This is a genomic window from Sinomonas mesophila, from assembly GCF_001999765.1.
Classification (GTDB): Bacteria; Actinomycetota; Actinomycetes; order Actinomycetales; family Micrococcaceae; genus Sinomonas; species Sinomonas mesophila.
The window spans coordinates 1-56020 of record NZ_MTIC01000028.1; the positions used below are offsets into that span (position 1 = coordinate 1).

At 66.8% G+C, this 56020-nt stretch carries 56 protein-coding genes; 25 read left to right on the forward strand and 31 right to left on the reverse strand.

Going from position 1 to position 56020, the window contains the following annotated elements; all coding sequences use genetic code 11:
• Positions 1-149 precede the first annotated feature (149 nt).
• The 3 genes from BV907_RS16600 to BV907_RS19000 all read left to right on the forward strand — a co-directional run bounded on the left by BV907_RS16600 (position 150) and on the right by BV907_RS19000 (position 1704).
• Entirely contained in the window at positions 150-1133 is a 984-nt protein-coding gene (locus BV907_RS16600) for a DUF4192 family protein (RefSeq protein ID WP_077490859.1), read from the forward strand.
• An 81-nt stretch (positions 1134-1214) separates the two neighbouring features.
• On the forward strand, positions 1215-1463 hold the full coding sequence (locus tag BV907_RS16605) for a hypothetical protein (RefSeq protein WP_077490860.1): 249 nt from the start codon (positions 1215-1217) through the stop codon (positions 1461-1463).
• Positions 1464-1554: 91 nt separating this feature from the next.
• Entirely contained in the window at positions 1555-1704 is a 150-nt protein-coding gene (locus BV907_RS19000) for a hypothetical protein (protein WP_175637505.1), read from the forward strand.
• Positions 1705-1975: 271 nt separating this feature from the next.
• Here BV907_RS19000 and BV907_RS16610 read toward each other — a convergent pair whose 3' ends face one another.
• From BV907_RS16610 to BV907_RS16620, 3 genes are all read right to left on the reverse strand, one after another.
• Positions 1976-2422 carry a hypothetical protein gene (locus BV907_RS16610; RefSeq protein ID WP_077490861.1) on the reverse strand — a complete coding sequence of 149 codons (447 nt, stop codon included), beginning with the start codon at positions 2420-2422 and terminating at the stop codon, positions 1976-1978.
• 70 nt (positions 2423-2492) lie between these two features.
• On the reverse strand, positions 2493-2834 hold the full coding sequence (locus BV907_RS16615) for a hypothetical protein (RefSeq protein ID WP_139346843.1): 342 nt from the start codon (positions 2832-2834) through the stop codon (positions 2493-2495).
• A gap of 222 nt (positions 2835-3056) precedes the next feature.
• Positions 3057-4247, reverse strand: coding sequence for an IS30 family transposase (locus BV907_RS16620; RefSeq protein WP_245828051.1), 1191 nt, complete (start codon positions 4245-4247; stop codon positions 3057-3059).
• Positions 4248-5143: 896 nt separating this feature from the next.
• Here BV907_RS16620 and nrdH point away from each other — a divergent pair.
• The 7 genes from nrdH to BV907_RS16655 all read left to right on the forward strand — a co-directional run bounded on the left by nrdH (position 5144) and on the right by BV907_RS16655 (position 9245).
• Positions 5144-5401 carry a glutaredoxin-like protein NrdH gene (gene nrdH / locus BV907_RS16625; RefSeq protein ID WP_077490863.1) on the forward strand — a complete coding sequence of 86 codons (258 nt, stop codon included), beginning with the start codon at positions 5144-5146 and terminating at the stop codon, positions 5399-5401.
• Positions 5402-5822: 421 nt separating this feature from the next.
• Positions 5823-6605, forward strand: coding sequence for a single-stranded DNA-binding protein (locus tag BV907_RS19440; RefSeq protein ID WP_245828045.1), 783 nt, complete (start codon positions 5823-5825; stop codon positions 6603-6605).
• Positions 6606-6706: 101 nt separating this feature from the next.
• Positions 6707-7294 (forward strand): DNA-binding protein, encoded by a 588-nt coding sequence (locus BV907_RS16635; protein ID WP_077490864.1) that lies wholly within the window; start codon positions 6707-6709, stop codon positions 7292-7294.
• A 136-nt stretch (positions 7295-7430) separates the two neighbouring features.
• Entirely contained in the window at positions 7431-7760 is a 330-nt protein-coding gene (locus BV907_RS16640) for a tudor domain-containing protein (RefSeq protein WP_077490865.1), read from the forward strand.
• Between the two features lie 180 nt (positions 7761-7940).
• Positions 7941-8144 carry a hypothetical protein gene (locus BV907_RS16645; RefSeq protein ID WP_139346844.1) on the forward strand — a complete coding sequence of 68 codons (204 nt, stop codon included), beginning with the start codon at positions 7941-7943 and terminating at the stop codon, positions 8142-8144.
• A gap of 358 nt (positions 8145-8502) precedes the next feature.
• The gene (locus tag BV907_RS16650) at positions 8503-8775 is read left to right on the forward strand and encodes a helix-turn-helix domain-containing protein (RefSeq protein WP_077490867.1); all 273 of its coding nucleotides are present in this window, start codon (positions 8503-8505) and stop codon (positions 8773-8775) included.
• Between the two features lie 89 nt (positions 8776-8864).
• Complete coding sequence (locus BV907_RS16655) at positions 8865-9245, forward strand: hypothetical protein (protein ID WP_077490868.1); 381 nt, start codon at positions 8865-8867, stop codon at positions 9243-9245.
• Positions 9246-9509: 264 nt separating this feature from the next.
• On the opposite strand, the gene BV907_RS16660 is transcribed toward BV907_RS16655, so the two are convergent.
• On the reverse strand, positions 9510-10700 hold the full coding sequence (locus tag BV907_RS16660; RefSeq protein WP_077490869.1) for a protein kinase family protein: 1191 nt from the start codon (positions 10698-10700) through the stop codon (positions 9510-9512).
• 1125 nt (positions 10701-11825) lie between these two features.
• On the opposite strand from BV907_RS16660, the gene BV907_RS16665 reads away from it, so the two are divergent.
• Both BV907_RS16665 and BV907_RS18580 read left to right on the forward strand, forming a co-directional pair.
• The gene (locus BV907_RS16665; protein ID WP_077490870.1) at positions 11826-12443 is read left to right on the forward strand and encodes a recombinase family protein; all 618 of its coding nucleotides are present in this window, start codon (positions 11826-11828) and stop codon (positions 12441-12443) included.
• A gap of 383 nt (positions 12444-12826) precedes the next feature.
• Entirely contained in the window at positions 12827-13366 is a 540-nt protein-coding gene (locus tag BV907_RS18580) for a hypothetical protein (RefSeq protein ID WP_139346845.1), read from the forward strand.
• 227 nt (positions 13367-13593) lie between these two features.
• Here BV907_RS18580 and BV907_RS16675 read toward each other — a convergent pair whose 3' ends face one another.
• A complete protein-coding gene (locus BV907_RS16675) occupies positions 13594-14247 on the reverse strand; it encodes a response regulator (protein WP_077490872.1) in 654 nt (217 codons plus the stop codon).
• A 4-nt stretch (positions 14248-14251) separates the two neighbouring features.
• Positions 14252-15202, reverse strand: coding sequence for a HAMP domain-containing sensor histidine kinase (locus tag BV907_RS16680; protein WP_245828046.1), 951 nt, complete (start codon positions 15200-15202; stop codon positions 14252-14254).
• A gap of 242 nt (positions 15203-15444) precedes the next feature.
• Here BV907_RS16680 and BV907_RS16685 point away from each other — a divergent pair, with 242 nt between their 5' ends.
• The 5 genes from BV907_RS16685 to BV907_RS16705 all read left to right on the forward strand — a co-directional run bounded on the left by BV907_RS16685 (position 15445) and on the right by BV907_RS16705 (position 18473).
• Positions 15445-15717 carry a cation:proton antiporter regulatory subunit gene (locus tag BV907_RS16685; RefSeq protein ID WP_077490874.1) on the forward strand — a complete coding sequence of 91 codons (273 nt, stop codon included), beginning with the start codon at positions 15445-15447 and terminating at the stop codon, positions 15715-15717.
• On the forward strand, positions 15714-16220 hold the full coding sequence (locus BV907_RS16690) for a CBS domain-containing protein (protein WP_217697960.1): 507 nt from the start codon (positions 15714-15716) through the stop codon (positions 16218-16220). Before BV907_RS16685 ends, BV907_RS16690 begins: the two co-directional genes overlap by 4 nt.
• Before the next feature lie 105 nt (positions 16221-16325).
• Positions 16326-17612 carry an ArsB/NhaD family transporter gene (locus BV907_RS16695; RefSeq protein ID WP_077490913.1) on the forward strand — a complete coding sequence of 429 codons (1287 nt, stop codon included), beginning with the start codon at positions 16326-16328 and terminating at the stop codon, positions 17610-17612.
• Between the two features lie 194 nt (positions 17613-17806).
• Complete coding sequence (locus BV907_RS16700; protein ID WP_077490875.1) at positions 17807-18139, forward strand: STAS domain-containing protein; 333 nt, start codon at positions 17807-17809, stop codon at positions 18137-18139.
• A gap of 76 nt (positions 18140-18215) precedes the next feature.
• Entirely contained in the window at positions 18216-18473 is a 258-nt protein-coding gene (locus tag BV907_RS16705) for a hypothetical protein (protein WP_077490876.1), read from the forward strand.
• 351 nt (positions 18474-18824) lie between these two features.
• On the opposite strand, the gene BV907_RS16710 is transcribed toward BV907_RS16705, so the two are convergent.
• Positions 18825-19316, reverse strand: coding sequence for a hypothetical protein (locus BV907_RS16710; protein WP_077490877.1), 492 nt, complete (start codon positions 19314-19316; stop codon positions 18825-18827).
• 173 nt (positions 19317-19489) lie between these two features.
• Here BV907_RS16710 and BV907_RS16715 point away from each other — a divergent pair, with 173 nt between their 5' ends.
• The 3 genes from BV907_RS16715 to BV907_RS16720 all read left to right on the forward strand — a co-directional run bounded on the left by BV907_RS16715 (position 19490) and on the right by BV907_RS16720 (position 26253).
• Positions 19490-20665 (forward strand): ATP-binding protein, encoded by a 1176-nt coding sequence (locus BV907_RS16715; RefSeq protein ID WP_077490878.1) that lies wholly within the window; start codon positions 19490-19492, stop codon positions 20663-20665.
• 156 nt (positions 20666-20821) lie between these two features.
• The gene (locus BV907_RS19445; protein WP_245828047.1) at positions 20822-21190 is read left to right on the forward strand and encodes a TnpV protein; all 369 of its coding nucleotides are present in this window, start codon (positions 20822-20824) and stop codon (positions 21188-21190) included.
• Positions 21191-21246: 56 nt separating this feature from the next.
• Complete coding sequence (locus BV907_RS16720) at positions 21247-26253, forward strand: helicase-related protein (protein ID WP_245828048.1); 5007 nt, start codon at positions 21247-21249, stop codon at positions 26251-26253.
• 111 nt (positions 26254-26364) lie between these two features.
• On the opposite strand, the gene BV907_RS16725 is transcribed toward BV907_RS16720, so the two are convergent.
• From BV907_RS16725 to BV907_RS16735, 3 genes are all read right to left on the reverse strand, one after another.
• Complete coding sequence (locus BV907_RS16725; RefSeq protein ID WP_077490879.1) at positions 26365-26901, reverse strand: Pycsar system effector family protein; 537 nt, start codon at positions 26899-26901, stop codon at positions 26365-26367.
• Position 26902: 1 nt separating this feature from the next.
• Positions 26903-27625: an adenylate/guanylate cyclase domain-containing protein gene (locus BV907_RS16730; protein ID WP_077490880.1), complete on the reverse strand. Its 723-nt coding sequence runs from the start codon at positions 27623-27625 to the stop codon at positions 26903-26905.
• A 352-nt stretch (positions 27626-27977) separates the two neighbouring features.
• Positions 27978-28295, reverse strand: a complete 318-nt coding sequence (locus tag BV907_RS16735) for a hypothetical protein (protein ID WP_077490881.1) — start codon at positions 28293-28295, stop codon at positions 27978-27980.
• A 263-nt stretch (positions 28296-28558) separates the two neighbouring features.
• On the opposite strand from BV907_RS16735, the gene BV907_RS16740 reads away from it, so the two are divergent.
• From BV907_RS16740 to BV907_RS16750, 3 genes are all read left to right on the forward strand, one after another.
• Complete coding sequence (locus BV907_RS16740) at positions 28559-28951, forward strand: plasmid mobilization protein (protein ID WP_077490882.1); 393 nt, start codon at positions 28559-28561, stop codon at positions 28949-28951.
• Positions 28951-30552 carry a relaxase/mobilization nuclease domain-containing protein gene (locus tag BV907_RS16745; protein WP_175637506.1) on the forward strand — a complete coding sequence of 534 codons (1602 nt, stop codon included), beginning with the start codon at positions 28951-28953 and terminating at the stop codon, positions 30550-30552. The genes BV907_RS16740 and BV907_RS16745 overlap by 1 nt, the downstream gene beginning before the upstream one ends.
• Positions 30553-30621: 69 nt before the next feature.
• Entirely contained in the window at positions 30622-31122 is a 501-nt protein-coding gene (locus BV907_RS16750) for a hypothetical protein (protein ID WP_077490884.1), read from the forward strand.
• Between the two features lie 202 nt (positions 31123-31324).
• Here the strand turns inward: BV907_RS16750 and BV907_RS16755 are convergent, their stop codons facing one another.
• The 17 genes from BV907_RS16755 to BV907_RS16835 all read right to left on the reverse strand — a co-directional run bounded on the left by BV907_RS16755 (position 31325) and on the right by BV907_RS16835 (position 52451).
• Positions 31325-32200: a hypothetical protein gene (locus tag BV907_RS16755; RefSeq protein WP_139346846.1), complete on the reverse strand. Its 876-nt coding sequence runs from the start codon at positions 32198-32200 to the stop codon at positions 31325-31327.
• A gap of 471 nt (positions 32201-32671) precedes the next feature.
• Positions 32672-32872 (reverse strand): hypothetical protein, encoded by a 201-nt coding sequence (locus tag BV907_RS16760; RefSeq protein WP_077490886.1) that lies wholly within the window; start codon positions 32870-32872, stop codon positions 32672-32674.
• 133 nt (positions 32873-33005) lie between these two features.
• On the reverse strand, positions 33006-35783 hold the full coding sequence (locus BV907_RS16765) for a class I SAM-dependent DNA methyltransferase (protein WP_077490887.1): 2778 nt from the start codon (positions 35781-35783) through the stop codon (positions 33006-33008).
• Positions 35780-39082 carry a helicase-related protein gene (locus BV907_RS16770; protein ID WP_077490888.1) on the reverse strand — a complete coding sequence of 1101 codons (3303 nt, stop codon included), beginning with the start codon at positions 39080-39082 and terminating at the stop codon, positions 35780-35782. Before BV907_RS16770 ends, BV907_RS16765 begins: the two co-directional genes overlap by 4 nt.
• A gap of 193 nt (positions 39083-39275) precedes the next feature.
• On the reverse strand, positions 39276-39524 hold the full coding sequence (locus BV907_RS16775) for a hypothetical protein (protein ID WP_077490889.1): 249 nt from the start codon (positions 39522-39524) through the stop codon (positions 39276-39278).
• A gap of 108 nt (positions 39525-39632) precedes the next feature.
• On the reverse strand, positions 39633-40745 hold the full coding sequence (locus BV907_RS16780; RefSeq protein WP_077490890.1) for a hypothetical protein: 1113 nt from the start codon (positions 40743-40745) through the stop codon (positions 39633-39635).
• A complete protein-coding gene (locus tag BV907_RS16785) occupies positions 40742-41494 on the reverse strand; it encodes a DUF4913 domain-containing protein (protein ID WP_245828049.1) in 753 nt (250 codons plus the stop codon). The genes BV907_RS16780 and BV907_RS16785 overlap by 4 nt, the downstream gene beginning before the upstream one ends.
• Positions 41487-43427: a type IV secretory system conjugative DNA transfer family protein gene (locus BV907_RS16790; RefSeq protein ID WP_077490891.1), complete on the reverse strand. Its 1941-nt coding sequence runs from the start codon at positions 43425-43427 to the stop codon at positions 41487-41489. The genes BV907_RS16785 and BV907_RS16790 overlap by 8 nt, the downstream gene beginning before the upstream one ends.
• Positions 43414-44958 (reverse strand): hypothetical protein, encoded by a 1545-nt coding sequence (locus BV907_RS16795; RefSeq protein WP_077490892.1) that lies wholly within the window; start codon positions 44956-44958, stop codon positions 43414-43416. The genes BV907_RS16790 and BV907_RS16795 overlap by 14 nt, the downstream gene beginning before the upstream one ends.
• Entirely contained in the window at positions 44958-46463 is a 1506-nt protein-coding gene (locus BV907_RS16800; protein ID WP_077490893.1) for an SCO6880 family protein, read from the reverse strand. The genes BV907_RS16795 and BV907_RS16800 overlap by 1 nt, the downstream gene beginning before the upstream one ends.
• Positions 46464-46468: 5 nt before the next feature.
• Positions 46469-47746, reverse strand: coding sequence for a TrbL/VirB6 family protein (locus BV907_RS16805; protein ID WP_139346847.1), 1278 nt, complete (start codon positions 47744-47746; stop codon positions 46469-46471).
• Between the two features lie 10 nt (positions 47747-47756).
• A complete protein-coding gene (locus BV907_RS16810) occupies positions 47757-48494 on the reverse strand; it encodes a DUF8175 domain-containg protein (RefSeq protein ID WP_139346848.1) in 738 nt (245 codons plus the stop codon).
• On the reverse strand, positions 48491-48796 hold the full coding sequence (locus BV907_RS16815) for a hypothetical protein (protein ID WP_077490896.1): 306 nt from the start codon (positions 48794-48796) through the stop codon (positions 48491-48493). The genes BV907_RS16810 and BV907_RS16815 overlap by 4 nt, the downstream gene beginning before the upstream one ends.
• A gap of 16 nt (positions 48797-48812) precedes the next feature.
• A complete protein-coding gene (locus BV907_RS16820; protein WP_139346849.1) occupies positions 48813-49430 on the reverse strand; it encodes a DUF6668 family protein in 618 nt (205 codons plus the stop codon).
• The gene (locus BV907_RS16825; RefSeq protein ID WP_077490897.1) at positions 49430-50884 is read right to left on the reverse strand and encodes a MinD/ParA family ATP-binding protein; all 1455 of its coding nucleotides are present in this window, start codon (positions 50882-50884) and stop codon (positions 49430-49432) included. Before BV907_RS16825 ends, BV907_RS16820 begins: the two co-directional genes overlap by 1 nt.
• A gap of 17 nt (positions 50885-50901) precedes the next feature.
• On the reverse strand, positions 50902-51369 hold the full coding sequence (locus tag BV907_RS16830; protein ID WP_077490917.1) for a hypothetical protein: 468 nt from the start codon (positions 51367-51369) through the stop codon (positions 50902-50904).
• Entirely contained in the window at positions 51369-52451 is a 1083-nt protein-coding gene (locus BV907_RS16835) for a M23 family metallopeptidase (RefSeq protein ID WP_077490898.1), read from the reverse strand. Before BV907_RS16835 ends, BV907_RS16830 begins: the two co-directional genes overlap by 1 nt.
• A 205-nt stretch (positions 52452-52656) precedes the next feature.
• On the opposite strand from BV907_RS16835, the gene BV907_RS16840 reads away from it, so the two are divergent.
• Positions 52657-52998 (forward strand): ArsR/SmtB family transcription factor, encoded by a 342-nt coding sequence (locus tag BV907_RS16840; protein WP_077490899.1) that lies wholly within the window; start codon positions 52657-52659, stop codon positions 52996-52998.
• 124 nt (positions 52999-53122) lie between these two features.
• On the opposite strand, the gene BV907_RS16845 is transcribed toward BV907_RS16840, so the two are convergent.
• Genes BV907_RS16845 through BV907_RS16860 form a run of 4 tightly spaced genes read right to left on the reverse strand, consistent with a single transcriptional unit; the run spans position 53123 to position 55616 of the window.
• A complete protein-coding gene (locus BV907_RS16845; RefSeq protein ID WP_139346850.1) occupies positions 53123-53533 on the reverse strand; it encodes a hypothetical protein in 411 nt (136 codons plus the stop codon).
• Positions 53534-53543: 10 nt separating this feature from the next.
• On the reverse strand, positions 53544-54137 hold the full coding sequence (locus BV907_RS16850; protein ID WP_139346851.1) for a phosphatase PAP2 family protein: 594 nt from the start codon (positions 54135-54137) through the stop codon (positions 53544-53546).
• Complete coding sequence (locus tag BV907_RS16855) at positions 54121-55113, reverse strand: hypothetical protein (protein ID WP_077490902.1); 993 nt, start codon at positions 55111-55113, stop codon at positions 54121-54123. Before BV907_RS16855 ends, BV907_RS16850 begins: the two co-directional genes overlap by 17 nt.
• Positions 55110-55616 (reverse strand): hypothetical protein, encoded by a 507-nt coding sequence (locus tag BV907_RS16860; protein ID WP_077490903.1) that lies wholly within the window; start codon positions 55614-55616, stop codon positions 55110-55112. The genes BV907_RS16855 and BV907_RS16860 overlap by 4 nt, the downstream gene beginning before the upstream one ends.
• A gap of 109 nt (positions 55617-55725) precedes the next feature.
• On the opposite strand from BV907_RS16860, the gene BV907_RS16865 reads away from it, so the two are divergent.
• A complete protein-coding gene (locus tag BV907_RS16865; RefSeq protein ID WP_077490904.1) occupies positions 55726-55950 on the forward strand; it encodes a hypothetical protein in 225 nt (74 codons plus the stop codon).
• Positions 55951-56020: the final 70 nt, after the last annotated feature.

Below are 56020 nucleotides of genomic sequence, written 5' to 3' on the forward strand. Positions count from 1 at the left end.
TCCGCAGAATCCGTGGCGCCGCCGCCCTTCGGGTGGACGGGCCCGGGCGGGTGCAAGCGAACAAGTTCGCCAGCCGGAAAAACGAAGGGGGCGGGGGAGCGCGGCTGGTCACCACAGCCTCCCAGCCCACCAACCGCAAGGAGAACACCGTGAAGAAGACCCTCACGATCGACGGCCCCGCCTCGATGCTCGCCCACATCGACCACTCGTTCGGCCGCACCCCACAGGACAGCGTCGTCGTCATCACCATCGGCCGCACCGGCCACCTCGGCGCCGGGCTCCGCATGCTCCTGACCGAGGACCAGGACCCCGACAGGACCGCCGCCCGCATCATGCACCTCGCCACGAGCGCCACCACGGAATCGATCTTCGTCGCCGTCTACACCGAGGACCCCAAAACCGCGGCCGTCATCGGCGAGCACGTGCACGAGCGCGCGGCCTGCCTCGGCCTCGACGTCTTCGCCAGCGTCCACGTCACCACGGCCGGCTGGCAGCGCCTAGACCGCCCCGGCCAGTCCGGCACCGCCCAAGAGGTCCAGGACAGCGTCATCAGCGCCGAGATGATCGCCCGTGGGTCCGTCGTCCTCGACGCTGCCCCCGCCGACGTGCCATTCACCGGCGCCCCCGACGCCGCCGAGCGGATCGCCGCCGTCGCCCCGAAGCGCCCGGCGGCCGCGGTCGCGTGGTGGCACGCCCTGATCAACGCCGACCAGCCGATCATCGCCGCCGACGCCTACCAGCTCGCCGCCGCCCTCTCCCGGCCCAGCGAGCTGCGCGACCGCCTGATCGCGGCGACCATCGGCACCGGACGCGAGCCCTCCAGCTCACTCGGAACCCTCCTCCTCGGCAAAGCCGGCACCAATCCCGACTGGCACCGGGCCGAGAAGGCCGCGGCCAGGCTCACCGAAGCCCTCGCCCACACCCCCGCAGGGCACCGGGCAGGCATCCTCGCCGCCCTCGGCTGGCTCGCCTGGCTCAAGGGCCACGGCACCGCAGCAGACGCATGGATCACCCGGGCCCGCGAGGACAACTCCCGCTACCGCCTCGCGAACCTCCTCGGGCAGCTCATCCACCGCGAGCTCGCACCGGTCGCGATGAACCCCGACACCGCCTACCAGCGGCACCGCCCCTGACCCCGGCACCGCGGCCGCCCCACCCCGCCTGGGGCGGCCGTCCTCAGCCCGTTCATGGCTCGACCGAGAGAAAATCACCTCATGGACGAGGCATCTAGTGTCCAGCTGCTGGCCAGCGGGACGGATCCTGAGCTCACCGCCCTCGAATCGATGGCATCCCAACTGGACGGTTTCGACGATACGACGAGGCACCGGATACTTCTGTGGCTGGTCGATCGCTACCACGTCACCATTCCAATACAACTGGAACTGGAAAAGTGCCGCAGGGGGTCCAAGAGCTGGGAACGCATGGCCAGGGCACTGGCAGAACGATTGGAATACTCGATCTAGCGAGCAGAGGCCGTCCTGCTCCGGAAAGGGGGCCCGGCTCAGCACGGCTTCCCTGCGCCTATCCGGCCAGACGGCCGCTAGCCTAGAACCCATGCACCCCCCCGACGAGCAGGAGAGCACCTTCGAGCAGGCCCTCGAGCGCGAGCTCGCCCTGGCCGACCTCTTCGAACAGCCCAGCCTCGGCCCCCTCGACATCGCCCAGGCAGTCGAGCACGAGGCCGACGAAGAGGCCCAGGACTAGACTCACGTCACCAGCGCCGGCCCCGAGCGCAGCGCCGGAGCCGGCGGCAGCTCCAATTCAATAGACTTCCCAGATTTCCCTGCGGTTGGGGAAAACCCTGCGGGGCGGCAGAACGGGGCGGATTCAACGGATCGTTGCAACACGATCTGGCTGACACACCCCGAGATTAGTCCGTTCCCCCGCCTGATGGCAGGCTCCTTGTGGTGGGGAGCCTGCCATCGCTTCACCTGGACCTCACGCCGCAACTACAAGGGCTCGTGCTTTGGCGATATCAGTGCTTGGGCCCGTAGCCGAAGTCGCGCAGAGTAAGGAGCTCCCCGCCGAGCGAGACTCGCACCTGCTCGGGGGACGTAGGCGCCGGCCACGTGGCCTCAACGAGAACTGCCTCGGCAGCGATGCGCCGGAGACGGTCCTTCTCCTCCTCGCTCCCGAACTCGAAATCAGGAATCCGTCTCTTCTCTCCCAGCTTGCTCCAGCCGAAGCTGTAGAAGTAGACGATCGCACGCTCCTCTCCATTCTCGCTGTACTGCTCGGAATATGTGTCGAAGGGGACGTACTTGTCCCCAGCCTGGAGAACGTGTCCCCAGCGGCTGCCGTAGTTGTAGGCGCCGAGCCCATAGAGGCGGCAGTCCCGGTCGCGGTCCTCGACAACGTGACGGAATGTCTCACCGTTCAGCGGCAAAACCCGGGGCTCTTGAAGATAAATGTCCTTGAACATCAACGCTCCCAACGAGGTGCCGCGTTCGGTTCCCTACGCCTGTCTGGGACGAGCAGTTCGCCGTTGCGCCTCACGTTTGCTCCTCGTCGACCCGAAGATTCTCTACGTTCACGTAGTAGACCCGGCGCGCTAAGTCGGCCGGACTATTGAACTCGTACTGCTCCTGGACCACGAGAAGCTCAAGAGCGGCGACTCGATCAAGCACTTCTGGCTCGTCGGACCAGTGGCCACTCCAAACCTGGATCTGGCCTTCCTGGAGAAGAGAGATCAATGCAGAGGAGACCTCCGTGAGCACGGATTCAGGGTCAACCAGTTGCTGGACCCTGACCGTTGCTGCGATCTCCGGCAGCGGAATCAGATCCTCAAGACCCAATGCGAGGATTGTTTCCTGGAGGGGCGTACGGGTGTTCACGACATTCCCAAGGGGACGTAGGGGTCATTCGGCGGGCCGCCGAAGTACTTGAGGCGTGAAGACGCGAAGGTCATGCTCGCGACGATACTTCAGTGACTCTGTCGACACACGACCGCAGCCTTGACGTCGTTTCCGGTTCGGCTGAGATCGAAGTATCTTCGCCGTCGCCCCTCAACTACGGTTTCAAGGTCCGCCGTGACCCTTCAGAGCTTGACAGGTTCTTCATAACCCGAAGAATGATCCGCTGATGGCAGCTAGCTTTTCCAGCCGCTGAGCGGGGGTGTCCCAGCCGAGCGTCTTGCGTGGCCTGAAGTTGAGTTGGTGGGCGACACGCTGGAGTTCCTCGAGGCCGTGGACGGAGAGATCCGTGCTCTTGGGGAAGTACTGGCGCAGGAGCCCGTTCATGTTCTCGTTCGACCCGCGCTGCCATGGCGATGCCCGCTCGCAGAAGTACACGGGCATCCCTGTCTTCGAGGTGAACGAGTCATGCCCTGCCATTTCGGCACCTTGGTCCCACGTCAGGGACCCACGCAGGTTTGAAGGAGCGTTATCGAATGCCGCGACGAGTGCGTTGCAGACCTCCTCTGAGGAGTGCCCATCGGGCAGGTGCAGCAAAATAAGAAAGCGGGTTGTCCTCTCGATCAGGGTTCCTATGGCCGATCGGTTCCCACATCCTTTGATGAGGTCCCCCTCCCAATGGCCAGGCACTTGGCGGTCTTCGATGACGGCGGGCCGGTCCTGGATCATGACCATCGGGGCGGAGAACCGCGGGCGCCGCTCCTGGGGGTTCCGCCGGCGTCGGCGGCGTATCCTTCCGGTCCTCAATAGGGGCACAGAATCGCGCCTGAGTCCCGAGCCGTCGCTGCGGTAGACCGACTTGTAGATCGTCTCCGGGCTCACCCGCATCTCGGGCTCGTCGGGGAAGTCCATCTCGAGCGTCGCGTGGATCTGCTCCGGCGACAGGCGCAGATCCAGCTTCGCCTGGACGTGCCTGCGGAGCTTCCCACACCGGGCGAGCTTGAATTCCTTTGGGCGCGGACGCCGCAGGGCTGCCTTGCGGTGCGCCGCGTAGGGCTCGTACCCGCGCACCGGATCACTGTTGCGGGCGATTTCCCGACTCACTGTCGACGGCGACCGTTTCAGCACAGCCGCGATCGCGCGGACCGATGAACCGGCCGCGCGCAGGTCGCGGATCGTCTCGCGCTCTTCCAGAGAGAGGAATCTGGCGTCGATCTCCTTCTCGAGGATGAAGAGCCCCATCCCGGCCGTGTTGTCCATGGCTTGGTTGTAGCCGCCCACGACCCGCCCGTCGGGGTAGACGCGCCGCCCGTGAGACTTCCGCACGCCGGCGTCCCAGTCCAAAGCCGTGTTGCGATGGACACCCACGGCCGCAGCAGCTTCCCGCCGCGTCATTCCCGAAGCCCTCAGCTCCAAGTACTCCGCCCGGCGGCCCGGCGGCAGTGGGGGACGCGCGCGAGCCAGGCCAGCGGACCGGACCCAGCCATTCGCGGCACTGGGCGAAACACCGAAATGACGCGCCGCATGGGCGACCTTGACGCCTGCACGGACAGCATCGAGGAACTGCGACTTCACCTCCAAGGAGTACTTCCGCCGCCCGTCACGGGCTGACTCACGCTCGCACGCCGGCCCAGCCGCCTTGGCCCACCGGTAGCAGACGCTCCTAGAAATCCCCACGAGCTCAGAGGCGGCCAAGGCATTGCCCGCCTCCTCCAATGCGGCGAAGAACCTCGCACGGTCCTCCGCCGTATACCTCTGATACCTACGGTTCCCGGACCCAGTAGCCATGGTCGTCGCACTCCAAAATCCCTTGAATGTTGCAACGACTGTTGGAACCCGCCCGGTTGTGGTGGCCGGCCGCCCCGCATTCTTTATCCCGGGGCATTCTGTAATTCCCGAATTCCGGGAATTCGTCTCCAATGAAGTGGCCTCGTGCCCCAGTCCCTCAGAAGGCCCCCGGACGAAAGACAGAAGAGCAGGCTTGGGACAGGCGCGTGCAAAGTCGGATCCCCCTTAGGGCGTCGAGCTTCCTCACGGACGGGCGGGGTAGAGCGGATGGGGCTTTATTCCGCGGACTCACGCGGTTGTGGCTATTCGCCGGCTGCTGACGGTCCCACCTGTGAATTTGACTCGCTTGGTCCAAAAAAGCTTTGAAAATTGCCAGAGAAATAGGGTGGAAACCCTTCCGATAAACCGTGGCATAAACTAGAATTGAAGCATCAAAAGGCGACGGCAATTAGGTCCCTCAGACGAACGAAACCAGAGTGATACGAAACGAAGGACTGAGACCCATGAACACCGAGACTCCCGCCCAGGTCACCGTCTATAGCAAGCCGGCCTGCGTCCAGTGCACCGCGACGAAGCGCGCGCTCGACAGCAAGGGCATCGCCTACACCGAGGTCGACGTCACCCAGAGCCCCAGCGCCCTGGAGTACATCAGCGACGAGCTCGGCTACTCCCAGGCGCCCGTCGTCGTCGTCGACGACCACAACCACTGGTCCGGCTTCCGCCCCGACCTCATTGACCGGCTCGCCGCCACGGCCGCCTGAGACCGGCCCGGATCGGAAGGAGCCCCCACGATGGACAGCTACATCGACGCCGACGGCGACCCGCCTACGAGGACGGCGACCCGCCTACGAGGCTTACTACAAGGGGAGTGCGGAGCACACCGGGGCCGTCATCGGCCGGCCCGACCTCGCCGAGGGCATCGCGGCCCTGGGCCTCTGGCGCCTCGACCGCAGCCGGTTCTCACCCGACCTCATCCGCACGATCGGAATCCATCCACGCCCTGCAGGACGACGAGCCCCGGGAACACATAGATGCCGTGTGGTGGCAGGCCCAGCAGGCCGCCGACAACGCCCTCGGCACCGTGCCCTCCGGGCCCGCCCCGGTCTTCCCCTTCTTCAACCGAGCCCTCACCGCCCGGATCGCAGCCCCGCCGCCGCGGCCCCGCCTAAGGAGCACGCCGACATGTCCGAGTACACAAAGGACCTCGACGCAGCCTGGCTCGCCGGCCAGCCCATATCCCTCCCTGCCGCCGAGGCACCCTACATCAACCACCCCGAGGTCCACGCGCTGAACCAGACGCTCGAGCAGCTGCGCGCCACCCGCTACTGGACCCACCTCGAGCCGGACGTCGCGACCGCCTGCCGAAAGGCCGTCGCGGCGATCGCCGACGAGATCCGGCACCACACCGACATCCACGAACTCGACCCCACCCCAGAAGCAGACCAGAACCCGACCACACCGAAGGAGACCGCCATCATGGCCGCAGGAGAGACCACCATCACCGTCATCGGCAACCTCACCAACGACCCCGAGCTCCGCTTCACCCCGTCGGGCTCCGCCGTCGCCAACTTCACCGTGGCCTCCACGCCGCGCACCTTCGACCGCCAGTCCAACGAGTGGAAGGACGGCGAGACCCTGTTTCTGCGCGCCTCCATCTGGCGCGAGGCCGCCGAGAACGTCGCCGAATCCCTGACCAAGGGCATGCGCGTCATCGTCTCCGGCCGGCTCAAGAGCCGCAGCTACGAGACCAAGGAAGGCGAGAAGCGCACCGTCATCGAGCTCGAGGCAGACGAGGTCGCTCCGAGCCTGAAGTTCGCCACGGCGAAAGTCAGCCGCAACAACCGCGGCGCCGGCCAGGGACCGGACCAGCAGCTCGCCCAGCACCGTCCCCAGCAGGAAGACCCCTGGGGCGCACACCAAGACCCCTTCGGCAACCAGGGCGTCGACGCCGAGCCCCCCTTCTGACCTGCAGGAGCGGCCCCGGAGGATGGCGCTCGTTCCGTCCTACGGGTAACCTCGGAAACGGGAAACATCGTTACTACTGTTACCACGCGAGGGAGACGCCGATGACCGAACAGGCTACCGCCGAGCAGAAGGCAGCCGAGGCTGCCGAGGCCCTAGGCTCCGAGGGGGCCGCCGTTACCGCCCGCGCCGTGCGCGCCCGCTCCGGGGTGCGCATGGCCGTCGCCGTCGAGGCCGCCCGCGCCTGGAACGAGGCCGAGGCGAAGGCCGCCGTGGTGCCGGACCCGCCGGCCGCCGTCGAGGCCCGATTCGCCGCCCTGTGGCGCGAGGCCGTGATCGCGGCCCGGGCCGAGCACTCGGAGGCCAAGGCCGGCTGGCAGGCCAAGCTCGACGAGCTCGACGCCGAACGGCGCACCCTGGCCGACGAGGTCGAACAGCTCGAGGGCGAGCGGGACGAAGCCCGCAGAGAACGCGACGAGGCCGGCACGGAAGCAGACCGCCTGCGCGAGCAGGCCGCGTCGGCCGCGGCCGCCGCAGCGGAGACCCTGGCCGAGCAGCGCTCCCGCGCAGACCGGGCCGAAGCCCGAGCCGAGGCCGTCGAGCGCGAACGCGACCGCCTCATCGAGGAGCGCCAGGCACTCCTGAACGAGCGCGACGAACTGCGCGACCGGATCCGCAAGCAGAAAGACTGACCGGAGCGGGGGGCCAGCGACCCATCCTGCGATGGACCTCAGCGCTCCATTGCGCCAGATTGTCGGTGGAGTGAGTGACCATGACAGGTACGGGCCGGGGCCCGACCTGCCCCCGGCGAGGAGGAGAGCGACTGCCATGAGCGGCACGGAGGCGAACTACGTGGAAGCCCTCGCCCTGGCCTGGGCAAGGACCGACCCCTGGGAGCAGTGGATCAACTCCGCCCTCAAGGGCCAGCGCACCCCGCTGGAGGAGACCGTCCGCGAATACCTGGGCAGCCACAACCCGTTCCCCGACGACGCCGATGTCGAGGTCCAGCGACGCGACGGCACCGGCTGGGACCATGCCGTCATCGTGGAGCGGGTCGGAGTGGATGAGTGGACCGTGGAGTACGACGACGGCGAGCAGGTCTGGCGCGACCACCACGAACTGCGACGGGCACACGACAAGCCAGTGCACCAGAAATAGGAAGAACACGGGGGAACCAATGAGCAGCACGACACCCGTCGAGACCAGCAAGAAGCACTTCCTGGTGCTGAGCGAAATGGCGGCCCAGCTGGAGGCGATCCTGAACCGCGCGGCATAGTGTTCGTGGGGGGTTCCTGCACCCGGGATCCGTTCGGCACTATCCTCTGCGAGGCGTGGAAGGTGGATAACCTGGCCTGCGACACGATCATGGCTGCGTTCATGTCTCAGATGACGAGCGAGTGCGAGCGCGCGCAGATCCAGCCGCCCAGCCTCGCTGAAGTGCTCGAATCGCTGCCGCTTGCGATCAACAGCGCCGGTTACCCCGACGTGGACCTCGACGGCATGATCAGGCAGATGCGTCGTGCCGTGCCAGACATGCTCTAGAGAGCACCCGCTAAGGAAGGCACCGTTCCTACCCGGTCGTGCAGTCACGGGTTCGAGTTCCGTGTCTCCAAGCCTTGGGTGCAGGCAATAGTCTGGCGGGCTCCTGCGTGGCGGGGGCCCGCCTTCCTCGTACGAGCCGCCACCCCGATTAGTGGGATTAGTACCTTTAGTGGGATTAGCCCTTCCCGGGGGACAATGCGCTGCCAGATCCCGGCGGACATGAACCCAGGGCGCGGAGGGCCTGCCTCCCGTCGGCCGGCTTGTATGCTGCGCGAAGCAGACCTCAAATCGAATTTGATCCTTATATTCAAATTCTGTTAGAGTGCGGGAAGGGTAGGAAGCGCCGACAGGAGCAGGGATGAGCATCAAGAACGCAAGCGCCATCAATGGGAGCGAAGCGGCGGCTCGCCCCCGCTTCTTGACTATCGCGCAGGTCGCCGACGAGCTGAGCGTCAACGAGCACCTCGTGCGTGGGCTCATCAAGAACCTCGAGCTGCGGGCGTTCCAGGTCGGAGGCCGAGGGCAGTGGCGCATTGGTCGTGACGACCTGGAGGCGTACATCGCCACAGCGTACGAGCGGGCCGCCCAGCAGATCGCCGCCGAGCCCCCGTCGGAGGGCGAGGTGGAGTAGCTCCTCCCAGGCACCGCGGGAACGACGAAGACAAGCACGGGAGGCCCCCCCGGAGGGGCCTTCCGTCGGCACGAAAGCGAGACGCAGAAATGCCCACCCTCGAAGCCAAGGCCTACAAGGAAGGCAAGTGGTGGATGGTCAGCATCCCCGAGCTCGGCGCCCTCGGCCAGGCGCGCGGGATCGCCAGCGTTCCCGCTGTCGCGGCCGACCTGGGGGCGATCGTCCTCAACGTCCCCGTCGACGCCGTGAACGTGAACATCACCTACGCCCTACCCGAGACCGCTGAGGAGGCCGGCAAGGACTGGGAGGAGGCCAAGGCCCAACTTCGCGCGGCGGAAGCCAACGTCTCCGACAAGCTCCGCAACTATGTGAGCATCCTCAAGGAAAATGGCTACTCCCTCAAGGACACCGCCGCGATCACGGGCTACACCTTCCAGCGCATCAGTCAGATCCTGAACCAAGTTGGGTAGGCCGGTGAAATTCCGAAGGCCCTGCCAACTTGCGGTAGGGCCTTCTAACCAGCGGCCGAAGCCAACTGGGGGGTATGCCCCAAACTACCCCCATGCCGCCGCACACATCGCCAACGCTCCAATGCACAGCCCACTGCGCTGCCTGACGTCCCCGTGGGGCTGAGGGCGCAGACCGGAAACGCAAGCAGATAGTGCGGTACGGGCTCATCCAGATCAAAAGTCGCAGAGTGTTCCCACTCCTATGGAGTCCCTGCCTGGGTGTGCTTAGGCCGGAGCGTCTGTTGGTTGCGTCGCTTCTAGCCGCTCGACGTCGGCGACCAACTCGAGCACCGATTGATAGCGGTTGGCTGTGTTGAGGTCGGCGCATTTCTGGACGATACGACTCATCTCGTCGCCATCCGCCTTCAACGACTCCCGGCCTGTGAAGATATAGGACAGCACGGAGCCGATTGAATACATTTCATTCACTGCGCTATATGTCTTGAAATCATGAAGAAGCGGATCGCGGATTGTCCCACGCATCTCAGTGTGAGTGCGGGTGAAGTCTGAAGATTTCTCCTTGACCAGCCCGAAGTCCGATAGCTTGACAAGCACCGCGCCCATCCCGAATACCTTCACCAGCACATTCTGCAGGCTGATATCCCGGTGGAGCAGGCCCTCCTGATGAATGTAGTTTATTCCATAGAGAAACTGGAGAGCAATGCGCTTTCGAGACGAGAATGAGAGCCTATTGTTCCGCGTGGCAATATAAGTCCTCAACGTCTCGTCGCAGAACTCCATGCGGTACTCATTCCTCCCTTCGTCGTACTTGTACACCTCGACGATGTAGGGGAAGCTGAGCCGCTTCATCACGTCGAACTCTTGTTTGAAGCGGGCCAAGTCACGCTCCCCGATTCCTCGTTTGGCTCGCTTCACCGCGAACTTCTTGCCATAGTCTGGGTCTACATATGAGAAGACAATGGCGTAGGATCCTTCTCCAATCGTCTTCAATTTGACCGCCGAGTCTTGCTTTTTCAATTTAATGGTGTCAGCAGCTCGGTTGAAGATGGGTTCGTATTTCACGATTTCGATCTGCTCGAAGTCGTAGGGAATCGTGCTGCCGCCGGATTGTGATAGCCACGGCTCACACCGCTCGATGGCTTCCTGGTACCTCTCATCCAAGGCCACGTCGATCCCGGCTCGTTTGAGGCTGTGGCGGTCTTCATTTAGTTCGTCGATGAGGGCGATGAGATCACGGCTATTGTCTGCCCAGTAATGGCGAGTGGTCTTTGCGCGACCGTTGATTGCCTCGAAGTGCGCGTTGAGCTTCTTGTGAAGGACGGCGAACATGTGACCAAGCTCTTGGTCGTCGGTATAGAGTCGGGAGAAAGCCGGCGAAGGTGCCTGGGCCTCGTATTTCTCCTTCAAGTCATGCAGCATCAAGTCGGCCGGGTTGCGCCCCCAATTCACGACCATTCCGTACCCCCTCCTAGCACCCCCGTCGCCTTGTCTCTGCGACTAATAGTTGAGTGTTCGCAGGGGTTGGTTCATGGGGACCGATGCCTAAAGCGTACTTGCGCCGGCGGCTATGCTCGCCCAGTTTCATGGATCTGTGTGTTCGTGGCGGCCGTTGAGGCAGTTCAGCGTCCCCATCTATGGCTCTAGCCTGGCGATACTGGTGTGCGCCAGCCCGGCCCTGGCACGTTGTGCCGAATATGATCGGTTGTGAACCATCCGAGCTGGCGGGGGCCTGTGCTCCCAGCTTTGCCCTCCGGGCGGCCCGCCAGATCCCAGTTCCGAAATCAAGCGTGCCTCGATGGGGCAGCTCACCGTTTGTGAAAGCCCCGCAGCCAATCGTCAGGCGCAAATATATGCTGGCGCGATGGGCCTCGAATGGACAAGGGGAGGCCCTTCGCGGCCAGATTTCAGCGAGTGGGTGCCGTTCGGGCTGGCGGCTGGTTGGCCGTGGCGGGGGAGCAGTAGGCGGCCCCCGTGTAGGCAGCGGGCCCTCACTCTTCCCCCCGCCTCCTGACTCCCTTACTCCCCCGGAGAATGATCAGCAGCTGACCACCACCGCCCCTTCGCGAAGATGTGAAGCCCATCCGCGGGAGATCAGCTGCTGGACTACTTCCGAAAGCCTCCCTTGGGACATCAAGGACTCGCATTCGATACAGAACCGAGCGGAGGATCCAGTGGCACCTCCCCCGCTGGGCGTGCACCTGAGCTCGGGAGGAACACCTCTCTCTACCCGGACGCAGAACCGGACGGCCGTTCCTAACTTCTCACAGCGAACTTCGGCGAGGACGTATGAGGGCTGCATGTCAAAGACACCTTTCTGACGGTCCGCTCTGCCCGGCTGCCGGTTGATAATCCAGGCAGGCGCCGGACAGACGGAAGCTATCAGGCCCCACCGACAATCCTTCGAGGGAGCTCGAGACAAGCAAGGCGGCAGTCAATCCCTCCACGTGCTTGTCACTTTCGCCGCAACATCCCATTTGCGGCACATAGAATAAGCGACGGGCTGAGTGACAATATTCGGGACGGATAATGCGAGTGGGTGGGCTGTCACTCAATCGGCCGTATAAGTGACGGGAGGACCACATGCTCGTCGGATATGTCCGGGTGTCGAAGGCCGACGGCTCGCAGACCACCGACCTGCAGCGTGACGCGCTCCTGGGCGCCGGAGTCGACCGCGAGGCCGTGTACGAGGACCGCGCCTCGGGCAAACGCGACGACAGGCCCGAGCTCGCAGCCTGCCTGAAGGCCCTCCGGCATGGGGACACGCTCGTGGTGTGGAAGCTGGACCGGCTCGGCAGGGATTTGCGGCACCTGGTGAACATCGTCCACGACCTCACCGAGCGCGGCATCGGCCTGAAGGTCCTCACCGGACAGGGCGCCGCGATCGATACCACCACCGCCTCCGGCAAGCTCGTCTTCGGGATCTTCGCCGCCCTGGCCGAGTTCGAGCGCGAGCTCATCAGGGAACGCACCATCGCGGGCCTGGCCTCCGCCCGCGCCCGTGGCCGCACCGGCGGCCGGCCCTACAAGATGACCCCCGCCAAGCTCCGTCTCGCCATGGCCTCCATGGGAAAGCCCGAGACCAGCGTGGGCGACCTTTGTAACGAACTCGGCATCACACGCCAGACCCTCTACCGGCATGTCTCGCCAGTCGGGGAGCTGCGTCCAGATGGGGCGAAGCTGCTCTCCAAACGAAGGTAGCTTTCACAGGCGCCTAGAGCCGCATGCAGCGAAGAGGGGGTGGCGGCTTGTCGAGTCGCCACTCCCTCCTGCCGTCCGCTGGTCGCCTCGCAACCGGGCTCGGGCCGGTGCCCGATGGGGGACGGGCGCCGACAACTCCAGGTCTGGGTCCGGAGAATCCAGAGGCACCGGGGAGGTGCAGCCTGCGGTACGTGAAGCCTACGGCCTCTGCCGGTGCGGGACACGAGTGGCGAGTACTCCATCAGCACATCGGGAAACGTCCGCGGCTACTCGGAAGACAGTCCCCCTCTGATCTGTCGATCCACACATCAGTCGGCGTCGCGGGGTCAGGATGTTCGAGGAAGCGCGTCCGGGCCTGGTTCGGCCGCCCGCTCGGCTTCGCCGTGACCCCCAAGACCCGCCAGAGCGGCCCGAACCCGGTCCGGCTCCTGGGCGCGCAGGCCGTCGCCGCGGCCCTGCTCGTCCTCGCCTGCCTCCTGGGGCTCCTCCGGTGGTACCTCGGGGTTGGCGAGGGGCTCGGCACCCTCGTGAACGTCTTCTGGGCCGTCTGCGACCTCGTCGCCCTCAGCGTCCTGGTCGGGGCCGCACGGTACCGGGGCTCCGACGACGCCACACCGGCCTCGGAGCCGGCGGCCAGGGTCAGCCAGGAGGCGGGAAAGCCCCCGCTGATGCCCCCTGCACCCCCTCGTGGGGCGCCCGTCCCTCCCCCCAGCGGAGGGACCGGCCGACGCCCGGGGTCCTCAGGCCGTCATGGGCCGATGGACCGCGACCACACTGACATCGTCCTCGGGCGCGCCGCCGGTGGCCAGCGTCCTGATCGCCTCGACCACCGAATGCGGCTCGCGTTCCCGTCCCATGACATCCGCGATGCTCGTCAGGGCCTCCTGTGTCCCGCCGCAGAGGGTCCAGCAGCCCGTAGGTGAAGGACACCAGCGTGTCCCCCGGGCGCAGCTCGGCGCGGTGGTCCTGGCGGTCGAGCTCGAGCCCGAGCGGCACCCCCCCGCGTCGACCCGCTCATGGGTCCCGGAGGCCCTGATAACCAGGTCAGCCCGTCTCATGCGGGGGACGAGCATCGTCGTCCCCGGGACGCGTTCCGCCAAAAGGGATCCTTTGCTGCGATATCAGCCATCGCCGGTGAGGAGGAGGCTGACTATGGCTCGATGAGCCCGGTGCGGATGGCGAACCTTGTGAGGTCCAGCCGGTCCCGCAATCCGAGCTTCTGCAGGACGTTGGCCCGATGGTGGTCAACGGTCTTCACGCTGATCCTGAGGATCTCGGCGATCTCCCTTGCGGAGTTCCCCTCGGCGATGAGCTTGGTGATCTGCTCCTCGCGGGGCGTGAGGATGCTGTCCGGCACCCGCTCGCCACGGCGGTCCCGCTCCAGGTAGTCGCGGATGAGCGCGGTGACCGCGCCAGGGTAGAGGAACGACTCCCCGCGCATCGCTGCCCGGCACGCCTCGATGAGGTCGCGGTCTGCGACCGACTTGAGCACATAGCCCGAGGCTCCTGCGCGGAGTGCCTCGAAGAAGTACTGCTCGTTGTCGTACATCGACAGGATGAGGATCCGCACGTCGGGGGCGCTCCGCGATATCTGCCGTGCCGCCTGGATGCCCGTCATCTGGGGCATGGCGATGTCGAGGACGGCGAGGTCGATCCCGCCCGCGGTCGCGGCCGTGACGGCCTCCGCGCCGTCGCCGGCCTCTGCCACGACCGTGAGGTCGGGTTCCGCGTCGAGGATCAGGCGGAGCCCGCGGCGAACCAGGGCGTGATCGTCGGCGAGCAGTATGCGTGTGGGATCGGCCATGGGCTCACTTCCGTCCGTCGGTCCCGGGAACGACGAGGGAGACGTCGGTCCCGCCGCTCGGCCGTGGGGCAACCGTCAGGTGGGCGCCGATGAGCAGGGCGCGTTCGCGCATCCCGCGGATCCCGGCGCCCTCGCGGATGTCACCGCCCCGCCCATCGTCGAGAATCCGCAGGATCAGCCCCGTGGCTGACGAGGCGAGCGTGACTTCGACCCGTGCCGCATGCGCGTGCCGGGCGACATTGGTGAGCGCCTCCTGCGCAATGCGGTACAGCACCAGCTCGACGTCCCCGCTCAGCGCGGGGAGCTCGTCGTCGATCTCCCACACCACCGGGATCCCGCTCGAGCGGGAGAACTCGGAGCCAAGCGACGTCAGCGCGCTTCGCAGGCCAAGGTCGGCGAGCACGCCGGGGCGCAGCCGCTGAGCCACGTGCCGGACCTCTTCGAGGCTCGCGCGGACCGCCTCTTGGGCGACGAGGCTCTCCTCGCGCAGATCGTCGGGAGACCTGTCGACGACTCGCTTGAGGCTGAGGAGGGCGACGGTGAGGCTCTGGCCGATCTGGTCGTGCAGTTCCCGGGCGATCCGTTGGCGTTCCTCCTCCTGCGCTGCCAGCGCAAGGGCGCTGCTCGCGCTGTTCTCCGCCTCCAGCCGGTCCAGCATCTCGTTGAAGGTGCGGATGAGCTGCTTGAGGTCGCCGTTGCCCGCCTCGGTCGCCCGGTCGCCGCCGCGCCGCAGCAGGCCGACTCGGCGCATCACGGCCGTCAGCGCGCCGAGGGGCGCCAGGCTGGCCCGCACGAGAGCGGCGTTCGCGGCGAGGATGAGAGCCAGCCCGATGAGCAGGACCGGCACCTCGGTGAGCAGGACGGGAGTGGACACTGTCGCCGGCGAGAGCGCCAACACGAGCGTGCCAAGGGCGAAGAGCGATCCGTTGATGATGAACAGCCGCCAGAACAGCAACTGTGCCGGTCCCCTCGGAGCGGGCAGACCGGGCCTTGTTCCGGCAGCCCGGGCTTCGGACGTGGTCCGCATCAATCTAGCCTTGCGCGGCTGCCGCCCCTTGTCCATGAGGCCTCGCCCCCATGGGCTGCGAAATCCAGGACGCACGGCACCGAGGAAATGGGTGTCAGCCCGGATAGTGCCCCTCTGCCCGCGCAAGGAAGACTGAATATACCTCGGCAACCGGACGGAAGGGAGGGCCGATGGAGATCACCCAGTCCACCGTGCCCGGCGCCGGCATCCTTCACGACTGCCTGACCCGCGCCGGTCAGCAATTCCGGATTCTCGTCGCACGATCCCACGGCCGCGAGATCACCGTCTACGACTCGGCGGAGCCAGATCGGGCTGCGGCAACGATCGTGCTCGAGGAGGACGAGGCCGATCAGGTCGCCGAGCTCCTGCACAGCCGGCCGATCACCGACCGGATCGCCGAACTCGAACGTCGCGTCGCCCAGCTCGCTGGGAGCGGGCCATGACGGTCATGGAACCGGCGCACCCGGCCACCGAGAGGAACGGGACGATGCAGGCACGCGACATCGCCACCACGGTGCCAACCGTCACGGTGCACGACTCAGTGACGCGGGCGGTCCACATGATGGCCCTCCGCCGCCTGCCGGGACTGATAGTGATCGACGACGACGGCCGCCCCTCGGTCGTGCTCCCCGGCACCCAGGTGCTCAAGCTCGCCGTGCCGTCGTCGTACCAGGAGGACCCGGCACTTGCCCGCACCATCGATGAGGCGCACGCCGACACCTTCTGGATGGAGCTGAGCGAGCTGACCGTCGGCCAGTGCCTGCCCGCCAAGGCGCCGAAGCCCGTGACTGTCCCCGCCGACGCCAGTCTGCTCGAGGTCGCCGCCCTGATGGCCCGCCTGCACAGCCCGATCGTCGCCGTCGTCGACCGGGACGGCATCCTGACCGGCGCGATCACCCTCGAGCGATTGCTGACGAGCCTGGCCATCGCGCGCCTCGACGAATAGCGCCACGGCCCCGCATCACCCGAGCCTCGCCGGTTGCACCGTGCCAGGAGGAGCCCCCGTGCGCCCGTATCCAGTCAGCAGCAGCGGACCAGCGGGGTGCCAGCCGTGAATGGCATCGTGGCCCTCGTCGTCTTCCTGACCGCCTTCGTCCTCATCGCCACCGAGAAGGCGGACAAGGTCAAGGTCGTGCTCATCGCGGCCGGAGCGATGGCCGTCCTGGGACTCATCCCGGGGGCCGAGGTCTTCCACTCGCAGCACGCCGGCATCGACTGGAACGCCATCTTCCTCCTGTTCGGGATGATGGTCATCGTCGGCATCATCAAGCAGACCGGGTTCTTCGAGTTCCTCGGGATCTGGGCCGCCAAGAAGTCGCGCGGCCGCCCCTACCGGCTGATGGTCATGCTGATGGTGATCACCGCGATCGCCTCACCCTTCCTCGACAACGTGACCACGATCATGCTCGTCGCGCCCGTGACCATCGTCGTCTGCAACCGCCTCGCAATCGCCCCGCAGCCCTACCTCATCGCCGAGATCCTCGCATCCAACATCGGCGGTGCCGCCACGCTCATCGGGGACCCGCCGAACATCATCATCGGCAGCCGTGCAGGGCTCTCGTTCAACGACTTCCTCATCCACATGACGCCGATCGTCACGATCGTGTTCGTCGGCTTCGTACTCTTCACCCGCGTGCTGTTCCGCCACTCCTTCCAGTTCAACCCCGAGAAGGTCGCCAACGTGACGACGCTCCAGGAGCGACGCGCCATCACGAACCCCGCCCTCCTCCTGCGGTGCATGATCGTGCTCGCCGGCGTGATCGCCGGGTTCTGCCTGCACGCCGTCCTGCACCTCGCGCCGTCCGTCATCGCCCTCGTCGGGGCTGGCGTGATGCTGCTGGTCTCGGGCATCGACCCCGCCGACGCGCTCCGCGAGATCGAGTGGCGCACCCTCGTCTTCTTCATGGGCCTGTTCGTCATGGTCGCCGGACTCGTGCACACGGGCGTGATCAGCGCCATCGGCATCTGGGCCATCGACGTGATCGGCGACAACTACTTCGGCGCCGCGACCGCCCTGCTGCTCGGATCGGCCGTGCTCGGGGCGTTCTTCGACAACATCCCCTACGTCGCGACGCTCGCCCCCATCGTCGAGGGCCTCGTCAGCGAGGTCCCGGACCCCAGCACCGGCCAGGCCCTGTGGTGGGCCTTCGCCCTCGGCGCCGACTTCGGCGGCAACGGCACCGCCGTCGCGGCAAGCGCCAACGTCGTCGCGATCGGCCTCGCAGCCAAGGCCGGGCACCACATCTCGTTCTGGCAGTTCACCAAGTACGGCATCATCGTCACCGTGCTCAGCACTCTCATGGCCTGGCTCTACGTCTGGCTGCGCTACTTCACGTGATCTTGACTTAAAAGGGACATCGGATCGCGCGAACGATACCCACAAAAGCTTTTGGACGCGTATACGATCTGGCCCGGTCCGCGAGGGCGAGCAGGCCGGAGCGCCTCTCGCTAATCTTGGCGGGAACGGCCGGAACGGCTCCGGACCCTCACCGCGGAGCCGGATCAGCCGTGGAGGACCGACACGGGGGACTGATGAGCTTCGAACTCAAGATCCGCGGGGACTACGCCATACTGGCTGGCCCTGCCAGGCTGAACATGGTCAGCGCACCAAAGCTTCGCACAGCGGTCGCCGAGGCGCTGCGGGCCGGGCACCGGCGTCTCGTCCTGGACCTCGTGGCGACAGAGTTCATGGACTCCACAGGCCTCGGGGCCCTGGTCGCATGCCTCAGAGAAGCCCGAGAGACCGGCGGCGACTTCCGGATCGCCAATGCCGGCACCCAGGTCCAGATGGTCTTCGAGCTAGCCGGCATGGACCGCCTCCTCAGGGCCTACCCGAGCGTGGACGCGGCCTACGGCAACCCTTGAGCAAAGCATCGTGCGGGTGCTCGAGGTGGGGTGTCGGGCGCTTCCCGGGTGCTGGAGAAGCTATAGCGTGGGGCGTGTGAGCAGGGATGCGGAACCGGTCAGCATGACTGTCTATCGGAAGCCGGACGGGACGTGGTGGGTCCGTCTCTGGGACGATTCGTTCAGGATCATGGGGGAGTGGCCGATCCGCTGGAATGGGGATGGCAGCTTCCAGCAGGAGGGCCTGAATCACGTCGTGCGATTCCTTCCCGAGGGCTACGCCTGTGCGAACTGGGAATATGCGGACGACGGGTCATACACGGCCCTTCTGTACCGGCGCTACCCAGGCTTCTGACAGTAGAAGTACCGAAGGCGGCAGGAGATCCGGCCAACCTCGCTCTTCCCACGACGGTCCGCCATCTAACCTGCGGGCTCGAAGGCGCGCTGTGTCTGACCAGGAGCCGGCGGTGTCCATCCCACGGAAACGGCTTCCAGAGGTCTCGACGGCCCGGCTGAGCAGTGAATCGGACCGGCTTCGATCCCCGGAGAGAGGATCGTGCACACAACTTCGATCACTACTGCAGCCAGGTATCTGGACTTCGTCAAGTGGGCCTGTAGTTCCTCGCTGAAATGATCATCTCGGAAGACGAACAGAAGAGCGGCCCGCCGATCACGCGGGCCGCTCTTCTGTGGACTTCCCCGGGTCTCAGCTCTCTCGACTGGCGTCGCGGGCCTGCTTCCACAGTTCCGCCTGCTCGTCGGTGAGCCAGTAGTACACGACGTTCGGGCCGTCCGGACGGGGATCCATATTGTCTGCCCAATAAGCGGTGAGCGGCCAGATCTTCGTGTCGTACCTGGCACGGATGGTGCGGCCGAGGTGAGTCCAGACCATCTTCACTTGGCTGCGAGGTCGTTCGATCTCCTTGGCGAGCTCGTCGATGTTGAGCCGGCGTTCGGGACGATCGACAAGGATGTCCAGGATCTCTCCGATGAGCGACGCGGTCTTCGATCGGTCGTTGGCGAACTGGATGAGCTTCTCGAGGGGCCAGAGAGGGACGTTGGCCTGCGCCCCTGTGGGGACCAGGCTGTCATGCTCCGCGAGATCCTGTCGTTCGGACAAGTCTGCGAGGAGCCGGTACACGGCCCCGACGTACTCGTTCGGGACCGGAACGAGCGAGAATCCTTCGTTGTCGTTCATGATGTGCCCATGCTTTCCGAGATGGTATTGGGTGTGGTGCTGAAACCACATCAAGCACTGTGGAGTACTGCAAGGTACTTCATGCAGGTTGTCCGCACCGCGAAGTAGTCCAAAGAATCACCTAGCATTCCAAAATCTGGGATGCTCAGAAATTCTCTGGCTACTATGGCTCCATGGAACCTGCGCTCAATCCCTTCGCCCCGGGCTCGGGAGTCAAGCCGCCTGCCCTTGTCGGCAGGCAGCCCGAGATCGACGCGTTCGATCTGCTGATAGCGCGTGCCAAGGCCAACGCAGCTGGAGACCGCGGCACCTTGCTGACCGGCCTACGAGGGGTGGGGAAGACGGTCCTGCTGAACGAGTTCTCGGAGCTGGCGCGCCGCAACGGCTGGCTGGTGGTCCAGTTCGAGGCCCAGCCCGGGGACGGAGGGCCCGAGGCTGTCCGGAAGAAGCTCGCCCGCGAGCTCCAACTCGGCGCCCGGCGCCTCCGGCAAACCCCCGCCTGGGATTACCTGCGGCAGAAGGGTCTGGGGAGCATCTCGAACATCTCAGTCTCCCTCGGGCTCCAGGGCCTGACCGCCGATCTGAAGTTCGCGCCAGGGCGCGCAGACTCCCTCGACCTCGATATCGATCTCGAGGAGCTCGTGGACGACGTCGCGGAGTCCATGCGGAAGGCCAGGGCAGGGTTCGCCCTGGTGATCGACGAGATGCAGGACCTCGACCCGGACCTTCTGGGGGCGCTCCTGACGGTCCAGCACTCGGCGGGCCAGCGCGGCCTTCCCTTCTACATCATCGGCGCCGGCCTTCCCTCTCTGCCGGGCCGTCTGAGCGAGAGCCGCTCCTACGCCGAGCGGCTCTTCCACTATCGACGCATCGGCCAGCTCGACCCATCGGCGGCAGCCGAGGCCCTCACCCTTCCGATCGCCCGCCTCGGCGGCGTACTCCAAGGCGAGGCCCTTGACACCGTGCTGGAGGCTGCAGGCGGGTACGCCTACTTCCTCCAGGCCTACGGGCGCACCCTCTGGGAGGCCGCCTCTGAGAAGGAGATCACGGTCGGGGACGCCCGCCTTGCCGTCGAACTGGGCACGGCGGACCTGGACCACGGGTTCTTCATCGCGCGGTGGCAGCGCGCCACCCGTGCCGAGCGGAACTACCTGCGCGCCATGAGCCAAGACGGAGAGGGGCCGACGGCCACCGCGGACCTGATCGACCGGCTGGGGAGGGACCACAGCTCGCTGACCAGCCAGCGCGCCCGCCTGATCGAGAAAGGCATCATCTTCGCCCCCGAACACGGCCACGTGCAGTTCACCGTTCCGGGCATGGGGGCCTTCATCGCCCGGCAGAAGGAGTGACGTGACAGGCGTCCCGGACCCTTCCTTGGCTAGCGTGACACGCGGAACGCCAGTCATTTGGAGGGGGCCGCGTGGCGAAGAAGGCCAAGGGAAGCATTGACGGACAGCTGAGCTTCGATCTCGAGGCACTGTGGGGAGCACCGGAGGGAGACCGTGATGAACAAGTACGGCAGGCAGGCCGAGACGATGTGGAAGCTGGCCGCCCCGGCCAGGTACGCGGAGCTGGAGGACCCGGAGGCGTTCTTCACCGGCCTGGGGGAGCAGGCCATGGAGATGGTGCTGGAGCTCGAGACGAAGATCGCCGGCCCGGACAGGCCGGGGGAGGCATACCTGGAGAAGGTCGGGAGGCTGAACGCAGCGCGGAACCAGGCCGAGGAGATAGCCCGGGCGGAGATCCTGGCCCCGCCGGAGACCGAGGAGCCCGAGACGGAGACGGACGAGGACCCGGACAATCCGCGCTCGAACCTGCTGGCGTGGCTGAGCCGGCGCGACCGCGAGATCGACGAGGAGGAGGGCAGGAGCTAGGGCGGTTCGTCCCGGCTGGCCAGGACGACCTCGCACCCTCCGGCGCCAAGGCGCGCGTGGAGGCGAACCTCGAGGCCCTGCGCACCCTGCGCACCCTGCAGGCCGAGGATCGGCCGGCCACGCCCGATGAGCGTTCCCGGCTTGCCCGCTGGGGCAGCTGGGGCGCCCAGGGTGTGTGGCAGATCTTCGACGAGGACCGCTCCGAGCATGCTGCCCAGCGCGAGGAGCTTAAGCGTCTGCTGAGCGAGCGCGAGTACCTCGCGGCCAAGCGGACGACCGTCAATGCGCACTACACGGACGCGGCCTACGTCCGCGCTGTCTGGGCCGCAGTCGAACGGCTCGGCTTCACCGAAGGCGAGGTCCTCGAGCCCGGCGCCGGTTCCGGGACGTTCATCGGCCTCGCGCCCGAGGGCGCCCGCATGACCGGAGTCGAACTCGACCCGGTCACTGCCGCCATCGCCCAAAAGCTCTACCCCCACGCCGAGGTCCGGAGCGAGTCCTTCGCGGACACCCGGTACCCGGCGGGGCACTTCGACACCGTGGTGGGCAACGTCCCCTTCGCCGACATCGTGCTCCACGACCCCCGCCACAACGCCGGCGGGCACTCGATGCACAACCACTTCATCATCAAGTCCCTGGGCCTGACCCGGCCCGGGGGAGTGGTCGCAGTGCTGACGTCATCATTCACGCTCGACGCCGGCAACCCGGCCGCGCGGCGGGAGATGAACGCGATGGCAGACCTGATCGGCGCCGTGCGGCTGCCCAGCGGGGCGCACCGCCGCGCCGCGGGCACTGAGGCGATGACCGACCTGCTGGTCTTCCGCCGCCGCGAGCCCGGGCAGGAGCCGGCCAGCACGCTCTGGGAGACCGTGCACGCCAAGCGGATCGACGGGCAGATCACCCGCGTGAACGCCTATTTCGACGAGCACCCCGAGAACCTCCTCGGGGAGCTGCGCGTCGGCCACGGCATGTACGGCGAGCAGACCCTGCAGATGACGACCGACGACCTCGCCGCGGTCCCGGCCCGTCTCGAGGCTGTGCTGGGGGCGATCACCGCCCGGGCGATCGCCGACGGGAAGGGCATGACGCCCCGCAGCGCCGAGCAGGCCGCGGAGCGGGCCGCCTGGGTGCCGGCCGAGCGCGGCCTCTGGGAGGGGCACCTGAGCCGCACCGACACCGGGTTCACCGTCGTCCAGGACGGGGCGCAGGTCGACTTCCCGGTGCCTGGAACCGACGGCAGCCGCCTGAAGCGGGGCTCGCAGGCCGAGGAGCTCGCCGCCCTGCTGGGCATCCGCGACGCGGCCCGGACGCTGCTGGAGCTCGAGGCGGCCGACGTCGATGACACGGTCGCGACCGATGCGGCCAGGGAGCGGCTCCGTGAGGCGTACCGCGGCTACACGGGCGCCTTCGGTCCGCTGAACAGGTTCCGGCTGACCGGGACCGGGCGCACCGACGAGGCGGGGGAGCCGATCATGGCCCGCCGCGTGCCCCTGGCCGTGGCGAAGTTCCGCCAGGACCCGTGGAGCGCTGTCGTCTTCGCACTCGAAGAGTACGACGAGAGCACCCAGACGGCCAAGGAGGCGCCGCTGCTGAGCACGCGGCAGGTCTCCCCGCGCCGGCCGGTGCTCGGCGCGGACACGGCCGAGGACGCCCTCGCTGTCACCCTCGACACCACCGGGCGGGTCGATCTGGCGACGATCGCGCACCTCCTGGGCACCGACGAGGACGACGCCCGCGCCCAGCTCGGCGAGGCCGTGTACGAGCTCCCCGGGACCGGTGAGCTGGAGACCAGGGCCGCCTACCTCTCCGGCAATGTCCGGGCCAAGCTGCGCGAGGCCGAGGCCGCCGCCGAGCACGACCCCCGGTTCGGGGTGAACGCCGCGGCGCTGCGAGCCGTGCAGCCCGAGCCGCTGCGCATGGACGAGGTCGAGGCCCGGATCGGCGCCGTCTGGGTCAGCGCCGCCGACCACGAACGCTTCCTCCAGGAGGTCCTCGCCGACGACCGGGCCAGCGTCGTGGGCACCGGCTCGATGTGGGACGTGAAGGCCAGCCGGCACTCCCTGAAGGCGACCAGCGAATGGGGCACCCAGAGGATGCCGGCCGGGGAGATCTTCGCCCAGCTCCTCGAGCAGCGCTCGGTCCGCGTCACGGACGAGGTCGACGGGCGCCGGGTCATCAACCAGGTCGAGACGGCCGCGGCCCAGGAGAAGGCCCAGGCCCTCCAGGAGCGCTTCAGCGAATGGGTCTGGGAGGAACCGGAACGGGCCAAGCGGCTCATCGAGGAGTACAACGACCGGTTCAACGCCATCGTCCTGCGCGACTACACCGCCGAGGGCGAGGCCCTGACCCTGCCGGGCCTTGCCAAGGACTTCAACCCGCGGCCGCACCAGCGCGCCGCCGTGGCACGCATGATCGCCGAGCCCGCCGTCGGCCTGTTCCACCAGGTCGGCGCCGGCAAGACCGCGGAGATGGTCATGGGCGTGATGGAGCTCAAGCGCCTCGGCCTGGCCGGAAAGCCGGCCGTCGTGGTGCCCAACCACATGCTCGAGCAGTTCGCCCGCGAATGGCTCCAGCTCTACCCCCAGGCGCGCATCCTCGCCGCCTCGGTGGACGACCTCGCCAAGGAGCGCCGGCGCCGCTTCGTCGCCCGCGTGGCCACGAACGACTGGGACGCGGTCATCATGACGCGCACCGCGTTCGAGCGGCTGCCGCTGAGCGACGCCGCCCTGGTGGACTACACCGAGCGGGAGCTAGACCGGATGCGCAGCGAGCTCGAGGCGGTCAAGACGCAGGCCCAGGGCCCCGGGCTGGCCGGGGCCGGGCTCGTGAAGCGGATGGAGAAGAAGCTGCTCGCCCGCGAGGAGGCCATCAAGGCCCTCCTGGACAAGCCCACCGACCCGGGGCTGAGCTTCGAGCAGTCCGGCATCGACTACCTCGTGGTCGACGAGCTGCACGACTACAAGAACCTGGACACCCCCTCGAACATCCCCGGGGCCGGGATCCACGGCTCCAAGCGCGCCTCCGACCTGCACATGAAGGCCGAGTACCTGCGCGGCCGCGAGGGCCGGCGGGTCATCACCGGAGCCACCGCGACCCCGATCGCGAACAGCGTCACCGAGATGTACGTGATGCAGCGCTACCTGCGTCCGGACCTACTCGAGGACGCGGGGATCGGCGACTTCAACACATGGGCCGCGACCTTCGGCCAGGTCGTGGAGGAGATGGAGCTCTCGGTCGCCGGCGGCGACCGGTTCAAGCTCAAGGCACGCTTCGCGAAGTTCCAGAACGTGCCCGAGCTGCTGCGCCTTTTCCACACCTTCGCGGACGTGAAGACGGCGGAGGACCTCAACCTCCCCGTCCCGGCCCTGGCGGCCCGGGACGGGGACGGCAGGAGGGCTCCGGCGCTGCACTCTGTCCAGCCCACCCCGGAGCTGAGCGAGTACATACAGCGGATCGGCGAACGCGTCGACGCGATCGAGGGACGCCTGGTCGAGCCGACCGAGGACAACATGCTCAAGGTCTCCACGGACGGGCGCAAGGCCGCCCTGGACATGCGCCTGGTCGACCCGGACATCAGGCCCCTCGGGGAGACGAAGGCCTCCGCCGCGGCCGCGCTGATCGCGCGGGTCTACGAGGAGGCGAAGGACCACGTGTACACCGACCCGGCCACCGGGGAAGCCGAGCCGGTGCGGGGTGCGCTGCAGATCGTCTTCTGCGACCAGGGCACGCCCGGGGACGGGTGGAACGTGTACGACGAGCTCAAGCGCCAGCTCGTCATACGCGGGGTACCGGGGCACATGGTCAGGTTCATGCACGAGGCCAGGAACGACACCGAGAAGGCGCGCCTGTTCGCCGAGGCCCGTGCCGGCCATGTAGCCGTCCTGGTCGGCTCGACGCAGAAGATGGGCGTGGGCACGAACATCCAGAAGCGCGCGATCCACCTCGTGGACATGGACGCTCCGTGGCGGCCAGCCGATGTCGAGCAGCGCCACGGGCGCATCATCCGCCAGGGCAATCAGAACCCCGAGGTCCGCATCTCGCAGTTCGTCACCGTCGGCTCCTTCGACTCGTTCATGTGGCAGGGACTCGAGCGCAAGAGCCGCTTCATCAACGCCATCATGAAGGGCCGGCTGGACGTGCGGGAGATCGAGGACATCGGGGACAACACCCTGTCCTTCGCGCAGGCCAAGGCGATCACTTCGGGGAACCCGCTGGTGCTGGAGAAGGCGAACGCCGACCAGGAGTTCAACCGGCTCAGCAAGCTCGAGCGCGCGCACCATCGGAACCTGATCGCGGTCGAGCACACCCGCAACGCCGAGCGCACCGCGCTGACCTCGGCGGCCGCGGACCTTCCCCTCATCCAGGCAGCGGTGGGGCGCGCGGTGGACACCGCCGGCGAGGCGTTCGCGATGACCGTCCGCGGGACGCGGCTGACATCGCGCACTGATGCCGCCGCCGCCGTCCAGGACTGGGCCGCGGCGAACTCGCACCACGTGCTGAACCGGTACGCCACGAACGACCTCGGCGTGTTCGTCGAGCTCGGCGGACACGCCTTCAGAGCCCGGCTCATCGCGCCCTTCCCGGGCCAGAAGCCCACGGCGGAACTGAGCCTGGACGGGGTGCCGCGGACGGGGTTCGAGGTGGACCGGGACTCGCTGGTCAACGCCGACTTCGGCATCATCCGCCAGATGGAGAACCGCGTCGCAGCCCTGCCCAGACTCGCTGAGCGGACAGCCGAGCGGATGGCCGAGGCCGAAGCGAAGATCGCCGAGGCCGAGACAATGCTCGACCGCACGTTCAAGCACGCCGAGGCCCTTGCCGCGGCACGCGCCGAAGTGGAACGCGTTGACGCGGCCATCGCCGCGCGCAGCGACTCGTCAGCTGCGGATGAGCCCGCCACGGCCGAGCACGGAATGGATCCGGAGACGGCGAGGATCGCGAGCCTGCGGGCACTGAGTTTCCCGTCCGCCTCGACACAGTCAAGGGCGACGGGGCCGGGCCTCCAAAGCCAGTCCGGGGCGCCGACCCCGGAGAGGAACAGGGACGTCGCGCGTGGACGCTAGGAGCCGAACGGGAAGAGCCGGGGCCGCACTGTCATCCAGTGCGGCCCCGGCTCTCGTGTCTGATCCCGGTGGGCCCGTCCCCACGGGTCGTCTGGTCAATTCAACGCCGTTCTAGTGATGGACACTCGAAAGCATCATTCCGGAAATGCCCAGACACACGCCGGCGACGACTCCCAGAGCCATGGATCGCTGAACCCATTTGTGCTTGTCCCAGGCTACGTCAGCCATGACGACGATCTGGCGGGTGATCATCGGCAACATATCGTGCTCCTTGAACGCATCAACCAATCTGTCTGGATCCCAATGCCGCGCATGGCCGAAGTAGATGAAATTCTCCTCGGCTGTCTTCAGCAGATCCTTGGATTTGAGGCGTGGGATGACACACATCAGGGCGCAAAACATCCCGCACAGAAGGGCGACGATACCGGCCCAGTAGAGGAAGGGCGGTAGTCCAGACGGCATGGATGCGAATATGCGGTTGGTGGCGGAGAGAGCAACGGTGATGCCCAGGGTGGCGGACTCGATCGTGAAGGCAAAGCTCGCCTTGGTGTCAACCTTTCCCGTCCAATCGACTTGCGCCGCATGGACTTTCCACGCCTGCTCGATGGCTTGCTTGTCCCGCTCCGGGTGACCCGCTTCCGGCACCACGTCAGAAGCTCCAGCGATAGCTGGACTTGTAGTACGGGTAGGTCAGCCCACCCATCGGGAGGTCGTAGGTGCCGAACCACATGTTCGTTCCCTTGCTCGTGATCGCCGGTTCGGTGAGGTTGTTGTAGGTTCCTTTGCCAATGAAGGTGTTGTACGCGCCATCTCGAAGATCACTCAGCTTGGCGGCAAGGTTGGGCGCGGTGCCGATGGACACCAGATCGTCATTTCCTCGGAAGCCTGCACGGACCAGAAGCGCCTGGCCGCTCGCGATGCCACAGGCATGCTTCAGGGTCCAGCCGCTCGTCTTGATCGACTTGAAGTTAGCGCTGATGGCGGGTTGGACCAGCTCACCCATAGCCCACTTGATCTGCATCGCTGCCTTGACTGAACGATTGAACCGGTCGGTGCCGGCGAAGATCCCCATCACACGATCCCCATCGAAGCTACGGATGTGTCCGTTGTGTGCCCGGATGATGCGTGTGCTCACTACGAGATAGGCCTTCATGACGCGGGCAACAGTATCGGCTGGAGAGGCTGCGACGAGTCCCGACGAGTCAGCCATGTCGGCGTAGAGGTAGGTGGCTGGCAGGTACACCCCCTCCGAGTAGCCCATCTTGTCTGGCTCGGGCACGGACTGGAGCGTGGTGTCCGTCCTGGTTGTGGTGTTCAGTGACGTGTAGACGGTCTTCTGGATGTCACTTTCAACGTCGTCCTTGAGTGCCAATGAAGTCCCCCCTGTTGATCCGGCTGCAGCCAGCCTACCGACTCCCTCCGACACTCAAGGGGGTTCTTCCGCGGCCTGTGGATGGGTGTTGAGTCACCCATGTCTGGACGAATCTGGACTGAGTTCTTGGGCGAGCCGGGGCCGCACTGTCATCCAGTGCGGCCCCGGCTCTCTTGTCTGATCTTGGTGGGCCCGTCCGCGTGGTGCCCCATGCGTGAGTCCGCGGAATCAAGCCGCCTTAGAATGCGGCCTACAACCCACGGTCCGGCTGCCGCGGGACGCACTCGACGCCTCCCGGCGCCTCGTCTTAAGCCATCCTCTGGCGACCACAGTGGGCGGCGGGACGGGTGGCTCAGTCTTGGTCCATGGGGGAGTCGGCCGTGGCCTCGGCTGCCCGCTGACGGGGCGCGGTGCGCACCTTCCGCGGCCGACCGCCGAGCTTCTTCGAGGGCTGCTCGATGCCGAAGCCCTTCAGGTCGGATTCGGTCCAGCCCTGCCGCAGTGCGGCGCGGTACTTGGCGAGGTGGTCATCGTCCGCCGCGGCGAGCTCCGCTCGGGCGTCTGCGCTGCGCTTCGCGGCGGAGGCGTACTCCTTGACGGCGGTGATGCGGTCGTTGCGGTCCTGCTCGAGTTTGCGGTGGGCGGCCTCTTCGATCTGCTGGATGTCCATGCGGCCAGCCTACTGACGGGGAGGCACCGATCCGCGGAACGGCGCGGCCGCGGTTCGCATCCGGAACGCAGGCGCGTCTGCGGGGTTTCCGGCGAATCGCCACCAGAGGTTCCTGAAACCACCGAAGCCCCCGGGGAGGAGCAAGCTATACATTTACCCGGGGGTAAATGGCGTGTCGTTCCGGGCTGTGGCCCGTCCCGCTGCCAGACTGGCGTCTGGATCCCCGAGGTCTCGGGGTCGCTGCGCTGGCTGGAAGGGGTGTCATGGCGGAGTCTCAGTCCGTGCGCCGGTTGGGGAAGTCGCGCCGTGACAACGAACCGGGCGGGCGGTCGAAGCGGGTCGAGGTCTACGTCACCGAGACCGAGAAGGCTGCACTGATCGTGCGGGCGGCCCAGGCGGGTGTGACGGTGCCCCGGCTGCTGTTCGACGGGGCCTTCGCCGAGGCGGGGGAGAGCGCGCATGAGCGGCGCGCGCTTGCCACGGAGCTGCTCGGCATCCGCACCCTTCTGGGTGCCGTGTCCAACAACGTCAACCAGATCGCCAGGCACGCGAACGCAACGGGGGAGTTCCCCGAGGACGCGGCCGCGACCGTGGCCGCCGCGCACCGGCTGATGGCGCGCATCGACGAGGCCGTGATGCGGGTGATGAACCCATGATGCCGAACATCACCAAGGGCGACCGGATGATCGGACTGATCAACTACCTCGTCGGCCCGGGGCGCGCGAACGAGCACACGGACCAGCGGCTCATCGCCACGTCGGAGTCGATCGTCAGCGTCGAGGTCGGGCAGCGCCTGTACGCCGAGTCGGCACTGCGGCTCGGCCGCGAGCTCGACCTCCCCCGGAGCGTTTTCGGCACGGGCACCACCAAGCACCACGTCTTCCACGTGTCGCTGAGCCTGCCCGCGGACGAGGGGCAGCTGGACGACGAGGCCTGGGGGAAGATCGCGAACGACTTCGCGGAGAAGATGGGCTTCACCGGCAGCGACGGCAAGCCGCCCTGCCGGTGGGTTGCCATTCACCACGGCTCCAGCAAGGCCGGCAACGACCACATCCACCTGGCCGTGTCCATGGTGCGCGAGGACGGCACGCGCTGGAGCCAGCACAAGGACTTCAAGCGCGCCCAGGACGCCTGCGCCGAGCTCGAGGTGAAGCACGGGCTGCGCGTCGTGCGCGGCGCCCACGCCGAGCGCGGCTACCACCCCAAGGAGCGCGAACGCGCCGCCGCGATGGGAGCACCCGAGCTGGACCGCGACCGGCTCCAGCGCGCCGTCCGCGCCGTGTCCACGGCGAGCCTGGACGAGGCAGAGTTCGTCCGCAGGCTGCGCCGCTCCGGAGTCCTGGCCCGGCCCCGCTTCGCCACCGGCACCAAGGACCAGATCGTCGGCTACTCCGTAGCCCTCAAACCGGCGATCAGGGGCGAGCGCGCGGTGTGGTTCGGCGGCGGCCGTCTCGCCAAGGACCTCACCCTCCCGAAGCTCCGCGAAGGCTGGAACGTCACTCCGGAGACGATGGCGGCGGCACTGTCCGAGTGGCAAGCAGCCGCCGATGGCAAGCGCATCTCCGCGCAGGGACGCGAGGCGCACGAGCCCACCGCCGAAGAGTGGGCGAAGCACACTGCAGAGGTCGGCGCGCTGTACGAGCGGATGAAGACGATTCCGCTCGACGACGACGCGCTGTGGGCCCAGATCGCGCGCGAGACCGCCGGCGCGTTCGCGGCCTGGAGCCTGCGCACCGAATCCGTTCCCGGGCCGCTGGCCGACACCGCCAAGGCCCTGGCCCGCACGGCGCAGCTGCGCCGGTTCCCACCCCGGATCGAGCACGCCCCGATGCCGAGTGCCAAGGGCGCGGGCATGCTGCTCATACAGACCGCCGTGGGGCCCTCTACCGCGGCCGGGCATGCCCTGCTGCTCGCGCAGCTTCGCAACACCATGCGCGCCATCCACGACATGCACCAGGCAGCGGGCGGCCTCCGCGACGCCGAGCGCGTCAGGGACGCAGCGATGAACAAGCTCACTCTGGTGAGAGGGAACCTCAAGGCCCTACAGGAGCAGCACGAGATGGCCCACGCGGCTGTATCCGCTGGTTCCCGTTGGCTCGATGCGGCCCCGCGCACCGAGAGCGAGCAGGAGAAGGTCCAGCGCCTCGTTGGCCAGTCGTTCCCCCACGCACCAGCCGCGGCAGCCAGCGCGCCCGGCGAGAAGGCCCAGCCAAGCAACCGCGAGGCAGAGGCCAAGGACCGTCGGAGAAACCGATGAGGACATGTACGCCCTCCTCCGACGCCGGCCATGCCACGGTCCCCGAGGCCTGCGTCAGGAAACCCTGACGTGCTCTGGGAAGCCATTGACGGCCGCCACGGCGGTGCCATCGTCGCCGTTCTCGCTGACGGCTGGCCCACCCTTCCGCTCACTGCCCAGGCGGTCATGGTCCAGCGCCTCGAAGGGCTCGCCCTCGTCGAGGACGATGACGTGCACGGCTGGCGCGCCACCTGCACCTGCTTCTGGCAGGGAGAGCCCTGGACACGGCTCCACGAGCCCGGCCGAACCGATCTCGACCGACGACAGGCGAGCCTCCGGCCCGGGTCGCCCTGCGATCCACCGATGCCCGTTCTGCAGTCCCTCCACGCCGAGTGGCGGGCCCACGCTGATCGGGAGGTCGCCCTGACCGAGCTGGCCGCCGCCAGGCGTGAGCAGGAGGCCGTGGAGCGGCGCCTCGAGCGCGCGGCAGCCGCCGGCCGGGCCGCAGGACTCTCCTGGGAGGAGATCGGGCAGGCCACCGGCATGAGGCGCCAATCCGCGCACCAGCGCTGGCGGAACGCCGCCTTGTAGCGCGACCGAGCCCTCGATCAGGCCTGATCCTGACCGCTCGGGCCCCACAGGACCTCCAATTGTCCAGAGCGCTCTGGACAATTGCCGGAGGCGGCCCACGTGCACGGCTAGTGCGGCGCAATCCCCGACCGATTCGGCTAGCCCCGGTTGCAGCAGTGGTTGGCGCTTCTACCGGCTGAGTAGAGGTCTCGTCGACGGACTACTAGATACTGTCCTCGAAGCCGGGGTCGGTATCGAAGTCATAGTCAGGCAGCCGCTCCGGTTCTATGTCGAACCTTGCCGACGGAAGACCGACCTCAATTAGCTCGTCTGATCCCAACAGCTCTAGCCGACAGACGTTGCAAGCGAAGGCCTGTGGAGTGAAGACGACGTCCCAATACGTTCCGATAAAAACGGCTTCATACTGTCCCCCTCCCATGGGCTCCACGTCATAATCTGCTTGTTCGGTAGCTTCGACTTCGCCATAGAGACGAGCGCTCATGCCACATTCGGGGCAGGTCTGGAGTGCACCCCACAGGTGCCCGATTCCAAAGTCCCTCGGCTGGTAGTCCTCGCCCGTCTGCTTTTCGAGGCGGTCCGTCGCCTCCGCAAATCCGGTCTTGCCGAGCTGTTCTTCGAGTTCCGTCAGCCGTCGACGGGCCCTGGCGCGCTTGGCAGCCACCCTATAGCTGACTTCACTGCGTTTCTCGTCCAGGAGCACTTCGACAGCCGAGGAGTGCTCGCCATAGAAGGCGCGTGGGTCCTCCCCAAGGCTCCGAAGAAGCTCGTGCGCGAGGGTGAGACAGTCGAGAAGTACATGGCGTGACTGTTCTGAGGTGCCAACATGCATTGCGCCGTTGCGTACATCGACCATGCGCCTGCGCCTCTTGGGTTCGAGCATCGCGAAGTTACACACCTTCTCCAGTCTGCTCAAGAGGCCTGAAAGGCCTACGGTGCGCAGTTGAGGGCTGAGAAGGTCCGGCTTCGTGGCCAGGACGAGGAAAGACGCCTCAGCTGATTGGTCAAGGGGTGCTAGAAGAACAGGGTTCTTCTTCCAGAGCACTGCCTTGCCGAGGTGTTCTACGGCCAGCGGAGCCAAGACAGCCACCTTCGCGAAGTTGTCATTGCTCCACGCCTTTAGCGCCTCATCGCTCCATTGTCCTGCGGAAGCAATGAGGCTGCTGACGGGGTCTGGCGGCGTAGGCCGAGCAGAATCCGAAGCGGGAGACATGGCCGCAGTATCGCACCGGCAGGATCATGCTCCGTTCGAACGCGCCGAACGGCTACGAGCTACAGCCGCTCGATCACGGCCGCGCCCCAGGAATTCGAGCCCCGCGAGGACGACGATAGAGACCTGCTGGAGGCAGTCGCCCGCGCGGCCGAGCACCTCAGGGAAGCCAGTGCTCTCGTTTACGAGCTGCACCGCTCCCTGGACCGCGCCCAGAGTGAGATTGGCCGCCAGAGCTACATCCGACACCCTGACTAGGCTGTCGGCCCCACGTCGTAACTAGCCTTCCGTTCGGATTGAGGCCGTCCGATTTGATGGACTACCGGACGTCGGAACTTGTGTCTAGCGGAAGTCGTAATCCTCGTCCATGCCGCTTGAAAGCCATATATCCTCGGCGTCCGACTCGCTGAGATAGTTGCTCAGCGCACTGTCATCGCCGTCGTAGTGATCCTCACCGATTGTGCAACGGCAGTCCTCGCCGTAGAAGACGCCTGGTTCGTCATCTATCTCTGAGATCTTCTGATGCTTCGGCCCTGTGGGCATCGGTCCTCACCTTCGTGATCTCGTTCGATGTATGAACGCCGCGGAAGACTCGGGCATTCGGGGCGATTCGCCGTATGAATAGATTAAGGCGCGGCGGTGATCTGCCTTGGTTCTGACCGAGATCCCCGCCCCGTCAGGTGCGGCGCGATCGCCGTCCACGGGACGTGCCGGCCAGAAGTGGGGCGACAAGCTCCTGGTATCTGGCGAAGAGGACGTCTTGGCGCTGGAGCTCGGTCGACTGCTGAGGAGGAAGCCCGAAGAGACGGTCAACCTCGAGATCCAGTGCATGGTGGGCCGCGAGCAGTTCGGGGGAGATCGTACTCGGGTTGTACAGGCCGGCCAGAGAAGTCTCCGGTTGGAGTTCTCTCGCACGGAGGACGTCCTCGCCGGCGGAGATGATTCGCGCGCGGGTCTCTGGATCTGTGTGGGGGAGCGGGAAGGTGTTCCATGTTAGGAGCTTGTTGAACCGCAGGTCCGACTTGATACGTCCCCCGACCGTCCGCTGCCAGGTGATGAACATTGTCGAGGAGATGATGGCGAACATGAACCCATCGGGATCTGCGGTGATGAAGTTGGCATCGCTGGCTATGGTCTCCGGACCGAACCGTGCCGTGAGGAAATAGGGCCGCAATTCCGAGGCGTGGCGAGGGATGCACAGGTACGAGGTATTCGGTTGTGCGATCTGGCGGAACAAGTGTGCCGTCGAAGAGGCATCGCGGGTCGATTCTGCTCTACTTGCGGCACGGAACTCCTCGACGCCCCTGATCCGTTCATCCAGCAGCCTGCTTCTTGCCCGGTCCTGGTCAGTGAGTTCTGTGAGCCATAGGCAGTATCGTTCGGCGCCGTGGAGGAGCTCCCGCGCACCGACATACCTGCGGACGTATTTCGCCGCCACAGGGTCGGACATGAACTTCCCGTAATCCTCAGGCTCGATGATGAAGTTGCCACCGTCAGTTGGCTTGTTCCCATAAGCCACCTCACCCAGCTGCGGATTGAGCGGCCTTGTACTTGGGTGAACGATGACGGACGGGCCGTCCGTGAGGTATGGGGTGATGTTGCCTACCAGACGCTCGACTGGGGAGGAGGACTGATTCGGGTAGTCAAAGAGTCGGGCCTTCCCCTCGCTCTTGGAGAATCCGATGATGACGCAGTGCACGGCGGCCTGTCCTGCCGCTTCCGATGTCCATGGGAATGTGCGGTGGGCGAATTTGATCCTCCAGCCTCCGTCGAAGATTGCCTGGAACAGCGGCGCGACAGCCTCACCTTGAGTGATGGAGTTTGTTGTCACGAAGGCCCATCGGGCATTGCAGGAGCGGAAGTAATCCAGTGCCTTGGCGTGCCATCCGGTCACGTAGTCGAGCGTTCCGTGATATCGGGCGCCCCAAACTCTGGTGAGCTCATCTGTCTGGTCCGCAGACCGAAGAGAGATGCCGAGGAACGGGGGGTTGCCCGCGACGATCGTGTCCTCGCTGGCAGGGCATAGCTCTGCCCAGTCGGTCTCGAGGGCGCTGACTCCGCTGACGATGGTGGCCTGCTCCTGGATGGGCAGCCGGTCAGGTGCCCAGCCCAGCCGTTCGGTGAGCTTCAGGTCGCACTGACGGTCGATGAGGAACATGGCGGTCTCAGCGATGCGTGCTGGCCACTCGTCGATCTCAATGCCATAGAAGTGGTCTAGCGTGACCTTCAGCCCGACGTTGGCCAGCAGCATGGCGCCATCGCCTGTGATCTCCTGCAGTCGCTCCATGATGGCAAGCTCGAGGCCCCGGAGTTCGCGGTAGGCGACGATGATGAAGTTCCCACACCCGCACGCGGGGTCCATGTAGCGGATCTGGCCGAGCTTCTCGCGGAGCTTGCGAAGTCGATCGGCCTCATACTTGCCCAAGGTCCTGACGTGCTCGAACTCTGCTCGGAGCTCATCGAGGAAGAGCGGGTTGAGGGTCTTGAGGATGTTGTCCTCGGAGGTGTAGTGCTCCCCGAGCTCGCGTCGGGTCTGCGCGTCGCGCACTGACTGGAACATTGACCCGAAGATTGCGGGGCTGACCTTCGCCCAGTCGCGCTCGCAGGCTTCGAGGATGACGGTGCGGAAATCGGCGTTGATGGCGGGGAGGGTGAAGTGTTCGCGGAAGATGCCGCCGTTGACGTAGCGGAAGCCAGCGAAGGCTTCTGGGGCGCCCTCACGTTCGGCTGGCGGGGTATCGAGGTATTCGAACAGGCTGGTGAGCTGGGCGCCGATGTCGGATCCGTCTGATGCAGTGTGGCTGTGGATGAAGTCGCGGAAGAGGTCGGTCTGCCACATGTCGGTGTCGTCGCCGAACATGAGGAAGAGGATCCGGGCGAGGGTGACGGAGATCTGGTGGTCGCGTGTCCTAGCGTTGAATCCGGCCGGGTAGGCCTTCTCGATGGCGGTGTACATGCGGGCCATGAGCTTTGAGGCCTGTTTGGTCTCGTTCTGGGCTTCGACGTCGAAGGCCGTGCGTACTTTGGCCAGAACTGTGTTGGGGTCGAGGGCGGTGTCGGCGGGTAGGCGGATGGCTTCCAGCCGGTCAGCGAATTTGGGGTTTGGGGTCCCTGTGCGGTGGCGGTGTCGGGCGGGCCGGACGGTGATGGTGTGGTTCCTGCCGCGGACGGGCCACCGCCATACCTGCTCAGTGTCGTCATGGAAGATCACGATCCGGTCGGTGGTGGTCTTGGCGATGAGCTGGTCGAGCTCGGCTTCGAGTTTCGCTCCGGGGTTCTGGTCGCATACCCAGACGCGCAGTCCCTTGTAGGAGGAGATGTTGATCGCGGTGAGTGTGACGGCGTCCTCGGTGTAGGTGACCGGGGCGTGGTCGGGACGGTTCCAGTTGAGGTCTTGGAGGAACAGCCTGGCGTAGTCGTGCTGCTCGGCGCGGGTCAGGAGGGTTTGGGTCATGCTTCTCGCACTCCTAGTGAGCAGACGATCTTGAGAGCGTCGGTATCGGTGGACCTGATGGTGAGACGGTCTTCAGTGTGCAGCTGCGCGACGAGGTCAGCCAGGTCGTCGAGGCTGTAGCGGTTGCGGCGTGCCTGGCCGAGGCGCATCGTGGCGTGTTCGGTGAGGGGCCGTTCGTGGAGCGCGGCCAGAGCATCCGTTGCCTTGGCGCCGAAGACGGTTCCGCCGAGGCGTTCCCAGACCCATTTGCGGACTCCCTTGAGGTTTCCCGCGGCGAGTGCCTCTGGTTTGAGGGGACCCTGGACGAGGGCTCTTTCTCGATCGAAATGGTCTTCCCGCTGGGGGGCCGTCGGCGTTTCCGGTTCGGCGCGGAAGATGCGGAGCGCTTCGAGGGGCGTGAGCAGTTGGGATGTGCTCGCCCCCTCCGATGTTGTCGTCGACGTGGCGAAGGCGTCGACACCGGAGGCGGTGGAGACGTAACAGGTGACGCTGCTCTGTTGCTCGTGAAGGTATTGGTGCCGGGTGCTATGGACCATGTCCTGCAGTTGGAGCACCTTGGCTGCGGTCCTGGGGTGCTGCTGTTGGGCGTTGGTCCAGACGAGCCAGGCTTCGCTGACGGCGTCCGCTTCGCCTTCTGTTTCGTCTGTGTCGTCGGTGACGCGGCCGTTGTAGAAGTCGTCGAGGATCTTGATCTCCTGCTCGCCTCCGAAGAATTGCTCGTCGGAGCCGAACGCCTCGGCGGCTGCGCCGAGGCGTGTCTTGATGCGCTGCCGGAGGCGGATCTGCTGTTCGATCTTCTCGTGCGTGATGAGGTAGATGTGGACGGTGTCGGACTTCTGGCCGATGCGGTCGACGCGGCCGGCACGCTGAATGATGCGGATGATCGCCCAGGGCAGGTCGTAATTGACGATGATGTGCGAGTCTTGGAGGTTCTGGCCCTCTGAGAGGACGTCGGTCGCAACCAGGACGTCGATGGGGTCTGCAAGTGCTTCTGGATCGGGGGCTTCGTGGCCAGGGAGGACGTTCGACTCCGGGGAGAATCGACGGGCAATCGCCGCGGCATCGGTTTGCCCAGAGGCCAGGCCGACGTTCTCGATGCCGGCTTCTTTCAGGGCGGCAGCGACGTAGTCAGCGGTATCCACGTACTCGCTAAAGATCAGGACCTTCTCCCCTGAATGTTCAGTTTTCAGGAGGTCGACGAGGGCGTTGATCTTGGAGTCGCGTGTCGAGTCCCAGCTGCCGAATCGCTCGAGCAGCATCGTGATGGTCTGGTTGTCCTTGGCCAAGTCGTAGCGGAGAGTTGGCTTGAAGACAGTGCTGTTGACCCACTTGGTCTTCTCTGGAAGCGAGGCTTCGAGAGTCTTGTACCGGGTCTCCAGGGTGCCATACAGGTCGTCGTCGCTCTCGACGTCCTCGTCGCTGACGGCAATCTGCCGATCGGTGAGGGTGCCGAGGGGGATGGGCAGCTTGTTGTCGATGGCGTGGAGGAAGAGCTCATTGCGTGCTCGTTGGCGCTGAAGCGACAGGATGAATGAATGGCCGGAGGAGGAGAGACGTTTGAACAGGCCGACTCGGACGAATCCGCTGACGTTGCCGCGGCCGGAGCGGATGTCATCAAGATTCTTGGTGTCGGTCGGTGTGTGCTGGGCCCGGGGGTTGTCGTAGTCAGCGAGCCGGTAGCGGGGGAGCGAAAGGTCCCTGATGGCATCGAGGGTGATGTCGTCTTCCATCAGCTTCGCGGGATCATCGTCCGTGAAGGCGTGGCTGAGCGGCGTGGCTATCCGAGTCGGGAAGGTGAATCGCGCACCGTTGGCGTACTCGAGGTACTCGCGCTCAATGGGTGTCCCGTCCGGTCCAGGGACCGTCTCCTTCTTGGCGGTGCGCTTGATGAACGATCTGGTTCGACGCACGAGGTGATCGCTCATGAGCCGCTTCCAGTCCTCGGGCTCCTCTGAGCGGCGGAATGCAGTGAGGGTGTTGATCTTCCCGTCGACCTTGGCGATCAGGCTCAGGTCTGACCTCAGCGCTGCGGTCGGGATGATGCCAAGGTCCTCATCCTCATCGATATACAGCCCGATCTGGTTGGCGACGTCGGTGAACGCCAGGTTGTAGGGGGTGGCGGTCAGGAGCAGGACTTTGGAGCCGTTGGCCCTGATGTACTGGTGGATGGCGTCGTAGACCACCGTGCCGTTGTTGCGCAGGTTGTGCGACTCATCGCAGATGACGAGGTTGAACCTCTTGAGCTCCGGGAGCTCTTGGGCTGCCATCGAATAGCGGATGACCCGGCCGTTGATGTCGTATGCCTCGAGATGGTCCGCCCACATCTTCTCGAGGTTCTTCGGACAAAGCACGAGAGTTGAGTAGTCCTCGGCCGCCTGCAGCATTAGCGCGGTCGCCACAGCGGTGAGGGTTTTGCCAAGGCCGACGACATCGCCCAGCATCGTTCCTCCGCGCCGGACGATCCGGCGCGAAAGCGTGCGAACAGCACTCTCCTGATAGTCCAGGAGCAGCGAGCTCATCGACTTCGGCAGCACATACCCCATGCCATCACGAGCGTCCTGAGCCAGCGAATGGCAGACCTTCAGATACACCTCGAAGGGCGTGGGCTGCTCCTCGTCAGCCCAGGACTCTCCGATCAGGCCGATGATCTCCTCGGTGATGTCCAGCGAATACGGGTCATCCCACCGTTCGTCGAACCAAGTCGCGAGCTTCCCCGTGGCATCGGAATCCTGCACATCGATATTCAGCTCCAAGTTCCGATGCAGGCCCGCACCAGTCAGATTTGACGATCCCACATAGGCCCACCGCGACCCATGCCTCTTCTCGGGTGCATGGAAGATGTACGTCTTCCCATGCAGCGGCTTCTCAGTGAAGACCCTCATCTGCACGACCCCATCGTGGAGTTGCCTCTTGAGCGTCTGGAGTGTTCGCTGCCCGTCGGGGGTGCCGAGCCCACGCATCAACTGGGTACGAAGATGGCTGACCAGCTGGTCACGGCGCTCGCGGGCGCGTTCCCGATCATGGATGTCCGCCCCGTAGGCTGGCGGCTGGACTTGCTCCTGCAGTTGATCCAGCAGCTGCTCGGAATCCGAGGGGGCAACCATGCCGACAAGCACTCGGGCGGAAGGTCGTCCGCCGGCACCACTTGGCTTTGCGTCGAGGATGTCTGCGAATGCCGACCACCCTCGCAAATCCAAATAGCCTGTTGCTACATCGACCGTATCGAAGTCCTTGAGGGACTCCCTGAGAGCAAGACCTAGGCGCGTGGTGTCTGTGAGGTTGTCGAAAAGGTTCGGCACGAATCAGATTCTCTCCTGCGGAATGCTGCGATGGCAGGATGTCGCGAACAGAATTGCCGAACGTGGACCAAGGCGGGGGTTGGACGGCCAGGAAGCCGGAGCATTCTCGTCTGTGGCGTGTCCGGATCTCTATGTCGCCGATGTGTGTTGAGCGGGACGAATGGGCACCCGGGCAGCATCGGTATACGGGGGGCTAGTCGGTGCTGTCCTCTTTTGCTTCGTCGTCACCGGAAGGCACCGGGTCGCTCTCCATGAGCCGCTCACGGTGCTTGGCCGTCAAGGCCTTCTTCACCTTCGGGTACCCCCAGGCCGTCAGGGCAACGACACCGCTGACACCGAATCCCACGACCACGCCGACCACGGTCCCCTCGCTGAACCCGGTGTTGTACCCGTCCTCAGATCCTCGGTGATAGCCAGCGCCATATACAGAACTTCCCGCCATGCCCCGCTCCTTGCTGCTTTCTCGGCTCGGCATGAGCCTATCTGGCACCCCGCCCAGAGCAGGGCGGGGTGTTGCGCGCGATCAGAATGCAGACGTCGCCCACGCGCTTCAGCGGCTTCCCTTCGTCAGCGGGGCCTTGCGGCCAACGCTGTTGTTGGTGCGTGCCTCCGGGGCGTTGCGCGGGGCCGCAGCCACGGCCTGACGGGGATGGGTGCCTTGGCTGACGTCGGCCAGCACCCGGGCCTCCACGGCAGCCCTGTCGGCCAAGCCCTGCAAGGATGAGGCAAACTCCTCGCGGCGTTCTGCCGTATCCCATTCATTGTCAGCCAGGGTCTCTTCACGTTGCTGCTGCTCTGTGGGACGTGCGAGGTCCTCAGCTGAGGGTCCATCCGGGGTTTGCGTCTGGGCCCATTCCTGAGCTCGGCCCATTGCGCGGTCGCCATCGAAGTGGTGCCAGGTCGCGGCAGTGGAGGCGGCCTGGACCGCCGCGGGCGTGTTCGGCTGGGTGAGCTGTCCGGTCTCGGTCTTCCAGCGCTGGATCAGCTCGCGATCGTCCGCCTTGGTGGACTCCACGCTGTCGGCGTAGGCGCGGGCGAGGTCCCACTGGTTGAACCAGTCCGGGTGATTCTCTTTGGCCCATGCCTTCGCGGCGTCGAGTTCGTTGGCCGCATCATTGGCCTGCTGGGCTTCGGGGCGGGCCAGCCAGGCGCTGACGAGGGCGACGTTGAGCCGGTCGCGTTCTTCGGGCGTGCGGGCCTGGGCCATTTCGCGGGTCCAGGCCTCGTCCATGAACGGGTCGTGCTCGGCCACCCACGCGCGGGAGCGCAGCAGGTCATCGACCCGCTCCGGCATCGACGGCGTGACGTGCACTCCACGCGCGGCCAGCTGCTCGTCCATCTGCCGCAGGGTCTCCGCCATCTCGGCGTCCTCGCCCGCCCAGGACGCGGCGGTCTTGTACGCGGCGGCGACCCGCTCCGGATCGGCCCGGGCCCACCAAGAGTCGGAGCCGACACCGGCGAGCGAGGACCGGGCGGCCCCGCGTTCGGCCTCGAAGCGGGCGGCGAGCTCTCGGGCCTGCCGCTCGGATTCCGCGCGTGCCTTCGCGAGGTGTTCCTGCCGGGCCCGAGCGGCGATCTCCCCGAGCCGGGCGGCGACCATGAGCGCCTGGCGCAGCATGTCGTCGACGATCTCGCCCACGCCGTCTGAGTGGTGGGTGCTCATGATTTCCTGCCTCCGTCGTTCTTGGGCTCGCGTACGTCGGGGAACAGCTCCGGTGGCGGGGCCACCAGCCGGAACTCCCCCAGGGGTTGGTCTGCGTGCTTGTCCGGCCTGCAGCCGTTGAACGGGCCGCTGTGCGCGTCGGTGAGGACCGGCAGATGGTGGTCAAGGTGGTCTTTGAGCCACACGCTCATCCCGGTGCGCCCGTCGAGGCGCAGATGCTCCCATGCCCGCCACAGTGCCTCGAGGCGGATGATCGCCTCCGCGTGGCGCCACCACTCGGGGCACCATGTGGTCTTGTCCCCGGTGGCGGTGAGCTGGCGCCGGTAGACGGGCACGAGGAACTTCGCCACCCACTCGGCCGTGGACCCGAACACTAGCTCCGGCTCCGGCACCTCCTCGGAGGTCGCCTTCGGCAGGGGCTTGAGGGTCCCGGACTCAAGGGCCTGGGGGATCCAGGCCTCCACTGCATCGAAGTCCCATTGCGGAGGCTCCCACCCGACCGGGGCCGGGGCCTGGCCGTGCATGACCAGGGACCGCCAGCGGCCGGCCTTGATCGGCTCGGCCTCCTCCGCGATCTGGGCGAGCACGTCCGAGACGCTGAGCATGAATCCCAGCGCGTCCTCGCCGTCGTCCACTGCGGCGGGCGTGTTGTCGAACACCCGCCATTGGCCGTCCCCGCCAGCGTCCTGCGGCTTCGGAGCTTCGTCCCAGGCGTCGACCGGCTCGGGCATGTTGAAGGGCTCAGTCATGGTGTGCCGCCTGAAGCCACTTCGAGGCGGCGGACGCCTTCGCCGTCACCGGCCGGGAGACCGTGCTGCCGGCCTGCCGGGTTTTCAGTGCCGCCCGGTATGCGTCGACGAGGGCGTCCTGCTTCTGGCCGGTCCGGCGCTGCATGAGGCGTTCGAAGCGGGTCCGCGTGGTGCGCCGTGCCTCGGCCTCTGCGGCCTTCTTCGCACTCTCGGGGGTTGGGTCGAAGACGTTCAGCGAGAACCACACGGCGTCGGCGTGCGGGGTGTCCATCCACCGCACCGTCCTGATCAGCACCCCCGGGGCTCCGGCGCGCTTGACGATGGCGCGGCCGATCGGCATGGCCGCGAGGTCGCCGACGCTCCAGATGTGCTCCTTCCCGCCGTCCGGGCTCGTGGAGACGGACTTGCGGTCTCCGATGGAGACGTTGACTGTGTCATAGCGGTACTCCCCCAGGGTCGAGGAGACCTGGCGCAGGAAGCCCTCCTCGTCCAGGCCGGAGCCGATGACCTTGACCGTGGCGGAGGAGTAGATCTTCCGCATGCCCTTCTCGCCCCAGAGTTCCTCTCCCTGGCTGTAGGACTGGAGCCAGGCGATGGGCAGCAGGCCCTTGGACCCGAAGTGGCTGTACTTGTCGGGGAGGTCCTTCCAGATGCAGACGTTGGCGATCTCGTCGAGGGCGAAGATCAGCGGCACGGGCAGGCGGCGGAACGGCTGGGTCATGGCGTAAGCCTCGGCTGCGTCGGCCACGGCGACGGTGAGCGCCGTCGTCAGCGCCGCCGCGGACCCGCCCCCCTCCTTGGAGAGCAGGTACAGGGTGTCCTTGGCTCCCCGGACGAATTCGGCGGGGCTGAACTGCGGCCGCGAGTCGGCCGCGCCAATGGGGTTGACCCAGTCGCGCACGCCGGTGAACTTCAGCACCGCGCACATGGCCTTGGCGGTTCCGACGATGCCGTCCCGCTGGCCGGGGTCGAGCTGGAGCTGGGCCTCGAGGGCGAGGCCGTAGGCGGCGTACTTGCCGCCCTCGGCGGCCGCGAGGATCGCCTGGGGCTCCTTCATCCCGACGTTGCCGCCGGAGATCCAGTCGTAGACGGTCGCGATCGGCTTCTCGCCCAGAGCCGCGGCGAGCAGCAGCGCCGCGAGCATGTCCCGGCCCTCGTTGTCGAAGTAGGGGTCCTCGCCCTTCATGTTCGGCCCGCGGCCGGCGATCTTGAAGATGTCCGCGAGCTTCTGGGCGTGCTCGTCGTCCACCACGTAGGTCAGCGGGTTCCACCACCAGGTGGCCTGGTCGGGGCTGATCCTCTGCGGGTTGAACGCCCAGACCGTGCCCCGCATGGACCGGGGCAGGCGGGTCGCGTCGATCACGTCCGGCTTGTTCGAGGTCGAGACGACCGCGCCAGGGGCGTCCAGCACGGCGGGGATGACCTGGGAGGTGGACTTGCCCTGCCGGGGGCCGAAGATCGACAGCGCCACGGACTCCACATCCGCCACGAGGCGGGCTGCCCCGGCGACAGTGATCCCGAGGAAGATCCCGGGCCAGGTGAGCCCGAACCGGGTTGCGGCGCGCCGTGCTCCGGCCTCGGTGAGCATGGCCATGTCCCTGCCGCGGCCCATCTGGTGGGCCTTGTAGTCGACCCGGGACCGGCTCTTGGCCGCGCGTGCGCGGGACCAGACCAGCAGGGCGCCGAAGAGGGCGATGAGGGCCAGTGCGGCGGTCAGGCAGACCGTGGATGCCGGCGACCAGTGGAGCCTGCCCGTGGCGAGTGCGAAGGGGGCCTCCATCGGGTTCAGCGGCAGGTCCTGCCCGTCCCTGGCGAGCCAGGAGCCGCCGTAGATGCCGGCGTCGAGCACAAGCACCGTGGCGAGCACGAGTCCCAGGGCCACGAACATGGCCCAGGTCCCGGCGGTGATCTGCGACGTCCTACGCTGCCGCATCGTCCTGCCCTTCCTCTCCGAAGATCTCCCGTTCGATCTCCTCCGTGGACGCGCCGAGCTTGCGCAGGTTCTCCCACCGCGTGTTGGTGTCGGAGATCCTGTCCTCGACGCTCGTGAGCTTCATCTGCACCGGGATGCCCGGTGCCTGGCCGAGCTTGACGAGGAACTTCCCGCGACCGTACGGGGCGCTCCTGCCGTGCTGGTTCGTGGTGATCTTCTTGACATCGGCCCAGGATTCCACCCGGCGCTTCTCCTCGCGGGTCAGGCGGCGGAAGTGCTCGACCTCGCCGAGCTCCTTGGAGGCGAGCCCACCGAGCACGACCATCGCGCACCGCTCCACGAAGCCCTTGGCCTTGGCCCGGTCAGCCTCGTCGGCCACGGCCTCGAAGTCCTTCAGTGTGTGGGAGATCATCATCTGCCCCACGCCGTCGTTGCGGTTCAGCCGGGTGAGGGAGTCGGCCTTGTCCACGATGCCGCGCCCCACCCTGAGGGCGCGCCAGAACTCGTCCAGGACGATGTTGTAGTTCCGCCGCGGCTCCAGGCCGGCGTCGGCCAGGACCTGGGCGACGTTGACGGCCTCGAAGCCGATGGACCAGCAGGCCAGCAGCCCTGCGGCCTGCTTCTGCGGCTGGGTGTCCGGCAGGGCGGAGAGGTCGAACACCACGGACCGGCTCATGTCCAGCTGCTCGGTCGTGTGCCGGGAGAACATGTCCCCCAGCGGGCCGGAGCCGGAGGCGATGCCGATCAGGGAGGTCCGCAGCGCGTCGGTGGCGTCCCGGTACCGGTCCATGCTGCCCCGGTCCAGTACCACGGAGCGCAGCTCGTCCGGGGCGTCGGCGATCAGCCGGTCCAGGTCCTTCACCAGCGGGATGCCGTCGTGCCTGTCGGCAAGGATTTCCAGGGCGCGGCCGAGGATGAGGTCTTCCTGCTCGGTCGGCTTCCGCTCCCGGGAGACGGTGATCAGGGCCAGCATCAGGCTCTTGCGCTGCTCGTGCCCGGCACGGGCCACTTCCGCCCGGAGGGACCCTGTAAGGCGCTCGAGGGCGCGGGTGGAGACGCCCGGGTCCAGCGGGTTCAGGTATCCGCGGCCGTTGCCGAGGCGGTTGACCTTCCCGCCCATCTTCCGGGTGCGCAGCACATGCTCGCCCTTGACGTCGCCGAGGGTCATGTTCGCCACCCCCCGGTACGCCAGCCACATGCACATCTTCCCGACCGCCGTGCTCTTCCCGAGCGCCGGGTTCGACATGTAGTACACGGACGGGTTCGGGATGAGGCCAGCCTCGAAGGCGCTGATATGGTCCAGCCCGACGACCTGGCCGGTGAGCATGTGCTGGCCCAGCGGGGCGCCAGCCAGCGGTGCACCTGAGCCGGAGGCGAAGGGCCACAGCCCGCACACCTGCCGGGAGGAGCCGCGGAACTCGGGCGGGAGGTCCAGCAGGTTCGCATACCCGCCGCCCGGGATCCGGTATCCGCGCTTGAGCGGCTCGAAATGGGTGCTGCGGACCTTGCGCGTGCCGGGGAGCTTGAGCATCAGACGGCCTCTCGGATCTTCGCCGGGATCAGGACATAGTCGGGAAGCACGACGCCCAGGGGCAGCGCCGCGGCGAAGGCGGTGTCCTGCGCGCCGTACGCGGGGCGGACGGTCAGCTGGGACTCGGCCGACAGGTCCTCCAGTGCGTAGGAGGCCGCCAGAGCGTCCTCGGGGTTGAGGATGGTGGCGGTGATGACGCAGCCGAAGTTCAGCATTCCGGCGTCCTTGGCGATCTCCTTGGCCGTCTGGACGGTCTTGGCGTAGTCGTCGATGGCGCGGAAGTTGGGGTTCCCGGTCGAGTTCGCCCGGTTCTTGGCGGCGTTGACGTCCTGCTCGGCCACGTCCATGGCCCGGGCCGCGCTCACCGGCCGGTACAGCATCGTCACGCGCTTGCGGTCCATGTCCCCAGAGGGTGAGAGCAGGGCCTCGAGGACGTTGCTGAACACCTCGCCCCGGGGTGCGACGCTCATGATCCAGGACTTGGAGAAGCCGGAGTCGTGCCGGTACCACTCCCACCCGGCGTTGTGGGCCAGCGGCCCGACGTCGTGCCAGGACAGGGCCGGGGTGACGCCTTCGGCGTGCGCGGCGGCGATGTGCTGGGCCACTGCCGGGTCGTAGGCGCTGCGGACGATCTCGCACAGGGTCTGGGCGGTCACGGGGTGGGCGTCCCCGGCCCCGCACTGCTCGAGGTGCTCGGTGAGCTTGCCCAGCCGTGCGGCCAGGTCCAGCCCGAGGTCCACTGCCTTCCGAGGCCGCTGGGCGCCCTGCCGCCACGCGGTGAAGGTGACCGCGATGAAGGCCCGGGTCACGGGCGCGGACTGGGGGAACGTGGCCTTGACCTCCTCCATCATCTGCACCACCGCCTGTGGGGCGTCCGGGTGGCGGTTGGTGTCCACGGCCTGGCGCAGGCGCACGCCGAAGTCCGGGGCCGTCTCCACGGTCACGGACGCGGCCACAACGTCGGACTGCTTGCCGAGGTCGGCCAGCCAGCCGCCCCAGTTGGCCACGTAGGAGTCGATGGTCTGCGGGTCCTCGAGGGCAAGGCCGGTGGGCTCGCATTCGATGACGATCGTGGCGTGGTTCGTGTCCGGCATGAACAGGAGCGCGAACTCGCGGTCGAAGGAGTCCGTGAACTGGTGCAGCTGGGACTTGGCGAGCAGGCCGGGAAGCTGGGCCGTCCCGCCTGGGACCGCACCCACCGGGCCGGAGCGGTAGAGGTTCGTCCGGTGTCGGACGGCCTTCATGTGTGCCCGCTTGGCGACCATGCGGCTGATCCGGGACTGTCCGTGCCGGTCCCGGACGGTGAAGACTGCCAGGGCCACCGCCATGACCGCGAAGGTGATGAAGCCCGGGATGGGGCCGGCGAGCCGGAACACGAACAGCAGCGCGATCAGGGCGACGATCATGGCCCAGGTCTCCAAGGCGCCGAGCTTGCCGATGCCGGCCGTGCGCGGCCTGCGCCAGTTCCCGTAGGTCGGCTCGGTGTAGGTGGTCTGCTCGCTCATGGGTCCTATCCCCTCTGGCTCCCGGACGGGCCTTCGCCCGTCGATGCTTCGGCGGCGCTCTGCACAGCGGAGACGCCCTTCTTCACGGTCTTCACGCCGGCGGCCGCGGCCACGCCGACCGGGCCCGCCGCCGAGGCTGCGCCGCTCGCACCAGCTCCGGCGCCCGCTCCGGCCCCTGCCGGTGCGACCCCGCCCGTGCCCGCGCCCGAGGGGGCTGCGGCCTTGGGCTGGGATGGGCTGTTGGCTGCTCCGGAGGGCTGCTTCTCCGTCTTACTGGTGTTGTTCGTGCTTGTGGTGTTGTTCGAGGAGCTGCTGCGGCCGCCGCCGCGTCCCATGTTGATCGCACCGGTGGCCAGGTTGCCGACGGCGGCGCCCAGCGCCGCTGCCCCGCCGCTGCCGCCACTGGCGGCCGCGACCATCGGGGTGACCAGCCGCATCAGGGCGGGCAGGGCCACAAGGGCCAGGACCATCATGGCGATGCCCACAATGGCCTTCACCCCTTCATCCGTGGAGGCGAAGATGTCCGAGCCGGTGAGCTTGAACGCCACCGCGTAGCAGAGCGCTGCAGCGGGCTTGTAGAGCGTGAACGCGATTAGCCACGACAGGAAGCGCTGGAACCACTGCCGGCCCGTCTCCGTGTTGGTGAACGCCGCCGCCGTGGGCAGGCCGGCGGCCAGCAGGATCAGGATCGCGGAGCGGAAGACCATCATCACCAGCTGGACCAGGGACACCAGGGTCGCGATCAGTCCCAGGAGGATGGCCAGCAGCACACCGAGCTGCCCGCCCAGGACGATCATCCCGGCCACGTTCTGCGCGAACCCGGTGCCCTGGGTGGCGTTGGCCAGCAGCGCCTTGGCGAGTTCGTCGAAGCCGCTGATCATCAGCTGCAGGACCGCCACTCCGGCACCGGTGACGAGGGTGAAGGTCAGCAGCTGCTTCACGATGTCCGTCAGGTGCTTCCCGCGCTGCTCCCACACGAGACGGCCGCAGCCGACGAGGATACCGAAGATGACCAGGGCGAGGGTGTACCACCACAGCTGGCTCTGGGCCCAGAACACCACCTCGGTCTGCTGGTCCACCGTTCCCGGCACGATCACTGGCGTGGTGTCCACGTTCACCCAGAACGTGCCCAGCCACGCGACCGACTTGCCCCACGCCTCGACCACGGCATCCCGGAGCTGGTCCAGGGCACCCGTGGCCACACCGACCGCGACGTCCTTGACGCCTTCAGCGATCGAGCAGCTGAAATCTCCGATTGCACATTCCTTTGCGGGAACGGTCATCGGGAACATGTCAGACCCCCGTCCAGGGGACGAAGTCGCTAAGGTCCTGAAGCTGGGTCATGGTTGTTGCGCCCTCAGGCATCACCTTCCAGTCCCCGTCCTCCCACCGCAGGGCGAGGCTCAGCGAGCCGTAGAAGACGGTGGAGGGGGCCTTGGTGCCCTTGACGCCGATGGTGATCTTGGCCGTATCCCCCGAGTAGGAGGCGACCTTGAATCCGCCGATCTGCATGGTGAGCGAGGGGTTCTCGGGAGTTTCGGCGGGAGGACTGGCCATCAGTCGGTCCCTCTCCGGGGACTCGGCCATCAGCTCCTTGTGGATCAGCTTGGGCCCCTCCGGGCGGAACCCAAGCCCCACCAGGTTGGCCGCGGCGTAGAGGGCGCCAGTGGGGCTGTGCTGGTAGCAGGTGCGGAGATTCCCGTCGACCCTGCCGGGGCCGATGCCCTTGGGGTCGGTGGGGACGGCGACTCGGCCGAGGAGCTCCCACTTGGTGGGCAGGCCGACGGACGGGTAGCGCTGGTCCCCGGTCGGGAGCCCGCAGGCGCTGTCCTGATCGCCCTGGGCAGTGTTGGTGGACGATGCGCTGGGCGATGTGGCGGGGGCCGGCTCCGCGCCGGGGGCTGGCAGCACCGCGTACAGCACGCCCAGGGCGACCAGGACCGCGACGACTGCGGCGCTGGCGATGAACCAGGGCCGGGTCCAGGGGCTCGACTGGCGGTCCAGTGCCTGGCTTTCCACGGGCGGGCTCATGCCATGCCACCAGAAGCGGTGACGATCGCCCCCACAATGCCGGAGGCGACGGAAGCGATGATCGCCCCGGCGAGGACCTGCCCGAGACGCTGGGCGTGCTCGCTGCCGCCGCGGCCGTTGTTGTGGTCGTTCATCATCTTCCCGGCCACCGTGAGGACGCCCAGGACGGCGAGGCCGAAGACGACCCAGGCGACGTAGCCCAGGATCTTGACGAAGCCGCCGCTGCCCGGGGGCGCCTCCGGGGAGGGCTTGGGGATCTCGGCGAGGACCTCCATGGCCAGGTTCAGGACTTCAACATGCATTTGCTTCTCTTCTCCTTCATTCGTCAGCTGCGATGTGCAGCTGGAGCTTGTCGAGGACGCTGCGCACCGCCGGGGGCGGCGCAGCGGGGTCGGGGGCGGTGGACAGCCGCCATGACTCCACCCAGGGCATCTGCCACAGGTGGGGAACGGCGCCGGCCACGAGCCTGACCTGGTCTGCGAGGGGCTTCGGCAGCCGGCCGGGGGCGTCGGCCATGACCACAAGCCCGGCAAGTGTCCCGGGGAGGGGCCTGCCCTCTGACATGTATTCGATGGCCGCCAGCTGCGCGGCCCGCAGCCCTGCCGCATGGGAGCGGCAGACCAGCAGCACCACGTCCGGCCCGCCGTCGTCCTCGCGCACCGGCCAGGCGTGGTCCGTGGCCACGGCGCCGTCGAGCAGGGCAGCGAGGGTGCTCTCCCCCGCTCCCCCATGGACGCCCACCACCCACACCGCGGGGGCGGGGCCGCCGACCCGGACCTGCGGCACGCCATGGGCAGCACGGCGTCGCACCCCGCGCTGCGGCCGCGTCGGGCCGGTCGGAGGCTCCTTCGTGACCGCGGGGGCCTCCACGGGCTCGGCGGCCTGATCGAGGGCCTGGAGCCATTTCGAGGCGGTGGGGCGGGCGGTGGCTGCCATCACAGGCCCCTCGCCACCGCCGCGGCCGCCCGGAGCCATGCGAGGCGGGTCTTGGGCCGCATGGCCCCGTGGTGGATGATCCCGGCCTTGAGCGCGGGGTCGAAGGGGATGACCTGCACGTCGCGCACGTACTCGCGGAACCCGTCCGCGATCTGCGCCGCGAGCCTCTCCTGTCCCGGCTGCCACTGCGAGACGACCACCACGGCCTGGGCCGCGAGGCCGGCGGTGCGCTCGTCGCGGCGGGCGAGCCCCTTGAGGGTCAGCAGCGCAGCCTCGGCGCGGTCCTCCTCCGTCGTGGTGGGGACGACCAGCTGGTCCGCATGTTCGATCATGCGGTTCCAGTTCGCGGCCCGGTGGTTGTTCCCGGAGTCCATGAACACGAGGTTGTAGTACTTGCTCGCGACCGCGTGGAGCACGTCAACCTCATCGGCCGTGACCTCGTGGGTGCCGTCGATGTCCGCGTCCGAGCGCAGCACGTCGTACTTGTCCGCCGTCTGGTGGTGCACGAAGGCATTGATGTCCGCGGCCCTGGCGGTGTCCGAGAGCAGGTGCCCCGAGCGGGACAGGACGTCCAGCGCCGAGCGGGTGTGGTCGCCCTGCTCAGTGCGCCAGCCGAGCGTTCCAGTCGTCTCGTTGTTGTCCCACGCCAGCACCGAGCCGCCGGCCAGGCCGAAGACCGCCGAGAGGCAGGCCACCGAAGGGGTCTTGTTGCTCCCTCCCTTCTGGTTCACCACGGCGATCGTGCGTGTCATCGCGTAGTGCCTGGCGACGACGTGCTCGAACTCGCGGATCTCCAGCTCCAGCGCTCCAGGTGGCAGGGAGAGCCCGAGCGAGTTCAGCAGGCCGCGGAGGCCTGTGCGTGCCGGCTCGACCACCGCTGGGGCGCGCAGGAAGCTCTCGGCCTCCCGGAGCGAGCGCCGGGTCTGGGCCGCCTCTTCCGCCTGTTCTGCCCGGGCGGCCGGGATGCTGGGAAGGCCTGCCGGGGCATTCCTGGGCTCCAGCTCGGTTCCCAGTGGCGGGAGCTGGTCGATCTCCTCCAGAAGGCGATCGATGTCCTCCTCCCGTGCCTCGGGAGAGGTGGTGGTGGGACCGGCGGGCGGATCCGGATGAGTCGGGGCCCGCACGGGCTCATCTTCCCCGAGCTCTCCGACGGCGCCGGCGGGAACAGGTTCCCGGACCTCGATTGCCTCGGAGTACTCCTCCTCGATCTCCCCCTCCGGGGAGACCAGCAGCACGCCGATCCCCTCCTGGTCGCGTGTGGTCACCCGGACGACGCTGCCGCCGGTGCGGGCGTGGGCGACGACGAGGCCCAGCAGCTCGCGGCGGACCTCCGTCTCGGACGCGCCTGTCACGGCCTGGCGGGTGGAACCGATCAGCAGCTCCCCACCATCATCACCGTTGATGGTGATGCTGATCGGGGGGAACTCGCGGACCTTGCTCCTGTCGATGGTCATGGTTTCCTGTCCCTTCTCTAGGCTGACTTCGGTGCGATGGACACGACCCTCCAGGGGTCTGCCTGCCCGGTGCGGTGGATCAGCACGGTCCACTTCCCCGCATTCGTGGCGAAGGTGGCGGTGGCTGTCATCGGATTGCCAGCCTCGCGGGTCAGCACGGGATCACCGGTCACGGCCGTGACCGGAACACGGGCCGGGTTGATGTACTGGGCCTCGGTCGCATACTCCTCAGCCAGCAGCGGAGCCAGATCAGTGATCCACTGCCGCTGCTCGACCCCCGGGCGGGCGAAGAGGGTCATCGCCTTCGCGGCCGTGTCCAGTGCGCTGCGCTCACTGGCCGCGTCCCAGGTCACGACGGGCACATCAGGGTAGTGCTCGTCTGTCTCGTGTTCCTCCGCCGCCGGCGCCGTCGTGGACGAGGCCGGGGCCGCGCACGACGTGAGCGCCAACAGGGACATCAGAGCGACGAGTGCCTGCTTCCTCATCACAGCACGCCTTTCTCTTCCAGGATCTGGGCAGGGTCGGTGGTGGGCTCGTTGGGCGTCCACGGGTTGTCGTAGCTGCCGACGAAGAACTGCAGGTGCAGGTGGCGGCCGCTGACGTTGCCGGTCGCACCCTCGGTGCCGATCGGCGTTCCGGCAGCGACGGTGTCCCCGACCCTGACCTGCAGGGAGCCCGCGGCGAGGTGGTACATCGCGATCGTCAGCTTCCCGTCGAGGGTCTTCCCAACGGCGTGCGTGCCGGCTCCGGTCCCGCCGTCGGCGTCCGAGGCCACGGTGATCTTCATGTCCGTGGCGGCCAGGACCGTTCCGGGACGGCCGGGGGTGGCGAAGTCCATGCCGTAGTGGAAGGACGCCAACGGCCCGGTGGAAATCGTCCCTGCCGGGGCGGAACGGGGCCCGTACGGGCTGGTGACTGCGGCCCCGGGGAGCGGGTTCGCCCAGTCGCCCTGCACCTGCCCGATCACCGACCCGCCGGGGCCGGCACACGCCCCTCCGCCGACCTTGCTCCCGCTGAGGGCCTCGACCAGCTGGACCGCCTGCGTGCGGTACTTGGCGTAGTGGTTCGGGTCTGCATTGCGCTGCACACGGTGGATCGCGATCGAGGGCTCGAGGCCCTCCCAGCCGGCCACGCCCCTGAGCCGTGACAGGAAGGCCTCCCCGGCCTTGGCCACGTCGAGCCGGTCTGAACGGGGCCCGTAGGACTCGTCCTGCTGCAGGATGCCGATCGTGATTGCGACCCCGTTCACGGTGCCGACGGCATCCGTGTATTCGATGCTGCGCAGCGAGGACTCGCCGATGGCTGCCTGGACGACGAGGATCTGCGCCGAGAGCGGCATGCCGAGCCTCTTCGCCTGATCGATCAGGGCCGCAGCATTGGTCAGCTGAACGTCCGAGAACCCGGCCACCTCGGCGGGGATGCTGTCGCCGTCCACGCTCGAAGCCGGGGCGGCGCATGTGCCCGCGCGGGCCTCAGCCCCGCCCAGCACGACCACCGTGCCCACCAGCATCAGCGGCACGGCCAGGATCGCGGCGACAGTTGCGCCCGCGACCTTCTTCCCGTCCATCACACCCCCCGGTGTTGAGCAGATACCTCGAGCGTGGACACTCTCACCTCCCGGGAGATCCGGCCGCCCTACGCCTCCAGCGAGCTGTGGAGCGGACCATTGCGGCCTGCCCGCATGCTGTCGATTCAACATAGAAGTTATACTTCCATCTAAAGTGTAGCGGGCACCCGGAAGGGAGGCGAGTTCCGTGGGGCAGAATGGGCACGTGCCCAAGTACGTGAGATCCGAGAGCGCAGACGCGGCCGCGAGGTGGGCGCTCGAGGTACTCGCGATGAATCAGCTCAGGGCCGAGGTCATCCGGTTTCTCGCCTACAGCCCTGATGGCGTCACGTCCGGGGACTTGGCCCGGGAGCTTGGTGTGGGAGTGAAGACCCTGGCGCTGCACCTGAAGCAGCTCGAGGAGGCCGGGGTCGTCGACGTCGAGACGGAAGAGCCCCGCAAGGGCCGACGAGTGCTCTACAGGCTCCCCCGTGGAGCAGTCGAACGTGCGCTCCGTGAGGCTGGGGGCTATCTGCTTCCGAGGCAAGGCCCGAGTGCCCCGGAGTAGTGCAGTTGCATGCTGCAACAAGCCGCCCCCTCTCCTACTGAAACAGTGTTTCAGTAGGAGAGGGTAGCGGCTCGGCGTCGAATCCGACGAACCTCGGGGTTAAGGTGACCGGCGGGTTGGTGGGCTAAGGATGCTGGCGGCGATGTTTGGCCAGCACTGCCGCGAGCTCGTTGAGGGCTTCGGGAGTGACCTCGCCGATAACCCTCGCCGCAAGCGTGTTGGCCTCGGCGGCGCGCAGAGCAAGGAACACATTCATTTGGGCCCGGATCTTGTCTGGGAGCTGCTCGTCACGCTGCAAGAGGTACCCCTCGGGCACGCCGAAGAAGCGGCTGAGGGCCTTGAGCAGGTCAGGATCCCACGCCGCCGTACCCTGCCGTAGCCGATACCACCTGATCCTGGTGAGTGTGATGCCCTCAGCCTCAAGGGCCGCGGCGACCTCGGGATGCCGCAGCTGTGCTCCGTGCTTCTGCTCATAGAAGTCGATAAGGAGCTCGAGCTTCGAGGCTAGAACTTCGCGGTCGCTGGGTGTGGTCATCATGCCTCCTTCAGGCCGGGCCCAGCGCGAGCGTCAGGGCGAATGCGGCACCGATCACAAGCGGGCCGGCCACGCCTCCGGCGAGGACCTGCGAGGAGCTGTGGTCTTGCAGGCGGACCCGGGACCAGGAAACCAATGGCGGCAGGGCCATTACCCAGAACGCCGCCGGGCCGAACAGCAGGACCGCGATCGCGGCGCTGCCCCCCAACGTCGTGGCGTGGCCAGAGATCTTCCAGAACGGGCTCACGGACATCATGAACACGATCCCGATGACGAAGGCGACGAGCACGGCGAACACCTGGAGGGGGGCGCCCATCATCAGCAGCAGAACGACGCCGACAGATGTTGAACCGAGGGTTGCTAGGAGGACGGGAACGCGCTGTTTCTTCTCCCCCACGTGGTGGTCCGTTAGGCGTCCAATCCTTGCCAGGACAATGACCGCAGCCCAGGGCAGGATGCACATGAACAGCGCAGCAACAGCGCCAGAGGCCATCCCATCCCATCCGGATCCTAGGAACCCGGCCGCGAGGAAGAGCCCGCTAATGACCGCTGGAGGCTGGAAGACCTCGGTCAGAATTCGTGCGGCCCTAGTTGTGTAGCTCACTGGGGCAGACCTCCTCGGGGATGCGGAACGAAGCTGAGCGAGTGAACTTCCGATTCATTTCCTGAAGCAGCAACTCTACGGGCGGGGGCAGGCTGTTGCCGGCGACGGCCCTGTCGCGCAGCCGGATGAAGAGGTTGTAGGTGTCTGCCTGTGGATCCGCTGAGACGAACGCCCGGATTGCCGACGATGAGGCCGACAGCCCAAACACTGGGGCTGCCAGGGCGTGGCGCCTCGAGTTGGCAAGGCGCACAGCCAGCCTCCCCAAGGCGCTGAGCACTGGGGGGATGAGCAGGCCGAGGACGATGAAGCCGATGCCTCCGTACAGCAGGGGCGAGAACCAGGGGTACAGCCCCACCGCGAGGGGAGTCCCGTTGCCATGCAGGAGCACCTCAGTCATGTAGCCGATCTCAAGGGCGGAGGCGGCCCCCATGAGCACTCCCCCACCGGAGAACAGCCACATGGAGGCCAGCCGCGGCGGGGTGGCGAGCTGCTCGAGGCGCCCTTCGCGCATCCCCCGGACGATGTCGAGGGCCATCCACAGAACGCCGGCCATGTACAGCGTCCCGTAGGCCCAGATGCCGGGCAGATGGGCATACGCGGGGATGAAGCTGGGATGTGTCCCCTCATGCGAGTGGCTGGCGAAGAACACAGAGACCACCAGACACAGCACCAGGAGCGGCGTCGGATTTGACCGCTTGTTTTCGACATCGATGACAAGTGCTATCGCCCGGCGCAGATTCCAGACTGCGCCAAGCACCAGCAGATTCCGGATCAGATGAAGAAGGTTCGTCCCGCCGAGCCATCCATCCAGCACTCCCTCGGGGACCAAGACGCCGGTGGTCATGAGAGCGATGAATCCGAGAATGGCCGACAGCAGAGCCGGGCCAGGACGCGTCCTCCTGCGAAGGGCGGAAACTGTCCGCAGCGCCAGCACTCCGCCCAGCAGCAGGGCAATGAGGGCCGTGAGGACGCTCATCCGAAGATCCTCTCGAACGGGTCTCGTGGACGACTGTGGAGCCGGTCCGCCAACAGATAGGCGATCTCCTCAGCCGCTCGCTCGACCTCGTCCTCCTGTGCAGCGCTGGCCAGCACGTCGACCGTGCGGGCGAAGACAGGGGCTCCCCCGAAGAGGGTCCTGCTCATTTTTGTGGAAGCGCCGCACCAGTACTGTCCGAGCAGCACATGGCCGAACTCGTGCAGGATGCAGTGGACCTGATAAGCCTCAGGGTCCGCCTTCCTGTAGAAGATGAGGCCTTGATGCGGCTGATCCACCCACATGCCAGTCAGCGCACCCCAACCCGCATCCTCAAGTCCTTCGAAGACGAGTCGCTTCCCGTACAGCCCTGCTACCGCAGTCGCTATCTCCTCAAGCCCCGAACCGCGGCCGAGGCCGAGGGACTCGACGATCTCCAGCGGCGTCCGCTGCCGGCTTCCCTCCTGAGACATGTGAATCGAGACCTCCAACCAGTGCTGATCCACTGTATCAGCGAGGCAAAATGTGTTACTGATACAGTGTTTCAGTCAGCGAGCGACACGCCGAAGGGACGAGGTGCGGGTTTTAAGTAAAGTCCGCCGTAAGGATGGGGGCATGGAGACGAATCGGATCGGCCGCCCCTCCCTGGGGCGTGAGAATACCGTGGCTGTGAAGCTCCCAGATGCTGAGATGGAGAAGCTCCGGGAAATCGGCGCCATCCTCGACATCAAGCCAGGACGCTTTGCGTCCGACCACTTCATCGACTTCCTTCGCGCCCTCGATCTCGACGCGCTGCGCGCAACGCGAACCCAGGAGCTGCCCTACGCAGAAGCTTCCTAACGACTGAGGGCCCGCACTAGGCGGGCCCTCGAAAAAGTCCTCCACCACCCCAGTTCTTGGCGGGACGCGG

What these genes read in the sequence shown, in the direction of transcription:
- BV907_RS16605 (WP_077490860.1), top strand. Translation starts at nt 1,215, where the DNA reads ATGGACGAGGCATCTAGTGTCCAGCTGCTGGCCAGCGGGACGGATCCT.
- BV907_RS19000 (WP_175637505.1), top strand. Translation starts at nt 1,555, where the DNA reads ATGCACCCCCCCGACGAGCAGGAGAGCACCTTCGAGCAGGCCCTCGAG.
- BV907_RS16610 (WP_077490861.1), bottom strand. Translation starts at nt 2,422, where the DNA reads ATGTTCAAGGACATTTATCTTCAAGAGCCCCGGGTTTTGCCGCTGAAC.
- BV907_RS16620 (WP_245828051.1), bottom strand. Translation starts at nt 4,247, where the DNA reads ATGACGCGGCGGGAAGCTGCTGCGGCCGTGGGTGTCCATCGCAACACG.
- nrdH (WP_077490863.1), top strand. Translation starts at nt 5,144, where the DNA reads ATGAACACCGAGACTCCCGCCCAGGTCACCGTCTATAGCAAGCCGGCC.
- BV907_RS19440 (WP_245828045.1), top strand. Translation starts at nt 5,823, where the DNA reads ATGTCCGAGTACACAAAGGACCTCGACGCAGCCTGGCTCGCCGGCCAG.
- BV907_RS16635 (WP_077490864.1), top strand. Translation starts at nt 6,707, where the DNA reads ATGACCGAACAGGCTACCGCCGAGCAGAAGGCAGCCGAGGCTGCCGAG.
- BV907_RS16640 (WP_077490865.1), top strand. Translation starts at nt 7,431, where the DNA reads ATGAGCGGCACGGAGGCGAACTACGTGGAAGCCCTCGCCCTGGCCTGG.
- BV907_RS16650 (WP_077490867.1), top strand. Translation starts at nt 8,503, where the DNA reads ATGAGCATCAAGAACGCAAGCGCCATCAATGGGAGCGAAGCGGCGGCT.
- BV907_RS16655 (WP_077490868.1), top strand. Translation starts at nt 8,865, where the DNA reads ATGCCCACCCTCGAAGCCAAGGCCTACAAGGAAGGCAAGTGGTGGATG.
- BV907_RS16660 (WP_077490869.1), bottom strand. Translation starts at nt 10,700, where the DNA reads ATGGTCGTGAATTGGGGGCGCAACCCGGCCGACTTGATGCTGCATGAC.
- BV907_RS16665 (WP_077490870.1), top strand. Translation starts at nt 11,826, where the DNA reads ATGCTCGTCGGATATGTCCGGGTGTCGAAGGCCGACGGCTCGCAGACC.
- BV907_RS16675 (WP_077490872.1), bottom strand. Translation starts at nt 14,247, where the DNA reads ATGGCCGATCCCACACGCATACTGCTCGCCGACGATCACGCCCTGGTT.
- BV907_RS16685 (WP_077490874.1), top strand. Translation starts at nt 15,445, where the DNA reads ATGGAGATCACCCAGTCCACCGTGCCCGGCGCCGGCATCCTTCACGAC.
- BV907_RS16690 (WP_217697960.1), top strand. Translation starts at nt 15,714, where the DNA reads ATGACGGTCATGGAACCGGCGCACCCGGCCACCGAGAGGAACGGGACG.
- BV907_RS16700 (WP_077490875.1), top strand. Translation starts at nt 17,807, where the DNA reads ATGAGCTTCGAACTCAAGATCCGCGGGGACTACGCCATACTGGCTGGC.
- BV907_RS16710 (WP_077490877.1), bottom strand. Translation starts at nt 19,316, where the DNA reads ATGAACGACAACGAAGGATTCTCGCTCGTTCCGGTCCCGAACGAGTAC.
- BV907_RS16715 (WP_077490878.1), top strand. Translation starts at nt 19,490, where the DNA reads ATGGAACCTGCGCTCAATCCCTTCGCCCCGGGCTCGGGAGTCAAGCCG.
- BV907_RS19445 (WP_245828047.1), top strand. Translation starts at nt 20,822, where the DNA reads ATGAACAAGTACGGCAGGCAGGCCGAGACGATGTGGAAGCTGGCCGCC.
- BV907_RS16735 (WP_077490881.1), bottom strand. Translation starts at nt 28,295, where the DNA reads ATGGACATCCAGCAGATCGAAGAGGCCGCCCACCGCAAACTCGAGCAG.
- BV907_RS16740 (WP_077490882.1), top strand. Translation starts at nt 28,559, where the DNA reads ATGGCGGAGTCTCAGTCCGTGCGCCGGTTGGGGAAGTCGCGCCGTGAC.
- BV907_RS16745 (WP_175637506.1), top strand. Translation starts at nt 28,951, where the DNA reads ATGCCGAACATCACCAAGGGCGACCGGATGATCGGACTGATCAACTAC.
- BV907_RS16760 (WP_077490886.1), bottom strand. Translation starts at nt 32,872, where the DNA reads ATGCCCACAGGGCCGAAGCATCAGAAGATCTCAGAGATAGATGACGAA.
- BV907_RS16765 (WP_077490887.1), bottom strand. Translation starts at nt 35,783, where the DNA reads ATGACCCAAACCCTCCTGACCCGCGCCGAGCAGCACGACTACGCCAGG.
- BV907_RS16775 (WP_077490889.1), bottom strand. Translation starts at nt 39,524, where the DNA reads ATGGCGGGAAGTTCTGTATATGGCGCTGGCTATCACCGAGGATCTGAG.
- BV907_RS16780 (WP_077490890.1), bottom strand. Translation starts at nt 40,745, where the DNA reads ATGAGCACCCACCACTCAGACGGCGTGGGCGAGATCGTCGACGACATG.
- BV907_RS16785 (WP_245828049.1), bottom strand. Translation starts at nt 41,494, where the DNA reads ATGACTGAGCCCTTCAACATGCCCGAGCCGGTCGACGCCTGGGACGAA.
- BV907_RS16790 (WP_077490891.1), bottom strand. Translation starts at nt 43,427, where the DNA reads ATGCGGCAGCGTAGGACGTCGCAGATCACCGCCGGGACCTGGGCCATG.
- BV907_RS16795 (WP_077490892.1), bottom strand. Translation starts at nt 44,958, where the DNA reads ATGCTCAAGCTCCCCGGCACGCGCAAGGTCCGCAGCACCCATTTCGAG.
- BV907_RS16800 (WP_077490893.1), bottom strand. Translation starts at nt 46,463, where the DNA reads ATGAGCGAGCAGACCACCTACACCGAGCCGACCTACGGGAACTGGCGC.
- BV907_RS16805 (WP_139346847.1), bottom strand. Translation starts at nt 47,746, where the DNA reads ATGACCGTTCCCGCAAAGGAATGTGCAATCGGAGATTTCAGCTGCTCG.
- BV907_RS16810 (WP_139346848.1), bottom strand. Translation starts at nt 48,494, where the DNA reads ATGAGCCCGCCCGTGGAAAGCCAGGCACTGGACCGCCAGTCGAGCCCC.
- BV907_RS16815 (WP_077490896.1), bottom strand. Translation starts at nt 48,796, where the DNA reads ATGCATGTTGAAGTCCTGAACCTGGCCATGGAGGTCCTCGCCGAGATC.
- BV907_RS16820 (WP_139346849.1), bottom strand. Translation starts at nt 49,430, where the DNA reads ATGGCAGCCACCGCCCGCCCCACCGCCTCGAAATGGCTCCAGGCCCTC.
- BV907_RS16825 (WP_077490897.1), bottom strand. Translation starts at nt 50,884, where the DNA reads ATGACCATCGACAGGAGCAAGGTCCGCGAGTTCCCCCCGATCAGCATC.
- BV907_RS16830 (WP_077490917.1), bottom strand. Translation starts at nt 51,369, where the DNA reads ATGAGGAAGCAGGCACTCGTCGCTCTGATGTCCCTGTTGGCGCTCACG.
- BV907_RS16835 (WP_077490898.1), bottom strand. Translation starts at nt 52,451, where the DNA reads ATGGACGGGAAGAAGGTCGCGGGCGCAACTGTCGCCGCGATCCTGGCC.
- BV907_RS16845 (WP_139346850.1), bottom strand. Translation starts at nt 53,533, where the DNA reads ATGACCACACCCAGCGACCGCGAAGTTCTAGCCTCGAAGCTCGAGCTC.
- BV907_RS16855 (WP_077490902.1), bottom strand. Translation starts at nt 55,113, where the DNA reads ATGAGCGTCCTCACGGCCCTCATTGCCCTGCTGCTGGGCGGAGTGCTG.
- BV907_RS16865 (WP_077490904.1), top strand. Translation starts at nt 55,726, where the DNA reads ATGGAGACGAATCGGATCGGCCGCCCCTCCCTGGGGCGTGAGAATACC.